43 protein-coding genes, 1 tRNA gene and 1 pseudogene (1 of these 45 running past the window's edge) are annotated in these 57,671 nt (G+C 32.4%); 34 read left to right on the top strand and 11 right to left on the bottom strand.

Annotated features, from left to right (window positions below; all coding sequences use genetic code 11):
• From DK442_RS15195 to DK442_RS15065, 27 genes are all read left to right on the top strand, one after another.
• Nucleotides 1-1,100 carry the 3' portion of a putative glycoside hydrolase gene (locus DK442_RS15195; RefSeq protein ID WP_109436747.1) on the top strand. 7 nt of this gene lie to the left of the window's left edge, so only the last 1,100 of its 1,107 coding nucleotides appear in the window; its start codon lies off the left edge, out of view; the stop codon is at nt 1,098-1,100.
• A gap of 38 nt (nt 1,101-1,138) precedes the next feature.
• Entirely contained in the window at nt 1,139-3,397 is a 2,259-nt protein-coding gene (locus DK442_RS15190) for a GH92 family glycosyl hydrolase (RefSeq protein WP_109436746.1), read from the top strand.
• A 2-nt stretch (nt 3,398-3,399) separates the two neighbouring features.
• Nucleotides 3,400-4,407 carry an isoaspartyl peptidase/L-asparaginase family protein gene (locus tag DK442_RS15185; RefSeq protein WP_370444663.1) on the top strand — a complete coding sequence of 336 codons (1,008 nt, stop codon included), beginning with the start codon at nt 3,400-3,402 and terminating at the stop codon, nt 4,405-4,407.
• 49 nt (nt 4,408-4,456) lie between these two features.
• Nucleotides 4,457-6,835, top strand: a complete 2,379-nt coding sequence (locus tag DK442_RS15180) for a PSD1 and planctomycete cytochrome C domain-containing protein (RefSeq protein ID WP_109436745.1) — start codon at nt 4,457-4,459, stop codon at nt 6,833-6,835.
• A gap of 5 nt (nt 6,836-6,840) precedes the next feature.
• Nucleotides 6,841-8,313: a DUF1501 domain-containing protein gene (locus DK442_RS15175; protein ID WP_109436744.1), complete on the top strand. Its 1,473-nt coding sequence runs from the start codon at nt 6,841-6,843 to the stop codon at nt 8,311-8,313.
• 15 nt (nt 8,314-8,328) lie between these two features.
• Nucleotides 8,329-9,372: a 6-bladed beta-propeller gene (locus DK442_RS15170; protein WP_109436743.1), complete on the top strand. Its 1,044-nt coding sequence runs from the start codon at nt 8,329-8,331 to the stop codon at nt 9,370-9,372.
• A complete protein-coding gene (locus DK442_RS15165; RefSeq protein WP_160114206.1) occupies nt 9,369-10,199 on the top strand; it encodes a chitobiase/beta-hexosaminidase C-terminal domain-containing protein in 831 nt (276 codons plus the stop codon). Before DK442_RS15170 ends, DK442_RS15165 begins: the two co-directional genes overlap by 4 nt.
• Nucleotides 10,199-12,307, top strand: coding sequence for an FN3 associated domain-containing protein (locus DK442_RS15160; protein WP_109436741.1), 2,109 nt, complete (start codon nt 10,199-10,201; stop codon nt 12,305-12,307). Before DK442_RS15165 ends, DK442_RS15160 begins: the two co-directional genes overlap by 1 nt.
• A gap of 10 nt (nt 12,308-12,317) precedes the next feature.
• Entirely contained in the window at nt 12,318-14,666 is a 2,349-nt protein-coding gene (locus tag DK442_RS15155) for a GH92 family glycosyl hydrolase (protein WP_109436740.1), read from the top strand.
• Between the two features lie 66 nt (nt 14,667-14,732).
• On the top strand, nt 14,733-17,039 hold the full coding sequence (locus DK442_RS15150; RefSeq protein WP_109436739.1) for a GH92 family glycosyl hydrolase: 2,307 nt from the start codon (nt 14,733-14,735) through the stop codon (nt 17,037-17,039).
• Between the two features lie 234 nt (nt 17,040-17,273).
• A complete protein-coding gene (locus DK442_RS15145) occupies nt 17,274-20,396 on the top strand; it encodes a SusC/RagA family TonB-linked outer membrane protein (RefSeq protein ID WP_109436738.1) in 3,123 nt (1,040 codons plus the stop codon).
• A gap of 24 nt (nt 20,397-20,420) precedes the next feature.
• A complete protein-coding gene (locus DK442_RS15140; RefSeq protein ID WP_109436737.1) occupies nt 20,421-21,944 on the top strand; it encodes a SusD/RagB family nutrient-binding outer membrane lipoprotein in 1,524 nt (507 codons plus the stop codon).
• Between the two features lie 169 nt (nt 21,945-22,113).
• Nucleotides 22,114-25,431, top strand: a complete 3,318-nt coding sequence (locus tag DK442_RS15135; RefSeq protein WP_109436736.1) for a VCBS repeat-containing protein — start codon at nt 22,114-22,116, stop codon at nt 25,429-25,431.
• Nucleotides 25,432-25,473: 42 nt separating this feature from the next.
• Nucleotides 25,474-26,880: a sugar MFS transporter gene (locus DK442_RS15130; RefSeq protein ID WP_109436735.1), complete on the top strand. Its 1,407-nt coding sequence runs from the start codon at nt 25,474-25,476 to the stop codon at nt 26,878-26,880.
• 23 nt (nt 26,881-26,903) lie between these two features.
• On the top strand, nt 26,904-27,803 hold the full coding sequence (locus DK442_RS15125) for an ROK family protein (RefSeq protein ID WP_109436734.1): 900 nt from the start codon (nt 26,904-26,906) through the stop codon (nt 27,801-27,803).
• Between the two features lie 233 nt (nt 27,804-28,036).
• Nucleotides 28,037-29,971 (top strand): glucosamine-6-phosphate deaminase, encoded by a 1,935-nt coding sequence (nagB, locus tag DK442_RS15120; RefSeq protein WP_109436733.1) that lies wholly within the window; start codon nt 28,037-28,039, stop codon nt 29,969-29,971.
• Nucleotides 29,972-30,016: 45 nt separating this feature from the next.
• Complete coding sequence (locus DK442_RS15115) at nt 30,017-30,655, top strand: copper homeostasis protein CutC (protein WP_109436732.1); 639 nt, start codon at nt 30,017-30,019, stop codon at nt 30,653-30,655.
• A gap of 158 nt (nt 30,656-30,813) precedes the next feature.
• The gene (locus tag DK442_RS15110; protein ID WP_235010969.1) at nt 30,814-31,908 is read left to right on the top strand and encodes a formylglycine-generating enzyme family protein; all 1,095 of its coding nucleotides are present in this window, start codon (nt 30,814-30,816) and stop codon (nt 31,906-31,908) included.
• A 338-nt stretch (nt 31,909-32,246) separates the two neighbouring features.
• A complete protein-coding gene (locus DK442_RS15105; RefSeq protein ID WP_109436731.1) occupies nt 32,247-32,639 on the top strand; it encodes a DUF983 domain-containing protein in 393 nt (130 codons plus the stop codon).
• A gap of 172 nt (nt 32,640-32,811) precedes the next feature.
• A complete protein-coding gene (locus DK442_RS15100) occupies nt 32,812-33,123 on the top strand; it encodes a DUF6660 family protein (RefSeq protein ID WP_143917174.1) in 312 nt (103 codons plus the stop codon).
• A gap of 75 nt (nt 33,124-33,198) precedes the next feature.
• Nucleotides 33,199-37,536 (top strand): CusA/CzcA family heavy metal efflux RND transporter, encoded by a 4,338-nt coding sequence (locus DK442_RS15095; protein WP_109436729.1) that lies wholly within the window; start codon nt 33,199-33,201, stop codon nt 37,534-37,536.
• 2 nt (nt 37,537-37,538) lie between these two features.
• Complete coding sequence (locus DK442_RS15090) at nt 37,539-38,759, top strand: efflux RND transporter periplasmic adaptor subunit (protein WP_109436728.1); 1,221 nt, start codon at nt 37,539-37,541, stop codon at nt 38,757-38,759.
• 181 nt (nt 38,760-38,940) lie between these two features.
• Nucleotides 38,941-39,795, top strand: coding sequence for an AraC family transcriptional regulator (locus tag DK442_RS15085; RefSeq protein ID WP_109436727.1), 855 nt, complete (start codon nt 38,941-38,943; stop codon nt 39,793-39,795).
• A gap of 92 nt (nt 39,796-39,887) precedes the next feature.
• Nucleotides 39,888-40,253 (top strand): hypothetical protein, encoded by a 366-nt coding sequence (locus DK442_RS15080; protein WP_160114205.1) that lies wholly within the window; start codon nt 39,888-39,890, stop codon nt 40,251-40,253.
• On the top strand, nt 40,243-40,737 hold the full coding sequence (locus tag DK442_RS15075; protein WP_109436725.1) for a DUF1772 domain-containing protein: 495 nt from the start codon (nt 40,243-40,245) through the stop codon (nt 40,735-40,737). The genes DK442_RS15080 and DK442_RS15075 overlap by 11 nt, the downstream gene beginning before the upstream one ends.
• Before the next feature lie 45 nt (nt 40,738-40,782).
• Nucleotides 40,783-41,175 (top strand): DUF5367 family protein, encoded by a 393-nt coding sequence (locus tag DK442_RS15070; RefSeq protein WP_109436724.1) that lies wholly within the window; start codon nt 40,783-40,785, stop codon nt 41,173-41,175.
• An 81-nt stretch (nt 41,176-41,256) separates the two neighbouring features.
• Nucleotides 41,257-42,102 (top strand): NAD(P)H-binding protein, encoded by an 846-nt coding sequence (locus tag DK442_RS15065; RefSeq protein ID WP_109436723.1) that lies wholly within the window; start codon nt 41,257-41,259, stop codon nt 42,100-42,102.
• Between the two features lie 235 nt (nt 42,103-42,337).
• Here DK442_RS15065 and DK442_RS15060 read toward each other — a convergent pair whose 3' ends face one another.
• Entirely contained in the window at nt 42,338-42,703 is a 366-nt protein-coding gene (locus DK442_RS15060; protein ID WP_109436722.1) for a hypothetical protein, read from the bottom strand.
• Between the two features lie 37 nt (nt 42,704-42,740).
• Nucleotides 42,741-44,498, bottom strand: coding sequence for a serine hydrolase (locus tag DK442_RS15055; protein WP_109436721.1), 1,758 nt, complete (start codon nt 44,496-44,498; stop codon nt 42,741-42,743).
• 679 nt (nt 44,499-45,177) lie between these two features.
• Between DK442_RS15055 and DK442_RS28635 the strand changes: the two genes are divergently transcribed.
• Nucleotides 45,178-45,363 (top strand): hypothetical protein, encoded by a 186-nt coding sequence (locus tag DK442_RS28635; RefSeq protein WP_235010968.1) that lies wholly within the window; start codon nt 45,178-45,180, stop codon nt 45,361-45,363.
• Nucleotides 45,364-45,445: 82 nt separating this feature from the next.
• Entirely contained in the window at nt 45,446-45,733 is a 288-nt protein-coding gene (locus DK442_RS28630) for a hypothetical protein (protein ID WP_235010967.1), read from the top strand.
• 169 nt (nt 45,734-45,902) lie between these two features.
• On the opposite strand, the gene DK442_RS15040 is transcribed toward DK442_RS28630, so the two are convergent.
• From DK442_RS15040 to DK442_RS14995, 8 genes are all read right to left on the bottom strand, one after another.
• Nucleotides 45,903-47,288, bottom strand: a complete 1,386-nt coding sequence (locus DK442_RS15040; protein WP_109436719.1) for a hypothetical protein — start codon at nt 47,286-47,288, stop codon at nt 45,903-45,905.
• Nucleotides 47,289-47,327: 39 nt separating this feature from the next.
• Nucleotides 47,328-48,410, bottom strand: coding sequence for an adenylate/guanylate cyclase domain-containing protein (locus DK442_RS15035; RefSeq protein WP_109436718.1), 1,083 nt, complete (start codon nt 48,408-48,410; stop codon nt 47,328-47,330).
• A 74-nt stretch (nt 48,411-48,484) separates the two neighbouring features.
• A complete protein-coding gene (locus DK442_RS15030; RefSeq protein WP_109436717.1) occupies nt 48,485-48,940 on the bottom strand; it encodes a DinB family protein in 456 nt (151 codons plus the stop codon).
• Nucleotides 48,941-49,695: 755 nt separating this feature from the next.
• Nucleotides 49,696-50,787, bottom strand: coding sequence for an alkene reductase (locus tag DK442_RS15015; RefSeq protein WP_109436714.1), 1,092 nt, complete (start codon nt 50,785-50,787; stop codon nt 49,696-49,698).
• Between the two features lie 16 nt (nt 50,788-50,803).
• Nucleotides 50,804-52,408 carry a DHA2 family efflux MFS transporter permease subunit gene (locus DK442_RS15010; RefSeq protein WP_109436713.1) on the bottom strand — a complete coding sequence of 535 codons (1,605 nt, stop codon included), beginning with the start codon at nt 52,406-52,408 and terminating at the stop codon, nt 50,804-50,806.
• A 4-nt stretch (nt 52,409-52,412) separates the two neighbouring features.
• Nucleotides 52,413-53,447 (bottom strand): HlyD family secretion protein, encoded by a 1,035-nt coding sequence (locus DK442_RS15005; RefSeq protein WP_109436712.1) that lies wholly within the window; start codon nt 53,445-53,447, stop codon nt 52,413-52,415.
• 8 nt (nt 53,448-53,455) lie between these two features.
• Nucleotides 53,456-54,805: a TolC family protein gene (locus DK442_RS15000; RefSeq protein WP_109436711.1), complete on the bottom strand. Its 1,350-nt coding sequence runs from the start codon at nt 54,803-54,805 to the stop codon at nt 53,456-53,458.
• Nucleotides 54,806-54,856: 51 nt separating this feature from the next.
• On the bottom strand, nt 54,857-55,288 hold the full coding sequence (locus DK442_RS14995) for a MarR family winged helix-turn-helix transcriptional regulator (protein WP_109436710.1): 432 nt from the start codon (nt 55,286-55,288) through the stop codon (nt 54,857-54,859).
• A 92-nt stretch (nt 55,289-55,380) separates the two neighbouring features.
• Here DK442_RS14995 and DK442_RS28865 point away from each other — a divergent pair, with 92 nt between their 5' ends.
• The 4 genes and pseudogenes from DK442_RS28865 to DK442_RS28855 all read left to right on the top strand — a co-directional run bounded on the left by DK442_RS28865 (nt 55,381) and on the right by DK442_RS28855 (nt 55,830).
• Nucleotides 55,381-55,518: an RteC domain-containing protein gene (locus tag DK442_RS28865; RefSeq protein ID WP_109436709.1), complete on the top strand. Its 138-nt coding sequence runs from the start codon at nt 55,381-55,383 to the stop codon at nt 55,516-55,518.
• The gene (locus DK442_RS28255; RefSeq protein WP_160114204.1) at nt 55,484-55,621 is read left to right on the top strand and encodes a hypothetical protein; all 138 of its coding nucleotides are present in this window, start codon (nt 55,484-55,486) and stop codon (nt 55,619-55,621) included. The genes DK442_RS28865 and DK442_RS28255 overlap by 35 nt, the downstream gene beginning before the upstream one ends.
• Before the next feature lie 9 nt (nt 55,622-55,630).
• A pseudogene (locus DK442_RS28860) lies at nt 55,631-55,708 on the top strand (RteC domain-containing protein); the annotation flags it as partial.
• Nucleotides 55,705-55,830, top strand: coding sequence for an RteC domain-containing protein (locus DK442_RS28855; protein ID WP_109436708.1), 126 nt, complete (start codon nt 55,705-55,707; stop codon nt 55,828-55,830). The pseudogene DK442_RS28860 and the gene DK442_RS28855, both read left to right, overlap by 4 nt.
• A 354-nt stretch (nt 55,831-56,184) precedes the next feature.
• Here the strand turns inward: DK442_RS28855 and DK442_RS14975 are convergent.
• Nucleotides 56,185-56,269 (bottom strand) — tRNA-Ser (locus DK442_RS14975).
• Nucleotides 56,270-56,440: 171 nt separating this feature from the next.
• On the opposite strand from DK442_RS14975, the gene DK442_RS14970 reads away from it, so the two are divergent.
• A complete protein-coding gene (locus DK442_RS14970) occupies nt 56,441-57,493 on the top strand; it encodes a M28 family metallopeptidase (protein ID WP_109436707.1) in 1,053 nt (350 codons plus the stop codon).
• Nucleotides 57,494-57,671: the final 178 nt, after the last annotated feature.

Genomic DNA, 57,671 nt, shown 5'->3' with positions numbered 1-57,671 from the left:
TGATCAAAAATATTTCAATGTGTATTGCACTTATTCTTTTAAGCTGTGTATCAGAAGAGAAAAAAGAAGAAACTGTTAATGAATTAGAAACTAAGGTTGATATAACACCTTTTAAATATTGGACTTGGATTACTGCTAATGTTGAAAAATCTGATGAAGAGTATAAGGCCGAATTTAAAAAGTATAAAGAAAATGGAATAGACGCAGTTCTGATTAATACCGAGACTGATGCAGAAGTGTTGAGAAAAATTACTCCATTGGCCACAAAAGAAGGATTAGAAGTTCATGCCTGGATGTTTACAATGAATAGACCTGGAGATAAAATAGCACTTCAACACCCCGAATGGTATGCAGTAAGTAGAGAAGGAAAATCGTGTTATGATACACGGCCTTATGTCGATTATTATCAGTGGTTATGTCCTACCAGAAAAGAATCCAGAGATCATGTTTTAAGTCTTGTAGAAGGTTTGGCTAAAGTAGAGGGAGTTACAAGTGTACATATAGATTATATTAGGTATCCAGATATATTTTTACCTATAGGATTACTGCCAAAATATGATTTAGTTCAAGATGAAGAATTACCAGAATTTGACTTTTGCTATTGTGATGTGTGTATTGATACATTCCAGAAAGAGCATCATAAAAACCCTAAAGATGCTAGTAATATAGCTATAGATATTGAATGGAAACAGTTTAGACTTAATCAAGTAAAAAGAGTAGTTGATGAGGCATATGAAATTGCTCATAAATACAATAAAAAATTAACCTCAGCCGTATTTCCATATCCCGAAATGGCAGATCATATGGTGAGACAACGTTGGGATAAATGGCATGTAGATGAAGTGTTACCCATGATATATCATAATTTTTATAATGAAGAAGTAGATTGGATTGGTTTTGCAACAAGACAAGGTGTTAAGGATCTTGAAGGAAAAGAAACTAAACTACATACTGGGATATATTTACCTCCGATGAGTACAGAAGATGTTGCCAAAGCAATTCAATTAGCTAAAGATAATGGAGCTTCAGGAATATCATTTTTTGATGGAAATGCAATTACCGAAGAACAATTCGAAGTGATAAAAGCTTCTAAGCAATAATTTTACATAGACTAAGTATGGTCTAATTCATTGTCAGAATGAGAAAAATGGATTTTACATATATCGTTTTAATACTGCTCCTTTGGTCCTGTAAAGAAGAGGCTAAAGAAAAGATTGATTTCCCTGAAGAATCATCAGTAGTCGATTATGTAAATCCATTTATCGGTACAGACGGACCAGGGAATACGTATCCTGGTGCAACACTTCCATTTGGGATGGTACAATTGAGTCCAGATATTGGAATCCCTGGCTGGGATAGAATAGCAGGATATTATTATAAAGATGCTATTATTAGTGGTTTTTCTCACACACATCTCACTGGTACAGGAGCAGGAGATTTATATGATATCCTGGTAATGCCTACGAATAGTAGATTTTCAGAACGAATAAAAGAGAATAACTACAAACCATTTTCCAAATACAATCATAATAAAGAAGATGCATCCCCAGGGTATTACACCGTAGATTTATTAGATTATGATATCAAAGCAGAATTGACTGCAACAAATAGGGTAGGGATACATCGATATACATTTCCAGAAGATGCAGCTACTGCAATACATGTAGATCTTGGGTATGCGATAAATTGGGACGATCCTACAGATACCTATATTGAAAAAGTAAATGATTCGACCTTACAAGGATATCGTATGTCGACAGGTTGGGCAAAAGATCAGAGAATATACTTTGTAATACAGTTTTCAAAACCATTTAGGAGATATTCTGTATTTAAGGATGATAATCCCACAACCCTTCCTGTACGAGGCAAAAAAACTAGAATAGTATTGCAATATACTACTACAGAAGGAGAGCAAATAGTTCTAAAAACAGGAATCTCCACGGCAAGTTTTGAAGGAGCACAACAATCAATATCAAAAGAGACCTCCAATTTTGATTTTGATACTTATAAGAAAAAAGCAAAAGCAATTTGGGAAAACGAGTTAAATAAAATAAAGATTACGACATCTGATAAAGACAAGAAAAGTATTTTTTATACGATGATGTATCAATCTATGCTGGCACCAACATTGTTGAGCGACCCTAATGGAGATTATAAAGGTGCAAACGATACCATTGTGAATGCAAAAGGGTTTGATCGTTATGACACCTTTTCTTTATGGGACACATTTAGAGCGGCACACCCATTATATACAATTATTCAGCCAAAACGTGTGCCAGATATGATACGATCTTTATTAGCACATTATAAAGAAACAGGAATCTTGCCTGTATGGTCTATGCAAGGTAATGAAACCAATATGATGATTGGATATCATGCAGTTCCTGTGATTGTAGATGCATATTTTAAAGGATTTACATTTGATATTGAACAAGCATATAATGCATGTAAAGAAAGTGCGATGGTCAATGATAGGCAAATTGATATATACAAGGATTTAGGATATATTCCGGTTGATGAACACCATGAAAACTGGTCAGTTTCAAAGACCATGGAATATGCTTATGATGATTGGTGTATCGCAATGTTTGCAAAAGATCTTGGAAAAGAAGAGGATTATAAATATTTCATGAATCGCTCAGAAAATTGGAAAAACCTATACAATGATAAAAGATCCTGGTTACAACCAAAAAATATTGAAGGAAATTTTATAGAACCTTTTGTCCCTAAAGAATATACACCTTATTTCTGCGAGAGTAATGCTTGGCAATATTATTGGTTTGTTCCTCAGGATATAGATGGATTAATTAAAAAAACAGGTGGTGCTGTAAGATTTACCCAAAAATTGGATTCTATGTTTTCTTATTATCCAGAATCAACCGATAAACTACCAATATTTAGTACAGGAATGATAGGTCAATATGCACATGGAAATGAACCAAGTCATCATGTAGCGTATTTATATAATTATGTGAATCGTCCTTCAAAAACACAAGAGCTTACTCGTAAAATTTTGGAAGAGCAATATAAGAATGAACCCAATGGACATTGTGGAAATGAAGATTGTGGACAAATGTCATCCTGGTATATTTTTAGCGCTCTGGGATTATATCCTGTAAATCCAGCTCAAGGAGTATATCTTTTTTCTTCACCACTTTTTGAAAGTACAGAAATACAATTACCAGAACAAAAAGTTTTTAAAATTAAGGCCAAAAATCTTTCAGATAAAAATAAATATATAAATAGAATTATACTTAATGGAAAACCCTATGAAAAACTATTCATTAGGCATAAGACTATTATGAATGGTGGACTTTTAGAATTTGAAATGAGTGATATCCCAAATGACTCAGTATTTATGAATTTTAAATTACCTGAATTAAATAAAATATATTAATTATGATGAGAACCTTCATATATCAATACTTGATTCTGTTTTTAGTAATAACCCTATGGAGTTGTAATACCAAAGACAATATTAAGGAACAGCAAAGCAATGAGAAAAGTGAGATTGTTATAGAGGTGATAAAACCTGTTGTAATTTCTACCTGGAATCATGGAGTTCCTGCTAATGAAGAAGCTTGGAAGATATTAAGTGTAGGTGGTAAAGCCCTTGATGCTGTGGAGCAAGGCGTACGCACAGCAGAAGCAAACCCAGAAATACAAACTGTAGGCTTAGGAGGTTTTCCTGATAGAGAAGGTAATGTTACTCTAGACGCTTGTATTATGGACTATAATAGTAATTGTGGTGCTGTTTCTTTCTTACAGCATATTAAACATCCAATTTCTGTAGCTCGTAAAGTAATGGAGGAAACTCCGCATATCATGTTAACAGGAGATGGGGCATTACAATTTGCCTTAGAACAAGGATTTGAAAAAGAAGAATTACTTACGCCAGAATCAAAAAAAGCATATGAAGAATGGTTACAAAAAACCAATTATAAACCAGTAATTAATATTGAGAATCACGATACAATTAGTATGCTGGCGTTGGATGAAGACGGTAATTTATCAGGAGCATGTACCACGAGCGGAGCGGCTTGGAAAATGCATGGTAGAGTGGGAGATTCTCCCATTATTGGTGCAGGGTTGTTTCTTGATAATGAAGTAGGAGCAGCTGCGGCAACGGGCTTAGGAGAAGCTGTAATAAGAACAGCCGGAAGTGCCATGGTGGTTGAGTTAATGCGTCAAGGAAAATCTCCTTATGACGCTTGTAAAGAAGTTGTAGAACGAATTTATAAAGTGCATAAAAACCATGCAGATCTAGAATATTTACAAGTAGGGTTTATAGCATTAAACAAAAATGGAGAATATGGCTCTTATTGCCTACGTCCAGGGTTTAATTTTGCAATTAAAAATGCTACAGTAAATAATGAATTAAGGGATGCTGAATTTAAAATGGAATAGAATTTAGTATCCATAATATGAGATAAGTCTTAATTTAAAAGTTGAACAGATGAAAAAGAAACATGTTGTATTATATTTTTTGATTTCTTTTATAATAGCGGTTTTTATAAAATGGATGATTTCAAGTCAAAAAGAAGAATACGTATTATTATCAGAGGATAAAAGTAATACTACTAATTCAAAGCAGAAAGATTCTGACAAGGAGACAAAACAAAAATTACCAGAGACAATTAGCTATAGTTTTCATGTAAAACCTATATTATCAGATAAGTGTTATGCTTGTCACGGTCCTGATGAAGGTTCTCGAGAAGCAGGACTTCGTTTTGATACAAAAGATGGTGCGTATGTACCACTTGGAGAAAACAAAGATAGATTTGCAGCTAAACCAGGAGATCTTGAGAATAGTGAAATGATTAAAAGAATATATGCTGAGGATACTCATAAATTAATGCCCCCAGCTGATTCTAATTTATTGTTAAGCGAATATGAAAAAGAAATTCTAAAAAAATGGATAGAGGATGGGGCACAATGGGATTCTCACTGGTCATTTAAAATTCCTCAAAAACCATCATTACCAAAAGTCGTTAATACAAAATGGGGCAATAATGAAATAGATAGATTTGTTCTTAAACGATTAGAGATAGAAGATCTTACACCTTCTAAGATAGCTACTAAAGAAAGATTAATAAGACGAGTCTCTTTTGACCTTACAGGTTTACCTCCTACCACGGCAGAAATTGATCATTTTATAAATGATACTTCTTCCAATGCATTCGAGAAAGTAATAGACAGATTACTAAATTCTAAAGCTTATGGAGAGCGCATGGCTTTAGATTGGATGGAAGTTTCTAGATATGCAGATACACATGGATATCAGGATGATTTAGAACGTGTAATGTGGCCCTGGAGAGATTGGGTAATCCATGCCTTTAATGAAAATTTACCTTATGATCAATTTGTAAAATGGCAATTAGCAGGAGATCAGATAGATAATGCAACCTTAGAACAAATTGTAGCATCAGGATTTAACAGAAATCATAAGATTACTCAAGAAGGAGGAGTGATTGATGAAGAATATCGTGTAGAGTATGTAATGGATAGGACCAATACTACCGCTAAAGCCTTTATGGGACTTACTATGGAATGTGCCCGTTGTCATGATCATAAATATGATCCTCTGTCTCAAAAAGAATTTTATGGAATGTATAGTTTTTTTAATCAGTTAAAGGAGAAGGGACAAATAGATTATGGAGAAATTCCGGAACCTTATGTTACTTTAGATCAAAAGACTATTAAAACAAAGTTACCTTTTGTTAATATTCCTGATTCTATAAGTGAAGTAAAATTAATGGTAATGAAAGATGAGAAAGGAATACGTAAAAATAGAGTACTAAATCGGGGCCTTTATGATGCACCTGGAGAAGAGGTGCCTTATACACTCCCAGAACAAGTACTGCCTTTCTCTGATCAATATTCTCAAGATAGACTTGGACTGGCAGAATGGTTTTTTGATGATGATAATCCATTAACTGCTAGAGTGATGGTTAATCGCTTATGGCAACAAATGTTTGGTACTGGTATTGTTGCGACTGCCGATGATTTTGGAAACCAGGGAGCCCTCCCAACACACCCTGAACTATTGGATTGGTTATCTGTCACTTTTAAAGAGGAAGGTTGGGATATAAAAAGTATGCTTAAAAAAATGGCATTATCAGCGACCTATCAGCAAAATTCTAAGATTACACCAGAGTTATTAGAAAAAGATCCTGAAAATAAACTATTAGCTAGAGGATCAAGGTATAAGTTGCCAGCAGAAGCAATTAGAGATAATGCTTTGGCAGTAAGTGGATTGTTGGTAAAAAAGATTGGCGGACCTAGTGTAAAACCATATCAGCCTCCAGGGTTATGGGCAGAAACTACATCTGGAGTTGGTCTTACAGAATATATTGCAGATAAAGGAGAAGGATTATACAGAAGAAGCTTGTATACGTTCTGGAAACGTACTGTTCCTCCTCCGTCTATGCTTACTTTTGATGCGGCTTCCAGAGACTTCTGCACCGTACAAAGGCAAAAAACAAGCACACCTCTCCAAGCATTAGTATTAATGAACGATCCTCAGTTTATCGAAGCAGCAACAGTTATGGCTATTGGGGTACTAGAGAATGATGCATCTGATGAAAAACAAAAAATTGGAGCTCTTTTCAAAAAAATTACATCTAGAAGCCCTGATGAGGTAGAACTAGATAAATTATCAGAATATCTTAATGAACAAAGACAAGGATATGTTAAACAGGAGACAGAAAATATTGATCCTACGGTAACAAGTACATTAGATGTTCCTGAAAATATTCAACCTAGAGAACTTAAAGCATATACTGCTTTGGCTAGTTTGTTATTCAATTTGGATGAAACTATCACTAAAAGTTAAAGATCATGAACGAGTTATTCAAACATTTTAATAATAATAACAGGAGACATTTTTTAAAGAAAGTAGGATTAGGAATTGGCGGAGTCGCTCTGGGTTCTCTAATTGATCCGATAGGTATGTTTAGTCAACCAAATACAGCAAAAGGGCTTAATTTGGGAACTAGTTCATTACAACTACCTCACTTTGCCCCTAAGGCTAAAAAGGTTATTTATCTTTTTCAAAGTGGAGGACCTTCACAATTAGATTTATTTGATTATAAGCCTAAATTAACAGATATGAGAGGGCAAGACTTGCCTGAATCGGTTAGAAAAGGACAACGATTAACAGGGATGACTTCTGGGCAATCTAATTTTCCATTAGCAGATAGTAATTTTACATTTAAGCAATATGGTGAATCCAGAGCTTGGGTAAGTAGTTTAATGCCTTATGTATCCAAAGTGGTGGATGAATTGTGTTTTGTAAAATCGATGCAGACAGATGCAATAAATCATGATCCTGCGATTACATTTTTTCAGACAGGATCTCAACAATCCGGAAGACCTAGTATTGGTTCCTGGATGAGTTATGGTTTAGGAAGCCTTAATAATAATTTACCAGCTTTCTCTGTCTTATTAAGTAGAGGAACTGGTAGACCTAATGCTCAACCATTATATTCAAAACTTTGGGGAAATGGATTTTTAAGTTCTTTACATCAAGGAGTACAATTTCGTTCGGGTAAAGATCCTGTTTTGTTTTTAAAGGATCCTGAAGGAATGTCAAGAGCAGATAGAAGAAAAATGTTGGATTATTTAAACGAATTAAATCATAAACAGGAAACAGAATTCGGAGATCCCGAAATAAATAGTAGAATTTCTCAGTATGAAATGGCATACAGAATGCAGACTTCAGTTCCCGAAACTATGAATATTGATGATGAACCAGAACATGTTTTTAGAATGTATGGTCCCGATTCTCAGGTCCCTGGGACATATGCAGCGAATTGTATTTTGGCGAGAAGGTTGATAGAAAAGGATGTTCGATTTGTACAATTGTATCATATGGGTTGGGATCAACATGACAACCTTCCTACTCAAATAGAGAAGCAAGCCAAAGATGTGGATCAAGCATCGGCAGCTCTTATTATGGATCTAAAACAAAGAGGTTTACTAGAGGATACATTAGTTATATGGGGAGGAGAGTTTGGTAGGACAAATTATAGTCAAGGTACACTAACCGATACAAATTATGGGCGGGACCATCACCCGAGAAGTTTTACAATTTTTATGGCTGGCGGAGGCGTAAAACCAGGGTTTACTTATGGAGAAACTGATGAGTTAGGATATAATGTAGTAAAAGACCCGGTACATATACACGATTTTCAGGCTACACTAATGCACTTGATGGGAATTGATCATACCAAATTTACTTTTAAACATCAGGGTAGAAGATTTCGATTAACTGATGTTCATGGTAATGTAGTAAAAGATCTTATTGCATGATAAAACCGAAAAGTAATGAATAGAAGAAAATTTCTACATAAATCAGTATGTGCTTCTGCTGGGATACTTACTTTACCAGTATATTCTGGAGCTTATACTTTTGATGATCATAAAGATTTGATCATTGGGCATAATTCTCATCGCTACAAGGTGGATTTGAACTGGGGAAATTTGAATGCAGAAAAAGTTCCGGTAAAGGACTGTCATGAAATTATTCAGGATTCTAAAGGAAGAATTGTTATGCTTACCAACCATATCAAAAATAACATTATTGTATATGATAAATCAGGAAAGTTATTAGAAACTTGGGGAACTACATATCCAGGAGGTCATGGTTTAACGCTTTCTGTTGAAAATGGAGAAGACTTTTTGTTCATTACTGACTATGAACGTCACCAGATTATTAAGACTACAATTGATGGTAAAGAGGTAATGACAATTGATTATCCGGCAGATACAGGAAAGTATAAAAGTAAAGAAGAATTTAAACCCACCGAGACTACAGTTTTAAAAAACGGAGAGTTTTATGTTGCTGATGGCTACGGAAATCAATTCATATTACATTATAATCACAAAGGAGAACTCCTAAATATATTTGGAGGAAAAGGAATAGAAAACGATCAGTTTTTAAATGCTCATGGTATTTGTCTTGATCAAAGAGATGAGGCAAATCCAATACTTTTAATTACAGCAAGAGAACAAAACAAATTAAAGAGGTTTAGTTTAGATGGTAATTACTTATCATCTATAGAAGTTCCCGGGGCTCTCATTTGCCGACCGGTAATTTATGGTAATGAAATCTATTTTGCTGTTTTAAAATCAAGAGGTGCATCACATAATGGTTCAGGATTTCTTTTGATTATGGATGATAAGAACGAAGTAATCTCTTGTCCAGGAGCAACACAACCGATATATCAAAATAATTCATTAAAAGAATTGTATCAAACCATAAAATTATTTCAACATCCTCATGATGTATGCATAGATGAAGAAGGTAATATGTATGTAGCACAATGGAATTCTGGACAAACATACCCTATAAAACTAACCAGAGTATGAAATATATAGTAGTCATAGTATTGGTTGTATGTGTTTATTCTTGTAAAAAGAATAATAAAGAAAATGAATTTACAAAAACCTATGTGCAAAAAGAAGAAATACAGTTAGTCAACCCTAAGATTATTGTAAATAATGTGATTATCGACACTTCTTCATCAATTATTGCTTCATTGCCATTAGATCAAACAGTAATTCGTTATACTACAGATGGTAATGAACCAACAGAAACATCAGAAAAGTATACAGATATAATTTCAATTTCAGAATCCGGGACCTATACATTTAAAGCATTTCATTCTGAATTTAAATCCAGTGGGTCAGAACAGGTATCCTTCTTTAAAAAAGGAATTGATGTTGACATTTTTTCCTTGATTACTCCTTTAAATAAACAATACCCAGGACAAGGAGAGAGTACATTAGTGAATCATAAAAAAGGAACCTTGAACTTTAGAGATGGAGAATGGATTGGAGTTACTGAACCATTTATAGCAATAATCGATTTTAAAACTAAGATATTTTTAGATTCTGTGGATATAGGATATTTGGTGAATACAGATGCATGGATTTTTCCTATTCAAAATGTGTCTATTGCTTTTTCAGAAAATGGGGCGGATTTTACAGATATTGAACCTCAGGAAACATTAGAAAAACTAAAGACTGGTAGTACCAAATTAGATAATGTTCATATTCCAGTTGCTAAGAAATTAAAAAAACTAAAGATTAAAATTTCCAATGTAACATCAATCCCCAAATGGCATCAAGGTAAAGGTAATCCTGCCTGGTTGTTTATGGATGAATGGATTTTTAACGCCAAAATCTCTAATTAATGAATCTTATAATATCTCATATATGTTGTATGTTTCTGAGTGTAATACCACTTGTTGAAACAACTGGTACATCAGAATTTGTGTTGTTTTTAGGTCGTTTTCATCCTCTGATATTACATTTACCTATTGGTGGGTTACTATTAGTGTTTTATTTTGATATCGTTGGGCGTATTCGCAAGAATTACCCCGAAACTCTTATTGAAAATGGATTAGGATTCAGTGCGTTTTTTGCAATTTTGGCTTGTGTATTGGGGTATTTTTTATCCTTAGAAGGTGGTTATGAAGAAAATACAACTAATATTCATATGTGGACAGGAATTGCTACTGCAATTTTGATTACTTTCTTATTCTTACTAAAGAGATCTACTCTTGAAAGCCTAAAAAAACTATTCTTCCCTTTATTCGTAAGTACTATAATTTTGATTAGTATAACTGGACATTATGGGAGTACGCTAACGCATGGAGATGATTTTATTACACAATATTCTCCTTTAAAAACAAAAAAAAACAAACCTCAGGTTATTGATAGTCTTCATTATTTTTCTGATGTGATATATCCTATTTTAGAAGCTAAATGTATACAATGTCATAATGCAACAAAGCAAAAAGGAGAATTATCCCTTATTTCTGAAGTCATGATTATCAAAGGAGGAAAAAATGGTAAGCTGATAGAGAAAGGAAATGCTTTGAATAGCCATATAATTAAACGAATTTTATTGCCTTTAGAAGACGAAAAACATATGCCTCCAACTGGAAAAAATCAAATATCTACAGATGAATTATGGCTGTTAGAACATTGGATAGATAACGGTGCCGATTTTAATGTGAAGGCGTTGGCATATCAAAAAAATGATACATTAATTAATCTTTTAGAAAATTATGTAGAAAAGGATGTTGAAATTATAGCAGAAGCTTCTATAGCGGCATTAAACGATGTGGTGAATTCAGGGTTTTTGGTTTATAGAATTGCGATAGATAAGCCACAATTGAGTGCTAAATTTGTTAGAGACTCTATAACAACAGATGCAATAAAATCATTAAAAGGTATAGCAGAACAATTAGTAGAATTAGAGTTAAATAATACTACTTTAACAGATGATATGACTAAAGGATTAAAGGAACTTAAACGATTGGAGAAATTACGTTTGGATAACACCAAAATTTCAAATACAACTCTTAATCATTTGGTTAACCTAAAAAAACTAAAAGTTTTAAATGTACACCATACAGAAATAGATAATGAGGGAATAACAACCATTGTAGAGGAAATTGCTCCAGATGATATTTATGTATGGAATACACAAGTAGACGAAAAATATGCTAAACAGTTAATGAAAAGTAGTCCGACCATCATTCATCATGGTGTTTTTGAGGGATTTGCAGAAATTAAAGCTTTAAAATCTCCTACCCTTATTACAGAGCAAACTATTTTTTCTGATAGTTTAATGATTACATTTAATAATCCATTGCGTAAAGCAAAATTATATTATACGATAGACGGTACAGATCCGGATAGTACTTCTATCAGGTATACTGTACCTATAAAAATTACTAATTCTATAAAGTTAAAGGCTTTGTTATATCAAGACGAATGGTTACCAAGCCCAATTATGGAAGAAGACTTTTTTAAAATAAAATATAAGATTAAAGATTTTAATATGGTACATCAACCATCTGCGAAATATCCGGGAGCTCAAAAAGTTTTTGATTTTATAAAAGGAAGTTCTGTTTTTTCTGATGGAAACTGGACAGGATATGAGGGTGATAATTTGATCACTACAATTAATTTTGATGAGCCTAAGGTGATTCAAAATGTATCGGTAAGTTGTTTAAGAGATGCTGGATCATGGATTTTATTTCCCAAAAAAATAGAAGTCTATGCTAAAAATGAAAATGCGACTTTTCAAAAAATCGGAGAAATGAATTATGACGCAACTAATGAGGAAGAAGCTAAAGAAATCAGTAAAAAGAATTTTAGTTTAAAAATACCACAAACTAATGCCAAATATATTAAGATAGTAGTACACAATGCAGGTAAACTTCCTGATTGGCACCAGGGAGCAGGTAAAGCCCCATGGCTTTTTGTCGATGAGATATTAATACAATAAACCAGAACTAATGAAAGTAAAAAGTACTATATATGCTATAGTTATAATGTTATTAGGATGTAATTCAGACCAGAAAAATGAAGAAGTTGTAAGCCAAAATAATATAGATAAAGAAAGTAAAACAAACTTGATTGATTATGTAAATCCTTTAATGGGAACAGATTCTGCGTTTGATTTATCAAATGGAAATACATACCCGGCAATTGCAACACCATGGGGAATGAATTTCTGGACACCTATGACTTCAAAAATGGGTGATGGTTGGACATATAAATATGATGAAAATACAATAAGAGGAATTAAACAAACACATCAGCCCAGTCCATGGATTAACGATTATGCAGCATTTTCATTTATGGCAATTACAGGAGATCTTAAATATAAAGAAGAAGAAAGAGCTTCTTGGTTTTCTCATAAAGCAGAAATAGTGAAACCAAATCATTATAAAGTATATTTAGCAGATTATGATATAGTAGCTGAGGTTTCTCCAACAGAACGAGCTGCACATTTTAGATTTACTTTTCCAGAAGCAAAGCAATCTTATATTATGTTGGATGCTTTTTTTAAAGGATCAATGGTGAAAATTATCCCCGAAGAACGAAAAATTATTGGGTATTGTAGAAATAATAGCGGTGGAGTTCCAGATAATTTTCATAACTATTTTGTAGCACAATTTGATAAAGATTTTGAAGTAAACCATACTTGGGGAGATGAATGGAAATTACTAGAGAATTCATTAGAAAATAAAGGAAAACACGTAGGGGCTATTATTGGGTTTAAAACCAAAAAAGGAGAAAAAGTACATATAAAAGTGGCATCTTCTTTTATTAGTCCAGAACAAGCACAATTAAATCTAAATAGAGAGATCGGCACTGATACATTTGAGGAAACTAAAATCAAGGCTAAACAAGCGTGGGAAAAGGAATTGAATAGAATTAAGATCGAGGATGATAATGTAGATAACATCAAAACTTTTTATTCCTGCTTATACAGGGTACTGCTTTTTCCGAGGAAGTTTTATGAGTTTAATGAAAAAAATGAAATACTACATTATAGTCCATACAATGGAAAAGTGTTACCGGGATATATGTTTACAGATAATGGTTTCTGGGACACGTTTAGGGCGGTTTTTCCTTTCTTTAATATGATGTACCCCGAATTAAACGGTAAAATCATGAAAGGCCTTGCAAACACATATAAAGAATCTGGCTGGCTTCCAGAATGGGCAAGTCCAGGGCATAGAGATTGTATGATAGGATCTAATTCGGCACCAATTATTGCCGATGCATTCCTAAAAGGAATACCAGATATAGATACAGAAACTTTATTCGAGGCCATACTCAAAAATGCAACAACTTCAGAAGGGAGGCCTTTGTCTAATGGAAACGAAATACGGTCTGTAGGGAGAGAAGGAATTGACTACTATAACAAATTAGGGTATGTGCCATACGATGTAAAAATCAATGAAAATGCTGCACGTACATTAGAATATGCTTATGCTGATTTTACAATTGCTAAGATGGCAGAAAAATTAGGAAAAAAGGAGGTTGCAAATACATTCTATAAACGATCTCAGAATTATAAGAATTTATTTGATCCATCTACCAAATTGATGCGCGGTAAAAATGTAGATGGTAGTTTTCAAACTCCCTTTAATCCTTTAAAATGGGGAGATGCTTTTACAGAGGGAAATAGCTTACATTATACATGGTCTGTTTTTCATGATATAGAAGGTCTGATTCAGTTAATGGGAGGAAAAACAGAATTCGAAAAGCAATTAGATAACGTATTTGAAATGCCCCCAGAGTTTGATGCATCATACTATGGATTTACAATTCATGAAATAAGAGAAATGCAAATTGTGAATATGGGGAATTATGCTCACGGTAATCAACCCATTCAGCATATGATTTATTTATACAATTATGCTAATGTTCCTTATAAAACACAGGAGAAAATTCGGGAAGTATTAACCAAATTATACTCTGCAACACCAGATGGATATTGTGGAGACGAAGATAATGGACAAACTTCTGCCTGGTATGTTTTTAGTGCATTAGGGTTTTATCCAGTTACTCCTGGTGTAGATCAATATGTAATAGGAAGCCCTTTGTTTAAAAAAGCGACAATTACCCTAGAAAATGGTAATGAATTTATAATTAGCGCCTCTAATAATTCTAAACAAAATGTATATGTTCAATCAGCTTCACTTAATAATGTAGTCTATAATAATAGTTATTTAAATTTTGATACAATTCAACAAGGAGGGGAATTAAATTTTATGATGGGGAAAGTTCCTAATAAAGATTGGGCAAATACAGATGAAGCTGTACCATATTCGTTAAGCAAAGTGAAGTAAATTTCCAAAATAATCCAAGGTCATGTAAGGTTAATGAATTCAAAAGTTTTTAATTTAATATAAAGAATGATTATTAATATTTTAAAAAAGAATTGTGCACTCAAATTATTAACAATAATTATAATTGTTTTTTCCTCTTGTCAAAAAGAAAATAAACCAAAAACTAAGATAGAACGAACTCAGGAATACTTAAAAAAAGATTTTACTCAATATGTCAATCCATTTATAGGAACATCCAATTTTGGTACCACCAATCCAGGGCCTATAGCCGTTCGAGGAATGGCCAGTGTTTCTCCTTTTAATGTTTCAGGAAATCAAAACTTACCATTAGAAAAAGATAATCGTTGGTTGTCAACACCATATATCCATGAGAACACATTTTTGACGGGGTTTAGTCATGTTAATTTAAGCGGTGTAGGATGCCCAGAGTTAGGAGTGATTACTGCCATGCCTACTACAGGAGATATACAGACTGATTATCTTACATATGGATCTACATATTCTAACGAAATTTCAGAAGTAGGATACTATTCAAATATATTAGATAAATATAATATTATCGTAGAAACTACTGCTACGACAAGAGTAGGAGTGAGTATGTATTCTTTCCCTAAAGGCACTGCGAATATTTTACTCAATTTAGGATTAGGACTAACAAATGAACAAGGTGGAAGAATAAAAGTAGTTTCTCCCACTGAAATAGAAGGAACACGCTCTGTAGGATCATTTTGTTACTATAAACCAGAAGAAGCATATCCTGTTTATTTTGTAGCAAAATTTTCTGTACCAGCTGATGAGTTTGGAGTATGGGAAAAGCCAAATACATATCAAGGAGTGGAAGCCGAATGGATGAAAGAGTATAATGGAAAAACAAGAATAAAAAAAGGATTCACAAAAGAAGTAACCGGTGATAGTATAGGTGGATATATGAGATATCATTTTGATACTCCTACAAAAGTAGAAATGAAAATAGGAATATCCTATGTAAGTATAAAAAATGCTCGTGAAAATTTAGAAAAAGAAACTTTAAAAAAAGGATTTAAACAAATTAGAAAAGAAACGAGAACAGAATGGAATCAATATTTATCAAAAATCGAAGTAGAAGGAGGTAAAAAAGAAGATAAAATAAAATTCTATACGGCATTATATCATACAGGAATTCATCCAAATACGCTTAATGATATAAATGGTGAATATCCTAAAATGAGAACCCGAGAGACTTTAAATACAGAGGGGACTCGATATACTGTTTTTTCCCTTTGGGATACGTATAGAAATCTACATCAATTGATGAGTTTGGTTTATCCAAAACAACAATCTGATATGGTAAAAAGTATGTTACAGATTTATGATGAAACAGGATGGCTCCCAAAATGGGAGTTAAATGCTACCGAGACAACAACTATGGTTGGTGATCCAGCAGGGATAATCATTGCTGATACATATCTTAAAGGAATCAAAGATTTTGATATAGAAAAAGCATATGAGGCAATGTTAAAAAGTGCAGATCAATTAATTGATAATCCATTACGCCCGGGAATTAAAGATTATATCGAAAAAGGATACTTAACAACAAAAACAATACATAGTGGATCTGTTTCAACCACACAAGAATATAACATTACAGATTTTGCAATATCAAAATTAGCACAAGAGCTTGGTAAAGAGAAAGATTATCAACGTTTTTTAGATCGCTCAGTATCCTATAGAAAACTTTTTGATGAAGAATTCAATCTATTGCGTCCAAAAAATAATGATGGAAGCTGGTTGTCTCCATATAACCCAGAAACAGGAGCTAATTTTGTGAAAAATCTTGGCTTTATAGAGGGAAATGCATGGCAATATACCTTTATGGTATCTCATGATGTGGAAGGGCTAAAAGACCTTATGGGAGGAGAAAAGTTATTCGAACAACAGTTACAAAAAGTTTTTGATAACAAGCAATATGATATGGCTAACGAACCTGATATTGCTTATCCTTTTTTGTTTAACTATGTAAAAGGAAAGGAATGGAAGACCCAAAAAACCGTAAATGATCTATTAGAAACATATTATAAAAATACTCCAGATGGATTACCAGGGAATGATGATACAGGAACTATGTCTGCTTGGGCAATATTTTCAATGATGGGTATATATCCTATAACACCAGCAAAACCAATATATACATTTTGCGCACCAAAATTTGAAAAAATAACTATTCATCTAAATAAAGAATATTATAAAAATGAAACCTTAGTGATTACTTCTAATACTACTAATAAAGAAAAATTTATAGAGTCTATTAAGATAAATAATGAGAATTTAGATAGTTTTTTTATTTCACATGAACAACTTATAAACTCAAAAAAGCTAAGTTTTTATCTAAAATAACGTTTGTTTCTTAATCTAGATTTAACATTAGTTATAATAAAATAGGGCTTTATCTGTTAAAAAAACAAAAAAAAACCAGTATCAAACGTTTTCGTAATAGTGTTCTTTAACTTTTCAGCATCGTCATTGGTCGAAAAACTTTCCAAAAAGTTAATGATATTATAACATTTATACTGGCTTTTATTAAAGTCTGGGAGAATGTAAATCAATTTAATGTAAACTAAAAAATCAAGTATGTATAATAAGTTACTAGTATTTCTAGTGTTTGTGTCCTTTGTTGGTTTTCAAACGATTCTAGCACAAGATTCGACGGTATCGGGTACTATTTCCGATGAAAAAGGAGGCACTCCTATACCCGGGGTGAATGTTATAGTTAAAGGCACGTCAGTAGGAGTTTTATCAGATTTTGATGGGAATTATTCTATTAAACTACCAAAATCAGATGCTATTTTGGTGTTTTCTTCTTTAGGGTTCGAAACAAAAGAAATTGCAGTGAATGGGCAAACTACAATTAATGTATCCCTATCTGTAGGAACAGAGCAGTTGGATGAGGTTGTTGTCACAGCATTAGGAATCGAACGGAATAGAAAAACACTTGGATATTCAGTCACTCAATTACAGGGAGAAGCAATTTCAGAAGTTAAAACTCCTAATGCTCTTAATGCATTACAAGGTAAAGTAGCGGGAGTTAATATAACACCTCCTTCTACAGGAGCAGCTGGATCTAGTAGAGTTGTTATTCGAGGAGCATCTAGTTTGTCCGGAGCAAATCAGCCCTTGTATGTAGTCGATGGTGTAACCATAGATAATACACAGTTAGGAGCAGCAAGTGAGTGGGGAGGAGCTGATTTTGGAGATGGTATTTCTAGTATTAATCCTGATGACATTGAATCGGTTAGTGTTTTAAAAGGAGGAGCAGCTGGAGCTCTTTATGGATCTAGAGCTTCTGGAGGAGTCATTATTATTACTACTAAGAATGGTCGAAAACAAAAAGGACTTGGTGTAGAATATAGCAGTCAAATAACATTCGAAAAGATTAATCCTAACATAAGAGATTTTCAGGAAACGTATGGTCAAGGTTCTCAAGGAGTAGCTCCTACTACAGCAGATGAAGCTTTAGCTGCAGCTTTTTCATCATGGGGTCCGAGATTAGGAAGTGTTCCAAATTCTGTTCAATTTGATGGTGTATCACGACCATATACGAATGCTGGAGATAACTTAAAAAAGTTTTATGATACAGGATCGACATTTATAAATACCATAGCGCTATCAAATAGTAATGATAAAATTAATTATCGATTTGCAGCTACTAATTTTGATAATAAAGATGTCTTACCAAATTCTGAATTAGATAGAAAGTCTTTTTCTCTTAATTTAGGATCTAATGCTTCAGAAAAACTATCAATTGATTTAAGCGCAAGATATATTGTAGAAAAGGTGACAAACAGACCAAGGGTGTCTGATGCACCAGGAAATTCAAATTTCTCTGTAGGCTTGTTACCAGCCAATGTAAATGTAGAAAGTTTGGCACCAGGTTTTAACGATGCTGGTGTAGAACAACGGATATCCTCAAATCCTTTTGTACAAAACCCATATTGGGCATCAGAACGATTTAGGACATTTGATCGTAGAAATAGAATATTAAGTTCAGCAACCGTAAAATACAAAATATTTGATTGGTTGGATATTACCGCGAGAGCTGGTATTGATCATGCAACAACTCGTACAACACAAATAGAAGGTTTTGGTACTGCATTTACTCCACTGGGGAGTATTGAGGAAAGAGAAAATAATATCACTCAGGTGGATGCAGATTTAATTCTTGGAATTAATAAAAATATAACAGAAGATATTTCAGTAAAAGCCTTTTTTGGAGCGAATAAAAATACACAGAGAAGTGATTTCCTTAGATTAAGAGGAGAACGTTTTGTAATTCCTTTTTTAGAAATTATCGGGAATGTTGAAAATTCTAGCCAGGAAAGAACATTAACAGAAACTGCTCTTTCGGGTGTTTATGGTTCAGTAGAAGTCGGGTATAAGGATTATGCATATCTTACAGTTACAGGACGTAACGATTGGTTTTCTACACTTTCTGCGGTAGGTAAAACGACACCAAATAACGATTTTTATCCATCATTAAGTGGTAGTTTTGTATTCTCTAACGCATTTGAATTGCCTGATTGGGTTACTCTTGGTAGAATTAGAGCTGGATATTCTGAAGTTGCAGGTGGTGCCGAAACACCATATTTATTAAGCCTGTATTATCGTATTTTTGGACAAGGTCATTTAGGACAACCATTGGGGGAAATAGCACCAGCATTGGCACCACTTCCTGGAGGAACAGTGCCTAATTCATTAGTAACTCCTTTTAGTAAAAAAGAAATAGAATTTGGTTTAGATCTTAGTTTTCTAAATAGTAGATTAGGTCTTGATTTTGCTTATTATAATAATAGAACTGAAAAAGATATTCTTCCCGTTGATATATCTAATACCTCTGGTTTTTCTAATGTGCTGTCAAATATTGGAGAGCTTGAAAATAAAGGAATAGAACTTTTACTTAGAGGTAGACCTATACAATCTACTAATTTTAGTTGGGATGTAAGCTATAACCTCGGGTTTAATGAAAGTGAAATAATAGCTACTGATGATCAGGAAAATATTCTAACGGTAGGTAATGTACGAACGTTTAGAGCAAATATTAGCCAGATTGTAGGAGAACCATTTGGAGTGATATATGGTACTGCATATCTTAGAAATGATGCAGGTCAAATTGTTTATGATGCAGATGGGTTACCTGCAGAGAATCCTGATCGCCAGATTTTGGGAGAAGGCGTACCTCCATGGACAATGGGACTCACAAATACCTTTAGTTATAAGAATATTAATTTAAGCTTTTTGATAGATGCTAAGTTTGGAGGACAAGTATATGCAGGAACAAATGCAATTGCACTTTCAAGTGGATTAGATAAACGTACTTTGGAAGGTAGAGAAGGAGGTCTTACTGTTACAGGTGTAGATGAGGCCGGTAATCCATTTACGTTTACTCATGATAATACCACCCTACAAGCGTATTATGGTAGAATTTCAGGAATAGCAGAGGAAGTTGTAGAGGATGCTGATTTTATTAAATTACGTCAGTTAAGTTTAGGATATACCTTTCCTTCAAAATTGTTAGATAAGACATTTCTTACAGGAGCAAACATCTCTTTAGTAGGAAGAAACTTGTTTTTTATCAAGAGAGATTCTGAGAACATAGACCCAGAGGCTGGATTTAATGGAGGTAACGCGCAAGGACTAGAATATTTTGGATTGCCTTCTATCGCTAGTTACGGACTAACCGTTAATTTAAAGTTTTAAAAAAATCTAAAAGATATTTCAATAATGAAAAAAGTTATCACAGTAATTTTAATAGTCTTTTTCGGAGTGAGTTCTTGTGACAGTGGTTTTGAAGAACTTAACGAAAATCCAAATGCAGCAACAGAACTCGAACCCGGACCAAAGTTTACGAATGCTATCTTAAGAACAGCAGGAGATCGCTTTGAGAACTGGAGGGGAAATCTAATTTATTCTTCTATGATGATTCAGCATATGGCTGCAACAGGAGGAGTTTGGGCAGGAGATAAATACTTTTATAATGCACAATGGTCTGGAGCTTGGTTCGAAAGAGGATATAATGATCAAGTAAAGATCATAGAAGATATTGTTTTTCAGTTAGAAACAGATCCAGAGAATGAGTATTCTGAAGAAATGCTTGCTATAGCTAGAATACAACGTGTATTTATTTATCATAAATTAACTGATTTATATGGAGATGTACCTTATAGTGAAGCCGGTAAAGGTTTTATAGATGGTAATTTTAGACCAGTATATGATCCGCAAAGTGAAATCTATGCTGATATGCTTAACGAATTGGCAGAAGCTACAGCCGTTTTGGGTACGGAAACATCTCAATTTGGAGCAGCAGATATATTATTTGGAGGTGATCAGGAAAAATGGAAGCGTTTTGGAAACTCCCTAATGCTACGTTTAGGATTAAGATTAATAAAGGTTGATCCTACAGCATCCCAACAATGGGTACAAAGAGCAATAGATGGCGGAGTCATGCAATCTAATGATGATATTGCTTTTGTCGAACATACAGATGGTCCAGAAGGAATAAATAGAAATGGAAACGGACAAGTTTTTAGCGCTGATGATGATATGAGATTAAGCGATACATTCATCAATGCATTAACAGGAGATCCAAGACTTCGTATTTATGCAGCATTACCTGATGGGGATGACGATAGAAATACTAGTGGGAGTAACGATCCAGCTATGCAAATGGGACTTCCGAATGGACTTGATGCTACCACTGTTTTAGGGATTCCTGGAGGAGATAATATTAATAATTTTTCAGAACCCAACAGAAACCTTATTACAAAAGAAGATGCGCCTTACTTTTTTCAAACCTATGCAGAAGTAGAGTTTATGCTAGCAGAAGCCGATATACGTTGGGGAATTGCTGGAGGTAATCCTGCAGCTCATTATGAAGCTGGAGTAAGAGCGGCCATGAGACAAATGGATATGTATGATATAGGAACAGAAAGTGTTACCGATATGGAGATTACAGATTTTCTAACAGCAAATCCTTTTGATGCTGCTAATGGCCTAGAACAAGTAAATACGCAATATTGGATTGTTACTTTTTTAAATGACATAGAATCTTTTGCAAATTGGAGAAGAACAGGGTTCCCGGTATTAACTCCGGTTAACTATCCTGGTAACGAAAGTAATGGTCAGATACCAAGAAGACTTCGTTATTTTGAAAGAGAACAAACAACAAATCCACAAAATTACCAAGCTGCAGTAGCAAGGCAAGGAGCCGACCAATTTACTACCAGAGTATGGTGGGATGTTGAGTGATTTCATATTAGCCAATAAATTTGACTTGATTTTATCAAAAAAAGGGAGGGAAATTAATCCCTTCTTTTTATCTTGAAAATCATGAAATGAACCCTTGAAGTAAAGTTGATATCAATTTTACTTCAAGGGTGAATTCCATCTGACAAATAGAAAACAATTAAAAGAGCAGATGAAAGTAATACATATATATTGGATTAGCTTTTTATTTTTTGTGAGTGTAAATGCTCAGGAGAATACACTTTTTACATTACTCCCTCCAAGTACGACTGGAGTATCTTTTTCTAACAATGTAACCGATCTTAAGGAAAAAAATATCCTATTATATTCTAATTATTATGGAGGAGGAGGAGTAGGTATAGGAGATTTTAATAATGATGGATTACAAGATCTTTTTTTTGGAGGCAACCTTGTGGGAGATCAATTGTACCTTAATAAAGGAAATTTAACCTTTGAAAATATAACGCAAAGTGCTGGGATTTTTGATAATGGAGGATGGTCTTCAGGAGTTGCATTGGCAGATGTAAATGGAGATGGTCATTTGGATATATATGTTTGTCGTGAGCTGTATGACGATGATGATGAATTAAGAAAAAATAAATTATATATCAATAATGGAGACCTTACTTTTTCTGAAGAATCGGCCAAATTTGGGGTTGATAATAGTGAACGAACCCGGCATGCTACTTTTTTTGATTATAACAATGACGGTTATGTAGACCTTTTTCTACTTAATCAACCTCCCAATCCGGGAAGCTACTCTAAGTTTTTTGGTATTGATCTTAAAAAAGATCTCAAATATGCTTCAAAACTCTATAAAAATGTAGGCAATACCCATTATGTAGATGTCAGTGAAGAAGCAGGTGTCTTAAGAACAAGTAATGCAAATAGTGTATCTACGGGAGATTTTAATAATGATGGGTATGTAGATTTGTATATAGCTAATGATTTTTACTTACCAGATTTCTTTTATATTAACAATCAAGATGGGACATTTACGAATGTAGCGAATAAGGCTCTAAACCATATGTCATATTTTAGTATGGGAGTAGACGCTGCTGATATTAATAACGATGGTCTTTTAGATATTATGGTGGCCGATATGGCCGCAGAAGATAACGTGAGATTAAAATCTAATATGAGTGGTATGAACCCAAAAGCATTTTGGAAGGTTGTTCATAATGGGGGACATTACCAATATATGTTTAATACACTTCAACTTAATAATGGCAATGGAACATATAGCGAAATTGCAGAACTGGCCAATATTTCTTCAACCGATTGGAGTTGGTCTAATTTAATTGCAGACTTTGATAATGATGGACTAAAAGATATTTATGTAACCAATGGATTGCTGAGAGATATACGTAATACTGATGCTAATGAAAAAATGGCCAATTATGTAATGAATGTTGCCAATACATTTGTAAAAGATAACCCCAATGCAGGAGATGTTAGTATTTGGGATATTCTTGATTTGAAGGAAACCGTTGAAATTTTACCTTCGGAAAAACTAAAAAATTATGCCTTTAAAAATAATGGGGATTATACCTTTTCTAAGGTTATGGATGATTGGGGGTTAGATCAAAAAACGTTTTCTAATGGATCTGCTTATGCTGATTTGGATAATGACGGAGATTTAGAAATTGTGGTAAATAACATCAATGAAAAAGCATTTATTTATAAGAATAATGCCCGAGAAAACTTTACCTGTAATTTTTTGAGATTCGAACTATTAGATAAAAAACATAGAAATACTCTAGGGGCCAAAGTTACTATCAATTATGGAAAAGAAAAACAATTTATTGAAACAACAGCGGTCAGAGGGATTTACTCTACTAGTGAACATATCGTACATTTTGGAGTAAATGATATTGAAAATATTGATGAGGTGATAATAGATTGGCCAAATCATCATCAAACCAGGATGACAGATATAAAAACCAATCAGACGATTACTCTTTTTATGGATGAGGCGATTTCAAAAAACACTAAAGAAAAAGAGCGTCAAACTTTTATTTTTGAAGATGTGACAAGGCTTCAGAAATTAAAGCATACGCATAAAGAAAATGCTTTTAATGACTATAAAGATCAGATTTTGTTACCCCATAAATTGTCTCAGTTCGGTCCGGCATTAGCAATAGCTGATGTTAATAATGATGGATTGTTAGATGTTTATATTGGGGCTGCAAAAGATCATATTGCTTCATTATATATTCAGAATACTCTAGGATCATTTACAGAAGCAGATCAGAAATCTTTTAAAGAAGATTATAAGTTTGAAGATGTGGATGCTATTTTTTTTGATGTAGATAATGATGGGGATAGTGATTTATACGTAGTGAGTGGAGGTAATGAGTACAAGTCATCATCAGAATATTATAAGGATCGATTATATATAAATAATGGAGAAGGAAATTTTGTAAAAAACATTAAAGTTAACTTGCCAGCAGTTAGTGGATCTTCCGTGGTTCCTTCTGATTTTGATAACGACGGGGATCTTGATGTATTTGTGGGAGGTAGATTAACTCCAAAATCATACCCAGAACCTACTTCAAGTTATATTTTAGAAAATAAGAAAGGAAAATTAGTGAATGTTACCCAACAAATAGCACCAGAATTGATAGAAATTGGAATGGTTACTGATGGTGTTTGGGATGACTTTGATACAGATGGAGATCTGGATTTGATTGTTGTGGGAGAATGGATGCCAATAACAATTTTTGAAAATGAAAAAGGCAAATTTAAAAAGTCAAATATTTCTGGGCTTGACCGTTCTTCTGGATGGTGGTTTAGTATAGGGAAAGGAGATTTTGACAATGATGGGGATACAGATTTTATAGCAGGTAATTTAGGACTAAATTATAAGTATAAAACAACCACAGATAAACCTTTTGATGTATACTATGAAGATTTTGATGATAATGGAAGTAAAGATATAGTTTTAGGGTATTATAATTATGGAAAACACTATCCATTAAGAGGTTTCTCATGTTCTGCGCAACAAGTTCCCGGTCTTAAGAAAAAAATAGAAAAATATGACCTTTTTGCTTCTTTAGAGATAAATGATGTCTATGGTAATGACCACCTACAGGAGGCTTTACATTATGAAGCGCATACTTTTGCTAGTTCTTATATAGAAAACCTCGGTGATGGTACTTTTAAAATATCGGTTTTACCAAATAGTACACAGTTTTCTAATATAAATGATATGATTATAAAAGATTTTAATACAGATGGAAATCTGGATGTTTTATTAGCTGGAAATCTATTTGTATCAGAAATAGAAACTATGCGTAATGATGCAGGTACTGGTGTATTGCTCTATGGGAATGGAAAAGGTAGCTTTACAACACAAACAATTTTAGAAAGTGGATTTTTTACCAATAAAGATGTTAGAAAAATGAAAATGCTAGAGGATAAAAAACAGAAACTAATTCTAGTGGCTAATAATAATGATAAGATACAGGTTTTTAAATACAATAATTAACATAATACATACTTAAAAGATTAAGATAAAAGTTTGAATACTATGGATAACCAAAAAATGAATTACAGAAAACCTTTTATTACCATTACCTTTTTATTTTTTATGTGGGGATTCATTACTGTAATGAATGATGTTTTAATTCCACATTTGAAGGCAGTATTTGAACTTTCTTATTTTCAGGCAGCATTAATTCAGTTTGCCTTTTTTGGAGCTTTTTTTGTGATTTCACTTATATATTTTATTATTTCTGTTAGTCATGGAGATCCTATTTCCAAAATAGGATATAAGAATGGAATTATAATTGGCCTTATTCTTTGTGGTATCGGATGTTGTCTTTTTTATCCCGCAGCTAATTATCAACGATATGGAATTTTTCTTGGGGCTTTATTTGTCTTGGCTTCAGGGGTGACTATTTTACAGATAACAGCTAATCCATATGCTGCAATACTAGGAAACCCTGATACGGCATCAAGTAGGCTTAATTTGGCTCAGGGATTTAACTCTTTTGGAACAACTTTAGCACCTATTATTGGGGCTATATTATTATATAAAGTGTTTTCTAATGGTGAAATTACAGTAGATTCCTTAAAAATGCCTTACCTTATATATGGAGGACTTTTTCTAATACTAGCTGTTATTATAAAATTCGTTAAACTACCTTCTTTTGTCAATAATGAGAAAATAGAGAAAGGATTAGGAGTATTAAAATTTAGACATGTCGTTTTAGGAATGTTTGCCATCTTTTTTTATGTAGGAGGTGAAGTGTCTGTTGGGAGTTTTTTAATAAACTTTTTTGGTCTCGAATCAATTATGGGGATGGAGGAAGCAGAAGCGGGAGTATTTTTATCATATTACTGGGGAGGTGCCATGATAGGCAGGTTTTTAGGATCTGTTTCTATGGGGAGCATTACCGATAAGACAAAAAAGTATCTGTTAATGGCTGGGTTATCAATACTTTTCTTTTTTGTCTTGTATTTTATTACTGGAATAAAGGTAGAAGCAGATGAGTTCTCACTACAATTATTACCGTTTTCTAAAATATGGCTATTTATTGTGTTTTTACTTATTAACTATTTGGCCTTCATGATAGGAGGGGTTAAACCTTCAAAGGTATTGACCTTATTTGCAGGAGTTATAATACTATTACTCTTAATCATGATACTTAGTAATGGAGAAATTGCCTTTTGGAGTGCTATAGCGATTGGAGCATTTAATTCAATCTTATGGTCAAATATATTTACATTGGCAATAAAAGATTTAGGAAAATATACTAGTCAGGCATCGTCATTATTAGTTATGATGATTGTTGGTGGAGCATTAATTCCTTTGTTGCAAGGAGCGGTTGCAGATATTATAGGAATTCAATTATCCTTTTTTATACCTCTGGTATGTTATATATACTTAGTGTTTTACGGAATAGTGGGATATAAAGTCAAGAATATAATATAAACATATAAAATTTTATTTTTTAAATGGTGTTAGGTGTTGATATTGGAGGTAGTCATATTTCTGTTGCAATTATAGATGAGAAAAAACCAAATCAAATACAGCAAATCTATACGATGAAAGTTGGACATAAGGACGACTTAAATCTTATATTAGAGAGTTGGATGTGTACTATAGATTTGGCAATTGATAATTTGGGAGAGGAAAAACTTAAAGGGATTGGTATAGCTATACCAGGTCCTTTTGATTATAAGAATGGTATTTTTCCCAAAAAAGGAGAAAGTAAATTTGATACCTTATGTAATGTAAATCTTAAAAGTTGTATCATAGAAAAATTGAATCTGGATCCTTCTGTTTTTGTTAGATTTTATAATGATGCAGCATGTTTTGGTATAGGAGAAGCTTGGGTAGGAGAATTAATTCCTTATCAAAAGAGTATTGCAATTACTTTGGGAACAGGTTTAGGAGCAACTTTTCTGAATAAAGGTGTTCCTTTAACTAAAGGTAAGGGGGTTCCTCTATATGGAGAGTTATATCATTTACCTTTTGGAGATGGTATTGCAGACACTCATTTTTCTACACAATGGTTTCAAAGGCGTTATAAAGAAATTACTGGTCAGGATATAGCAGGTGTAAAAGAATTGATAGCATGTAAAGAACATCTAAAAATAACAACGCAAATTTTTAAAGAATTTGCCCAGAATTTGGCGTTTTTTTTATCTTCCTGGATACAGGATTTTGATGCAGAAGGCATTGTCATAGGGGGTAACATTAGTAACGCATGGTCCTTTTTTGAAAAAGAATTGTACACTGCATTTAATGTATTGCGGATAGAGATACCAATTCATAAAAGTAAACTTCAAGAAAATGCGGCTTTAATGGGGGGCGCAAGACTAACAGATAATCATTTTTATAATATACTTTAAATCGCATATTAAGATCTAATCTTTAGTATTTTAAACTTAATTAAAATTTCTCAACCTTTAAAAATATCCAAATAAGAATCAATATCATTAAAGTTGTCTGCTCAAACATATTAATAAATATTGATTAAGTTTATTTTGATTGGTTATAATGAGTTATTCGTCGAATTTCTTTCAAAAGAAAAGCATAGTTCAATTATCTTTATCACTAGTTAAACAGCTAATAACAAAGAATTATGGTTGCAGAAGTTCGATATAGAAATTTAGAAGATATAAGTTATAAAGAGGCAGGGATTTATGAGAATACTAGATTCGAAAAAATTCATAATGTCGTTTATGACAATTCTAATAATGCTTCTTATAAAGTTGCACATGAGATCGCTGCTTTAATACGACAAAAGGAGAAAGACGAGATGTATTGTGTTTTGGGATTAGCTACAGGTTCTTCTCCGATAAAAGTATATGAAGAATTAATCAGACTTCATAAAGAAAAAGGCTTAAGTTTTAAAAACGTAGTTACTTTTAATTTAGATGAGTATTATCCTATGGAAAAGGATAATGTACAAAGTTATTATGATTTCATGCATGAGTATTTATTTAATCATATCGATATTCCTAAGGATCATATAAATATACCTAGTGGGGATACTCATCCTGATAAAATTCTAGAAACATGTATTGCTTATGAAAATAAAATAAAGAAGTATGGAGGTTTAGATTTTCAATTACTTGGTATAGGTAGGACTGGGCATATAGGTTTTAATGAACCTGGGTCGCACTATAATTCAAGAACAAGGCTTATCACTTTAGATCATCTTACAAGAACAGATGCTGCATCTTCATTTTTAGGACTTGAAAATGTCCCTAAAAGAGCGATTACGATGGGAATTGGTACTGTAAAAGAGGCAAAAAGAATTGTTTTATTAGCTTGGGGAGAGAATAAAGCAGAGATCATAAAAAAAACTATAGAAGGAGAAATTACTTCTCAAGTTCCTGCAACATACCTTCAATTACATAAGAATACAACTTTTGTTTTGGATGAAGGAGCAGCTTCTTTACTTACACAATACAAAACTCCATGGCTTGTTGGCCCATGCATGTGGACCGAGGAAACAATAAGTAATGCAATTATATGGTTATGTGAGTTAACTTCAAAATCAATTCTTAGACTCACTGATAAAGATTATAATGATAATGGTATGGAGAGTTTGTTGGCTAAAGAAGGAAATGCATATGATTTAAATATTAAGATGTTTAATAAACTTCAACATACGATTACGGGATGGCCTGGAGGAAAACCAAATGCAGATGATACTTCAAGACCAGAAAGAGCAATCCCCGAAAAGAAACGAGTACTTATATTTAGTCCTCATCCTGATGACGATGTGATTTCTATGGGAGGCACTCTGGATAGATTGGTAGAACAGGGTCATGATGTGCATGTAGCGTATCAAACTTCTGGAAATATTGCAGTTTCTAATCATGAAGCACTAAAATTTGTAGAAGTGGTAACCACAATGGATTGTAATAATAACGTCTTTAATACTATAGTAGAAGCCATTCAAACACAAGAAAATTTTGAATTTAATACGCCAGAATTATTATTCTTAAAAGGAGTTATTCGACAAAAAGAATCTCTGGGAGCTACTCGATATCTTAATATTTCTGATGAGAAAGTACATTTTCTAAATATGCCATTTTATGAAACGGGAGCTATAAAAAAGAAACCATTGGGAGAAGAAGATGTAGAAATTATATCAAATTTAATCAAAGAAATAAAGCCTCATCAAATATATGCAGCTGGTGATTTAGCTGATCCTCATGGAACACATAGGGTTTGTTTGGACGCACTATTTTCTGCAATAGAAAAAATAAAGTTAAATGATTTTATGAAAGAATGTTGGGTGTGGTTATATCGAGGTGCATGGCAGGAATGGGGATTACATGAAATTGATATGGCTGTACCCATGAGTCCAGATCAAGTAATTAAAAAAAGAAAAGCTATTTTTTTTCATCAATCTCAGAAGGATAGAGTAATGTTTCAGGGAGATGATTCAAGAGAGTTTTGGGTTAGAGCAGAAGAAAGAAATCAAGATACAGCAATGAAGTATCATCAATTAGGATTAGCAGATTATGCAGCAATGGAAGCCTTTAAAAGATATCATTTTTAATAACATAAATACAATAAAATATTGTACAAAAATGATAAGAAAAAAATGTTTATAAAAGAAGCTTGTGTAGAAAGAATTTCCCAGGCACAACTGGCAGAACAGAAAGGTGCAAATAGAATAGAGTTATGTGGAGACTTAAGTGTTGGTGGGATAACCCCTTCATTAGAGATCATAATAGAAGCAAAAGAAAAAATACATATTCCTATTCATGTAATGATAAGGCCCAGAGGAGGAGATTTTGTCTATTCTGACGATGAATTTGAAGAAATGAAAAACCAAATCCTGGATTGTCATAAGAGTAAAGTAGATGGCGTTGTATTCGGAATTTTAAAAAGAGACAATACTCTTGATATTGACAGAATTACTGTATTAGCTCAAATAGCTATGCCAATGGCAATAGTATTTCATAAAGCGATTGATGAAACACCAAATATCATCAAAGCATTGTATGACCTCATAAAAATAGAAGGTATTACTGGTATATTGACTTCAGGAGGTAAAACCACAGCAAAGGAGGGGAAAGTTATTTTAAAAAAGATAGTAGCATTAGCAAAAAACAAAGTAGAGATCATTTCTGCAGGATCCATTACAAATGACAATATTCAAAAACTACATCAATTTATTAAAGGGCCATCGTATCACGGAAAACGAATAGTTGGAAATTTAAATGAGGTTAATGATTAAAGAAAACCATAGCTGGAGAAGAAGATTGATATATAATGCCCGAAGAGCTTTTCAATAATAGTGTTTATTAAACTTCTATATATTTCTTTCTTTTTACTGATAAAGAGTGATTATATTTAACATTAAATATGAATTCTTTAAGATGTAAATTGAACTTTATGATGAGATTCACGCTTTTATTAAGCATTATTCTTTTACTATGTATTTCCTGTGATCAAAAAAGACAGACAGAAGAGTCAATCAAAACCAGGGAATCAAAAGAAATAAAGGTAGAAACACCTAAAGATGGCCCTCCTGGGATGGTTTGGATTACTGGTGATCAATTTACTATGGGGGCATTAGAAAATGATTCATATGCTCGTACAGATGAGAAACCTGCACATGAGGTAAAAGTTTCCGGTTTTTGGATAGATATTAATGAAGTAACGAATTCAGAATTCAGAAAATTTATTGAGGCTACAGGTTATGTTACTACTGCCGAAAAAAAACCAGATTGGGAAGAACTAAAAAAACAAGTTCCTCCGGGGACTCCTAAACCGCATGATTCTATGTTGGTCGCTGCATCTATGGTATTTACACCTGTAGATACAGATAATTTGTTTGATTGGTCACAATGGTGGTCTTGGGTAAAAGGAGCCAATTGGCAGCACCCTCAAGGACCAGAAAGTTCGATTGAAGGAAAAGAAGATCATCCTGTAGTTCAGGTTTCCTGGGATGATGCTCAGGCATATTTGAATTGGGTAGGAAAACGATTTCCTACAGATGCAGAATGGGAATTTGCCGCTAGAGGTGGATTACAAAATAAACTTTATCCATGGGGTAATGATACTAATATTAGTGCTTTCGGAAATACTTGGCAGGGAACATTCCCGCTATATAATAGTTTAAAAGATGGATACTTTACAACTGCTCCAGTGAGGACCTATCAACCCAATGGATATGGATTATATGATATGGCTGGTAATGTATGGGAGTGGACTTCAGACTGGTATAATGTAACCTATTATAAAGAGAGCGCTGATCAAGGTGTTATCGAAGATCCAAAAGGAGCAGATAAACCTTTTGACCCAAGACAACCTTATACACCCCAGAGAATACAAAGAGGAGGATCTTTTTTGTGTAATAATAGCTATTGTAGTAGTTACAGAGCGAGTGCCAGAATGCACTCTAGCCAGGATACAAGTCAAGACCATGTAGGTTTTAGAGGTGTAATGACTCAAGAACAATGGGAAGTCCTAAAAAATAAACAATAATCAGACAAGTAGTTTGAAATGTATACCATTCTACAAATAAAAAAAATGAATTATGTCCGAAAAATACAAGAAAAGGGGATAATTTTATGAATACATACTTATTATTACGTATTAACTTTGTAAATTAAAAATGACTAAATAATAAAGATTAAGCCCTATTTCAATAAAAAATAAGGTTGACCTTCATTATAAAAGTGTTTTAATTTTAATGATTTTATTATTTGTTTATTTAGTTTGAAATATATACTAAGGTGTAAAAAATACAATAATAACTAGTACAATATTCACCTTTATCAAATTTCAAATTAATCTAATCGTAACCTATTAAAAAAAAGATTATGAAATTTTTAAAAGGAACTAAGGTATATAGTATTTTAACAGGCAGCTGTCCCGTTTGTCAAAGCGAAAGTATGTATGTAGAACCAAATCCATATAAATTAACAAATGTATTAGCAATGAAAGAACGTTGTGGTCATTGTAGTACAAAATATAAAATAGAGCCCTCTTTCTTTTATGGGGCAATGTATGTAAGCTACCCGGTTGGGATAGCTTTTGCAGTCACTGCATTTGTGTTATCATATCTTGTTTTTAATTTGGATTTAATTATTACATATTGCGTAATCGTAGTGGTTATGGTAGTTTCATTACCCATAATATTAAGAACTTCAAGAAATATATGGATTAACTTTTTTATGAGTTATAAAAAATCTAAAGCAAATTTAAAATTATAGGATTAAATATTTGAACAATTTAAATATTTGAGAAAATAAGCTACGTCGTTATGTTTAAACAACTAATTTATAATTTGTTGACCCTAATGATATTATAGTTTATTTATACTATAAAATAACAAGTTATTTCCTTTACAATTCTATTGCACAAATAAATCTTTATCTTTGTTAGATGAAAATACTAACAATCATATTCTCGATGTATTTCTTGGGGATTACATTTGTTCCTTGTCAGGATGGTGTGATTGATAGTGATTCGGATACTACAGAGTTTATTTCAGATTCAAATCAGCATGATCATCATCAACATATGGAATTATGCTCTCCTTTTTGTTCCTGTCAGTGCTGTCATACCAAAATAGATACATATCATTTACATGATTATAGAATAACATCAATAATAATATCATCAGATATATTTACTTATCATAATGATGTGAAGCAAAATGTTGTAATCCCTTTATTGCACCCTCCCCAGGTTTAATTTAGTTTTTAATAGGATACATACGTCCTTTTTGGTCTTTAATCAAAGACATTTAACTAAATTAAATATACTTAAATGATTAATAAACTTATTGAGTTTTCAATCAATAACAAATTAGTTATTGCATTGTTTACCATTGCATTAATAGTTGCCGGAATCTATAGTATTAAAGAAGTACCTGTAGATGCTGTGCCTGATATTACCAATAATCAGGTACAGGTAATTACTCAAGCACCCAATTTGAGTACCGAAGACATTGAGCAATTTGTTACATACCCCGTAGAAATCGCTGTTGCTAATTTGCCTGGAGTAATAGAAATTCGCTCTATTTCTAGATTTGGACTTTCTGTAGTGACTATAGTTTTCAGTGATGATTTAGATACATATTTACCAAGGCAATTGGTATCAGAAAAATTAAATGAAATAAAAACTCATATTCCAGAGGGGTTTGGAGAACCATTTATAGGTCCTATATCAACAGGGTTAGGAGAAATTTATCAATATACATTAGAGGTTACACCAGAATACAAAGATAAATATGATACCATGGCATTGCGTACCATACAAGATTGGATTATTCGCAGACAAATGGCAATGGTTCCTGGTGTGATTGAAGTAAATGCCTTTGGAGGTATCATAAAACAATATGAAGTTGCAATAGACCCTAATGAACTTAATGCTATTGGGATTACAATTAACGATGTATATAAAGCATTAGAAAATAATAATCAAAATACAGGAGGAGCTTATATTGAGAAAAACCATCAAGCAAATTTTATTAGAGGAGAAGGGTTAGCACGAAGTTTAGAAGATATTGAAAATATTGTAGTAGTAAACAAAGTTGGTATTCCTATTACTATAAAAGATATTGGAGTAGTACAATTAGGAAGAGCAACACGTTATGGAGCATTGACCAAAAATGGAGAAGGAGAAGCTGTTGGTGGTATGATCTTAATGTTAAAAGGAGCTAGTAGTAATGATGTTATTAAAAATGTTACTGGTAGGATAGATAAAATTCAAAAATCATTACCCGAAGGAGTTACTATTAAGCCTTTTTTAGATAGAAGTAAATTAATTACAAATACTACTTCAACTGTAAGGAATAACTTGTTAGAAGGTGCACTTATTGTCATTTTTATTTTAGTATTCTTTTTAGGAAATTGGAGAGGGGGTTTGATTGTTGCTTCTACCATTCCTCTTTCTTTACTTTTTGCTTTTATATTAATGAATGTTTTTGATGTTTGGGCAAACCTTATGAGCCTTGGCGCAATTGATTTTGGTATTATCGTAGATGGAGCTGTAATCATAGTTGAAAGCACTATTTTTCTTATTTATCAAAGAATTAAGAAGAAAGGAACTATTTCATCTGAAGATCGGGATGATATAACCTATAAGGCTTCTTCTAAAATGATGAATACTGCTTTTTTTGGACAATTTATTATTTTAATTGTTTTCCTACCGATTTTGGCGTTAGAAGGAGTTGAAGGAAAAATGTTTATTCCAATGGCTTTAACTTTTGGTTTTGCTATGATTGGAGCCATGATACTTTGTTTAACGTATGTTCCCATGGTTACCTCATTATTTCTAAAAACTCCAGATGTTGAAAAGAAATACTGGGGAGACAAGATTGTTCTTTGGTTAGAGCGTAACTATGAAAAGGGATTGCTAAAAGCTTTAGAAAAGGGAAAAGTTATAGTTGTTTTATCAATTCTATTACTTGGTTTGGCAGTATTTACGTTTACCAAAATGGGAGGAGAATTTATTCCTCAATTAGATGAAGGAGATATAGCATTTCATGCGATCTTAAAGCCCGGGAGTTCGTTGTCAGAAACAATTTCTACCACTACAAAAATTGAAAAAATCGTGAAGGAGAATTTCTCTGAAGCGAAAGATATTATTAGTAGAATAGGAGTTGCCGATGTACCCACAGATCCTATGCCAATGGATATTGCAGATGTATTTGTTATTCTGAAGCCAATTTCAGAATGGACAAATGCTACCAGCAAAGAAGAACTCATAAATAAGATGAAGGCAAAAATCGAACAGGTTCCTGGAGTTAATTATGAATTCACTCAACCAATTGAAATGCGTTTTAATGAACTCATCACTGGTGTTCGTGAAGATATTGCTATAAAATTATATGGGGATGATCTTATTGTCCTAGCACAAAAGGCAGAAGAAATAGGAAAAATAGTAGCTTCTGTAGATGGTGTTGCAGATATGAAAGTAGAGGCGATATCGGGACAACCACAAATTACTATTCGGTATAACAGAAAGAAGATTGCTCAATACGGTTTGCAAATAAAAGAGCTCAATAAACTAATAGAAACTGCTTTTGCAGGAGGTGTAGCTGGAACTATTTTTGAGCAAGAAAAACGTTTTGACTTGGTGGTACGCCTTAAAGAAGAATTACGTCGAGACTTAAGTAATGTGAAAAATCTGTTTGTTCCCCTATCCAATGGGACACAGATTCCGTTAAAAGAAGTAGCCAGTATAAGTTACAAACCGGGGCCAATGCAAATAAGCCGAGATAATACGAATAGAAGGACTTATGTTGGTATTAATGTAAGGGGTCGTGACATTAAATCTCTAGTTGAAGAAATTCAACAAAAAATTGAAGCTCAGGTTAAATTTCCAGCGGGATATTATGTTCGTTATGGTGGAGCATTTGAAAACTTCGAACGAGCAACATCCAAACTTAAAACTGTAGTTCCAATAGCTTTAGGTTTGATTTTTCTTCTCATTTTTATGGCTTTAAAATCGTTTAAACAAACGATAATGATTTATGTAGCTATTCCGTTAGCGACTATAGGAGGAGTCTTTTCTTTAATGCTTCGTGATATGCCTTTTAGTATTTCTGCAGGAGTTGGGTTTATTGTGTTATTTGGAGTAGCAGTTCTTAATGGACTGGTACTTATAAGTGGATTTAATGAACTAAAGGATGAAGGCATCACCGATATTAATGAACGAATTAGAATAGGTGCAAAAAGACGTATCCGGCCTATATTATTAACAGCACTTACAGATATGTTAGGGTTTTTGCCAATGGCACTATCCACTTCCTCTGGGGCAGAGGTACAACAACCACTTGCTACAGTAGTAATAGGAGGTCTGCTAACCTCTACATTATTAACATTGTTTATTATCCCCATTTTGTATAAATGGATAGAAAATAGAGAAGAAGATAAAATGAAATCTATAAAACCAAATAGGATTATTGCAACGGTTGTGATACTATTCTTTTTTAGTACAATACATGCACAGCAGTCAAAAATTTCTATGGATGAAGCAATTACCATGGCAATAGAAAACTACCCTACATTAAAAGCTGCACAACTTTCTGTTGAAAAAGAAAAAGCTTTGAAAACTACCGCTTGGGACTTTGGAAATACACAAATTTTTACTTCGGGTGAAGAAATACGAAATAATAGTAATGATGGTGTATATACTACCTTTGGTATTGGACAAAATAATATTGATATTTTTGGAATTGTCTCAAAAACCAGATTAACAAAAGAGAATATCAAACTGGCAGAAGCTAATGTAGAATTAAGTATGCTAGACTTAAAACAAAAGGTTCAAATTGCTTGGGCAAAAAGTTATACAGCAAAACGTTTATATGAGTCCTATGCCAAAATAGATACCGTATTTTCTGGGTTAAATAAAGCAATTGACCTACGGTTTGAAACAGAGGCAATTTCTAAACTAGAATACAATGCTACTGTAAATCAAAGAAAGTTAATACAAATTCAAAAAGAGCAAGCTTATGCATCTTATCAAATGGCTTTGCATGAGCTCAATCAATGGGTTTTGGGCGATAAATTATTCGATGTCGCAGATATACCGTTGAGTACCTTTGATAATGATATTCTTATTGTAGAAGAGGATTTAGAAAACCACCCTCTTTTCAAATATTGGCAGACGCAGTCTAATATTGTAAAAGCGAGGCAAAAAGTAGCAGAGTCACAATTTTTACCAAAACTGTTTGCACGGTACGGATTTCAGAAAATAGATGAACAATCAGGTTTTAATAGCTATCAGTTAGGAGTACAATTTCCATTGATTTTTAATAAAATAAGAGGAAAGGCAAAGGCAGCCAAAATAAATACATCTATTATCGAAGAGCAAAAGAAAGCAAATGAAGAACAACTTAAAAGTAAATATTCGATACTACTAACAAACTTTGAACAATTGCAAAAACAATGGAACTATTATAAAAACAAAGCATTACCACTTGCAATAGAACAACGTAATGGAGCCATTTTATCCTATAAAGAAGGAGCAATGGATTATATCGCTTTCATTCAAAATATAAAAGATGCCGTTCAATTAGAAATAAATACCTGGCAAGTACTTCAATACTATTTAGAAAATAAAATACAATTAGAATATTTCTTAAACCTAAAGTCTTAAAAATGAAAAATAATAATAAATATGTTATACTAATCTTGAGTATTGTAATGTGCATGTCAGGTTGTAAGTATATATCCGAAAAAGACGAAGATCCTATTGTAAACAATACGGCAATAGAAAATTTAGAAAAAAATGAAAAACGTAGTCATAATGATAAACATGGAGGAGGAGTATTGTTAAACCAAGAACAGGTCGATATATTGGGGATAAAAATAGATACACTTATCAGGCGTAATATGAATGGTTATGTTCAGGTAAATGGAACACTAGGAGTCCCGCCTCAAAACGAAGCAATCGTAACCAGCGTTTTAGGAGCTAATATTAGTAATATTCAAGTGATAGAAGGGGATAAGGTAAGTAAAGGACAGGTTTTAACGTATATAAGCCATCCAGATATCATAGGAATGCAAACTGATTATTTACAAGCGTATAATAAACTTGTTTTTTTAGAACAAGATTATAATCGTCAAAAAAAGTTGTATGATGAACAAGTAGGTTCAGGACGTGATTATCAACAAGCAAAATCTATATTTTCAAGTACCAAGGGTTTGGTTAAAGGGTATGAAAGTCAATTAAGACTCTTAGGACTTTCTTCAAAAAATATTAGAGAAGGAAATATCTCACAAGTAGCCTTGATAAAAAGTCCAATAGATGGTTTTATTGAAAAAGTAAAGGTGAAATCTGGTCAATATGTAGAGCCACAAACACCTTTATTTGAAATTGTGAATACAGATCATATTCATGCAGATTTAATGGTGTTTGAAAAAGATATTAGCAAGGTAAAGAATGGACAATTAGTAAAGATTAATATTGAAGCACTGGGTAATACTGAGATGACTGCAAAAATTTATTCTGTAGGAAAATCTTTTGAAGAAGGACCGAAAGCTTTACATGTACATGCAGAGATAGAAAATAAGAACAAAAATTTAATACAAGGAATGTATGTTACTGCACGAATCATTACCGAGAATACTTTAGAGCAAGCTTTACCAGAAGGTGCTATTATTCAGGAAAATGAAACATTTTACGTGTTTGTGGCAGAAAAGAAGGATAACAATTCTTGGAATTTTGTTCCTAAAGAAGTCATTGTAAAATCGACAAGTAATGGATTTACAATTTTTGATTTTAAAGAAAAAACAAGCAAAGGAATACACTTAGCTCAAAGTGGATCATATTATTTAATGGCAGAGATGAAAAAAAGCGAAGCTGGACACTCACATTAAGCTAGTATAAAAAAGAAAAAGTGTTAGGCTAATATTTTATATGTAAAGATATTCATTTCTGAATTTTGCTTAATATGTTAAATTATATGATCGGTTTTTAACTGGTAGAAAAATGACAATTTCTTAAGAGGTAAAATCAAAAAACTTTAATATTTTCAAATTGTTAAATTTATAGAATATTATGACTCGAGATTTTATACATATTAATGACTTTGTTATTTTGCTTGAAGAAGGTAGTGCAACAAATATTGAAGTAGATGCATGTCGTTTTGAAGAACCACTTATTGCTGTTGCATTTTATGGCTCGGGTAATGTAGACTTAGCTGTAAACTATGGACAGGTAACTAAAAAATTCCAGCATACAAAGGGTCTGGCACTTTCTTTTTATGCTGATGAAAATGTAGCATTTGAACATACTATTTCCCCAGATAAAAACCTGGAGTGTATTGTGGTGGCTACTGCTTTAAAGAATCTCGATAAGTTACCAAATCAGGAAGGAGAGATTTTTAGAGATTTGCTTCAGGAATTGGTTCATCCAAAAGATCATTATGTCGAAGGTCCTAATTTTTTCATGACTCCTGAAATGGAACGTATAGTAGACGCAATTTTTGCTAACCAGTATTCTGGAAAGACAAAAATGATGTTTTTTCGAAGTCAGATAACGGTGTTACTTTCTCATTTTTTTGGACAATTGGCATTAATGCATAATTCGCGTTCAAAACTCCATTACAGAGATAAACTAAATGAAGTTAGAGAAGTTTTATTGAGGGATTTAGAAAACCCACCTTCTCTTAATGAACTTTCCCAACAAATAGGGTTAAATACTACAAAACTCAAAAAAGAATTTAAAGCTGTTTTTGGGGTGCCTGTATTCAAATACCTTCAAAATGAAAGGCTTTCTTCTGCTCACAAACTTATTAGTGAAAATAATGCTACTGTACAAGAAGCTGCCTGGCAGGTAGGTTATGATAGTCTTAGTTCTTTTTCCAATGCTTTCGCAAAAAAATTTGGCTATAGACCCAGTCAACTCAAGTAATGCACTTTTCGAACAAATCATATTTCCGCTCGAATAAATAAATCGAGCTGATAACATGCAATTTTGTGTCATCCTAATTAGTAAAACAAACAGTGATGACCACATTAGTAAAAATTATCCTCGGACTGACACTCTCTTTTCTGGTAGCACAGAGCTCAAAAAGAGAACAAAGACAAAACTTCGTTTACACCAAATCAACTTATAGCGCAGCAGGAGATTCTATTCAGTTAAGAGCGTACAAAATCCTTACGAACAAATGTAATGTCTGTCATGTTGAGCGTAATAGAAGGCGGGTGTTCACCAAAGAAAATATGAACCCTTGGGCAGCTGATGTATATAAGCAAACATTCATAAAAAAGCGAATGCCAAAGGGTAAGAAAATCAAACTCACAAACCAAGAGTACCAAGAATTATTAACCTGGATAACCTCCACAAAAAATCATAACAATGGAATATAAAATCAAACTCATTATATTACTACTTGGTATTTTATTTACAGGGCTTACAGCTGGATTGTGTTTTAACTGGTCAAACACTGTCACTTCTGGCATTGGAAGATTAGATGATCTTACGTTTCTACAATCCTTTCAGGCAATGAACCGTGCGATTATCAACCCGAGTTTCCTAATTGTGTTCTTTTCGCCTGTAATATTTCTTTCAGTAAATGCCTTTTTACATAAGAATGCAAATCCTACCACATTTTGGTCGTTTCTACTTGCAGCCATACTCTTTTTTGTGGGTGTAGGTCTTATTACAATATTTAAAAATGTACCACTCAATGAAATACTAGACAAGACCATACTAGAAAATCTCTCGGCTATAGAATTGGCAGAATTGAGAACCAAGTTTGAACAACCTTGGAACAGATGGCACATCCAACGAACTATCACTTCATTCATTTCATTTGCCTTACTGTTGATAGGAATCATTTTTACAAAATAAAATTAAATCACTCTGCGATTGGGCAGGATCAAAAAACGAACAATTATGAAGTTAGTTAGAGCAATCATCATTGGAATAATTATTTGGAGTATTGGAGTAAGCCTTTATACACTCTCCTTTTACATTTCTATTATAAAAGACACAGAACTACAAGCAAATATATTTCTTTCTTTAGGAGTAGTACCTGTGGTTTGGTTTGGAACAAAACTGTACTATAGAAAAGATAGTACTGTAAAAGGATATTGGATAGGGTTAGCATTCTTTTTAATTGCAACATTGTTAGATGTTATTATTACTGTACCCTTTTTAATACTACCCAACGGAGGAACGTATTATAATTTCTTCACTGCTGCGGGTTTTTGGCTCATAGGAATAGAATTTATCGCAACCTCAGTATTGTATTGGTATACCAAAGTTTTATCAAGAGAAATAAAGTAAATTTTTTATAAGAAGTAAAATCAAAAAGTTTCAAGACTTTAAAAGTATAATCTCAATTAATAATTATAAAAACAATTAAAGATGAAAACAGAAAACATTTTAGTAATCGGTGGAACAGGAAAAACAGGGAAACGTATCGTAAATCTGCTTCAAGAACAAGGACACCAAGTAAGGGTTGGGTCAAGAAATGCCTCACCATCTTTTGACTGGCATCAACCAGAAGAGTGGACAAAGGCTGTTGAAGGGATCGATAAGGTTTATATTACTTATCAACCTGACTTAGCTGTACCAGGTGCATTGCAAGCTATCGAAGAATTAGTTAAAGTATCAAAGAAAGCCCATGTCAAAAAGTTAGTGCTGCTTTCAGGAAAAGGAGAACGAGAAGCAGAACTGTGTGAACAAGTGGTTATTCATTCTGGTTTGGATTATACCATTGTACGTGCCAGTTGGTTTAATCAAAATTTTAGCGAAAACTTTTTGTTAGAACCTATTTTAGATGGTTTTGTGGCGCTTCCACAAGCAGATGTGCAAATTCCATTTGTGGATGCAGATGATATTGCGCAAGTTGCTGTAAAAGCTCTATTGGATGATGCTCATAATGGTCAGATTTATCAGCTTACAGGAGATAAGGCAATTACCTTTAAAGAGGCAATCAATGTCATTGCTCAGGTGAGTAATCGAATTATTACGTTTGTACCAATTTCGATATCAGAATACGGAGACGGAATGAGAAAAGCTAATTTATCTGAAGATTTCGTTTGGCTCATTGAATATTTGTTTACAGAAGTTCTTGGCAACCCTAATAACTCAGAAATTACTAATGATGTTGAAAAAGTGCTTAAGAGAAAACCAATTTCTTTTAGTGAATACGTAAATAAAACAGCAGCTACAGGTATATGGAATGTAGGAGTAAAGCAAACCATATAGATTATTTTGTTTTTGGATAAATATTCAAAATATCGATCGTTTTATTTTTTACTTTGAGAATGAATATTAATAAGAAACATTAAGTATTTTTCTTCATTAAAAAAGTGTTCTAATCTAATTAGAACACTTTTTTAAATGATATCAATATTAAGCATATAAAGCTTAAAAGAGTTCTTGAGAGCTTAGCGACATTAATTTAGAAAATCCAATAGTATTTTAAGGAAGTTTGTCAACTCTAATTAAAATCTTTTTTGTTTATAAAGTTTAAGTTCTGTCTCCAAAATCTGTTAAATAAAATTCCTAAAGTACCTCCTAGTAACGCAAGCCGGCTTTGTGAATATAATAATCCCTCTAAGTAATCACTCCTTTCTTTATAGCAAAAATTAGCGGTGTAACCGTAAAGTAAAATACTGTCTTTTCTTGCTTGAAAAGAATAACCGTTTCTGATAGATTTCCAAATACTTTCAATTATAGGATTAGCGGTATTTTTATCTTTTAAGAAAGTGTTTTGAAGACCATGATGTAAACAATCTGTATTCGATTTCTTTTCCGAACAACTTAAGAAGAAGTAAATTATCAAAATGTAAAAAATAATCTTCATTATGCCATGTTTTATACGCTTCTATTCAAATAAAATATTACTTATGGTTATATGGTATATAATTTGACCACTCCCAAGGTGTGTAGGTGTCAGCTAAAGCTATCTCTAATAATTCTTTATAAATGCTTTCTCCGTTATCACTATTGGTCATGATTAACATTCCTTTACCTGTCTCGGGAAATAAAATTGAATAATGTTGAAATCCATCTCCATGACCACTTTTTGTTACAGCTTTTCCGTAAGGCGTATCAAAATTTAACCAAGCTAAACCACAACTCAAGTTAATAGCGTCGTATTTATTAGTTGATGTTTTAGAATTAGGACCAAAATGTGCCAAGGTTTTTATTCTAATTTGAGGACTAAAAATTTCATTGTAAGAAGCTTTACTAAGAATTTGCTCGTTCAAGACAGCGGTTAAGAATTTTGTATAATCGTTTGCTGTTGTCTCTAAAGTACTAGCAGATCTAGGTTCGTTATCTATATCCTTATCATAGGTTTCACCTTTTATCGTATGCCCGTGAGCGAAATCTTTTTTAAATCTAGGTTGCCATTGATACGATGTGTTGTTCATTTCCAAAGGTTTAAAAATAAGTTCCTGAGCTAATTCTTCAAGAGGTTTTTTAGTGAGTTTTTCTATGACAACTTGTAGATATACTAGGCCTTCACCACTGTAGAAGTATTTCGAACCTGGTTCAAAATTTGCTCTTAATTTTCTATCGGCTTCAAAAAACCTCCAGTTATTAAAACCCGAAGTATGTGCTAAACACATCCTTGTTGTTATTTTATGATATAAACTATCAGATTTTAAATCAGAATAGTCATCATGCCAACGTGTTTGTGGTTCATATTCATAGATTTTCTTAGGTAAATAAGATTCAAGAGGTGTATCTAAATCAATAACCTTGTTTTCTGCCAATTTCATCACAAGGACACTGAAAACGGCTTTGCTTAGAGAGGCCCCATAGATGTTAGTGGTATCCGTAAGAACTAATTGTTTAGGGACATTTTTATACCCAAAAGTGTTTTGATAAACAGGTTTTTTTTCATTAAAAATAGTAATTGCCATCCCATGAACTTCAGCATTATTCATTAGCTGATTGATTGTATTGGTCAAAGAATCTTTTGAAATTTCAGTGCTATCTAGACGAGTTATTTTATTATTGTTTTTAGGAGCACAATTGATAAAAGCTAAAAGAGGAATTAAGAGTAAAGTTACTTTAGCTATTCCTCTTGTCCTACCTTTCAAAAAGGGAATAGAGAAAGGGTAATAACATTTGGACTCTTTTATTGCATATATAATGTTGATTATAACTATTAATACGCAAAGTGGAATGATTAAAATGAAGATTAAAAAACCCCATTTCTCTATGGTCAATAAAGCTACAAAAGATAATACGTATAGCAATAGTACTGTAATCTGAAAATTAACAATTTTAGCACCATGTCTATCATAAAGTGTATTGTCTTCCCTTTTGTGAATCCACAAAAATAATGGAAAAAGCACATTACAAAAAGGCAGTATAAAGCCTAACAAGGGGGTCCCGTGTAATAGTAATAACCATTTTTTTTGGATGGCTTCCTCTTTTGGATTTTCAAGTTGCAAAAGGTCATCGACCTCAATTTCAAGTGCAGTTGCTAATAAGTTTATAGTTTGTAGATGTGGATTGACATCTCCTTTCTCTATACGTTGAATAGTACGGACTGTCACTTCTGTTCTGGCTGATAATTCTTGTTGTGTAAAACCTTTCAATTTTCTTTGATAGATTAGGTTTTTAGCTATTGATTGATTGTTCATTGAAATATATTTTTGTTAGAACAAAACTATCATTATTGGTTTGTAATCAGAACGACATTTAAGTGTCATGTTTATGTCATTTACCTTTTTTTGAACTATATAGTATTAAAAATGAGCGTTAAAAGCTTTGTGAGATTATTATTTAGAAGAAAATCTTAAACTCTTTTTCAGTAACAGAATTATTCGAAAACCAATGTATTGTTATAATAAAATACATGTATTTGAATCTTAGTGAAAGGGAAGTATTTGGTGAAATAAATTTGGGAATTGGAGATTAATTTTGTTCTAACCTTTTCTTTAGAAATCGTTGAATTATTTCTATTATAAAATAAAGCATTCCAATTAGCTTAGAACGCTTTCTGAACATCTGAAGGATAGTATTATACTCCTGTTGATTTAGAAACACCCCAAAATACTGGCTATGAAATTTTATAAGATGATTTAGCGTTTAGTCAACAGTACGATGACTATATGAGATTAGATTTAAAATTAGGTTTTACATTAAATAGTAATAAGAAGAAAACATCTCACAAATTTTACATTGATCTACAGTACATTACCAATAGAGACAATATTTTTGTCAGAAAATGTAATAGAATAACCAATAATGTTGACCAAATAAATCAAGCTGGTTTTTTTCTTGATTTTGGTTACCGATTTCAATTTTAAAAACAAAATAATGATGCATGAACAGGTTATAGCATTTTTTAAAAACTTTATCAAGTTAGAAGAAAAAGATATTCTTCTTATTGAAGAATTAACGACGGTAAAAAAATCAAAGAATAAGTTCATTCTTACTCAAGGTAAAGTATGTTCCTTTGTCGCATTTATAAATAGTCGTGCTTTTAAGGGTGGTATTCTGTAGACGGTGAAGAGTATAATAAGCAATTTTTCTTTGAAGATGGATTTTGTACAGACTATTCAAGTTTTTAATAAGCAAAAAATCGTTGACTCATTTACAAGCCATTGAGGATAGTACGGTAAATGTACTTGAAAAAAAAGATGTAGATCATATGTATAAGACAATACCAAACTTTGTAGAGTTTGGTAAGTTATTGGCAAAAAGTTTATATATAAAGGTGTGTGATATAAAAGCTTCTTTTATTCTAAATACTTCAGAAGAACGATATTCAAACTTAGTAAAAGACTGGCCTCAAGTAATACAAAGAGTACCGCAATACATGTTAACATCATATCTTGGAGTTACCCCCGAGGCTTTAAGTATGATAGTATGAAATAGAATCAGATAGTTTAATTGCTCTTTTCAAACTAAGGCAAAGAAAATCTTCTAAAAATTAAAAAAATAATAATGATAAAAAAGTCAAATCTGATCACTCTAGTATACATAACTTTTGGTTGTTACTTAAGTTTTGCACATTACGTTAGTTCCACGATTTTGTCGATTTATTGAAAAGATAAACTCTCCATTAACATGGAAATGTCTTCTGAATGAGAATTGATGATAATCAAATATGTTTTATCCTTCAAGAATTTTATATAAGTAAATTCAAAACTTACGTCCGGTTTCCATTCTTTTAACTCTTCAAAACTTTCTTTTATCAAATCTAACTTATGTTGGTTTTTATCTGTAACAAGGATAATCTTGGTTATTGGATGAGTCTTCATTTTTTCAATGGTAAGGGCATCTAATTTGTATTCATATTCATTGATATTCGAGTATCGATGATTCTTTAATAATTTTTTGTAGGCTTCCTTATTTTCGGAAATCACGAATCGTTGCATTAATACAAAGTCAATGTCTTCCATCCAACTCGGAAATTCTTTGTCAAAAACAGCAATGTACTCGTTTATAAAATCCTGGTCAATCGTTCTATTCTTATCAAAATATTTTTCAACCAAAGGATATATTTTCTGTGCCATATTAGAAATGAATTTGTTTCTATACCAATTTCCTTCAGGGAGCTTTCCTGTTAATTCTCGATATAGATATCCATTGGCAATAGAAGTGGTGATAGCCTCATTAAACAGAAGTTGAGCGTAATTTGATGATTTTGAACTATTATTTTTGAACCAAGATTCAATATCCTTCTTTACACTAAGTGATTGCTCATCATATACAATATGTGAGGACTCATGAAATAGTACAGCTAAAAGTTCTTCAAAATCTTCAAATCCTTGAGGGATTCCCGCTATTGCTATATTGTAAAAAGCTGTAGCATTAAAACCTCTTTTCCGTGCATTAGGTATAGGGTACATAGAAAGTTTAAAAGGGATTGAGAAATCCCAATTGGATTCGTGAAATTTTATAGTTTGTTTAAATAGCTTGTCTATGTCTACTTTTGAAATTAACTCACGGGTTTTCTCTATCTGTTGATTGAACTTTAATCTACAAGGTTCAAAAACTAACTCGTCATAAATTGGTTGAAACTCCAGCAAAATCTCATATAGCTTGTTTAAATCATGATTCGGAATTATGCCAAATGACTTTCTTTTAAATTCATTAAGGTCTTTGCTTTCAATAAGGTTTCTTCCTAAAATAAAATAGGTATTACCCCCAATCTTATTTCCATAAGGATATTGAGGGTATTCATATTGATAAAAAATATTTATTTTCGCAAAATGATCTATAAGATCTCTATACTTTTTTGTGTCATATTTTGAGTTTTTAAAAACCTCTTTATATGGATTGGATGGATAATTTGGGGAAAGATTATTTAAAAAATCAAGTGTTGCATAATTTTTGGAAAAATCTACATTAAAGGTCATTTTTTGTGAAAAACAGCTAAAAGTAGATAAAGCAAAAAATAAGATGAGTAAATAAGTTTTCATATATTCTATTTTTAATTCCTTTATAAACAAAGGCAAATATTAAATAAATATTGGTTGATTATTTTGTTTAGTAACGTTATATATATCAATTCTTTTTGTTTTCCCTTTTAATACTCTAGTATCTATATATTCTATATCTATGTTGATTGGTGTAGAGAATTCACTCTCAAAAAAATGTTGAGATACTAGAAACTTTTTTTCAAGTGTTTTACATAAGCCTTCAATTCTTGCCGCAACATTTAAAACATCCCCATGGTAGGCTATCATTTTTTTTATTTCACCTACTTCACTTACCATAACAGGGCCAACATCTGCACCAGCTTTAAATGATGGAAGAACATCATATTTTTTTTGGTAATACTCCTTTCTTTTAAGAAGAACCGACTCATAATTAAAAAACAACTCCACTAGATATGATTTATTTCTAGGCGTGTTTTCCCAGTGTAAAACAACTTGATCTCCTACATATTGATATACTTCTGCGTCATATCTATAAATCACTTGTGTCAAATCTTTAAAGCAGTCTTGTACTAAAGAACTATAATTATAATGTCCCATTTGTTCTGCTAAAGTTGTTGAGTTGTCTAAATCTAAGAATAAAAAAATACGATTATCTTCTTTGGGTTTTCGGTATTTGCCAATTAAAAAATTTAATAATGTTTTATGCCCAAGATGTTGATTGATTTGGCGTAGAAAATTTACTAGAAAGCTAATTAAATAAGAATATAATAATAGTAATAAGAAACCGTTTTCAGTGGTTACAAATTTAAATGCATTTGTAGTCTTAATCCCAAGTTCTACGGCTTGATTGGAAAAGAAAAAAGCAACTTTATATATTACGATTAAAAATACAATGACATGTAAGACACTTTTTAAAAATATTTTTAAAAAGTAAGAATCACGTAATAAGTTATAATCAAACATCACATAATCCATAGTTTCAGTAACAATTCCAGAAATTAATGCTACAGGAAAGCTTACAATTATTAAAAACAAAAGGGAGTCTATTGGATTTTGAAAATCATTTAAAACATAGGAAAGAGAAATCTGGAAGGTAATAAAAAAGGATAGCCAAACCGTCACGGTTAAAAAAAGGTATCTCAAATATCTTGTACTAATCATTATTTATCGTAATAAGTTCTGTGGATAAATTTTCATTTTGAATCAGATAAAAACATAATCTATGACACATCTTTTTAAATAAACTTTCGAATATTCATCATACACCCCAAGTGTAACCCTTCATGGTAATTGTTAAACTCAAAAGCATCTTTTAACGAACTTAAATGAAACCCTGTTCCTGTCATTCTTTCATTGAAAGTAACAAACCTCTTATTATAAAAATCTATTTCTGTTTTTTCAATTAAGGATATTAAAAGTTCTTTTAGCTCCTTAATCTCATCTGCAGTAGTTTGTTCAGTTGGTTTTGTACCTGGCTTATAAAGTTCAAATAATTCTCCAGAGATATATTCTTGGATATTAGATGACTTATATATTAAGGCCTGTTGTGCAACTATTATATGTCCAATATTCCATATTAGATTATTACTAAATCCTTCAGGAATTTTATTCAGTTGTTCCAAAGAATACTTGTCAAAGTATTCTAAAAATAAATTTCTACTTGTTTTCCAAGTTTTAAATATTGATTCCATTTTTATAATTATCTATAATTATTAAGCTAACCTAACTGCTTTGCTTTGAATTTAGGGTCATATTTAATAAAAAATACAATCCAAATATTTCTTGATAGCCTACCGATAATTGGGGAACTAATCATCAGCAGGCATACAATTACTTTGAAGCAATTAATTAATATTAAGTCAAAAACTAAGAAACTTAATAAAAAGGTTATTACAGCCAATAAAACACTTAAACCATGACCTACATACCATGCTCCAAAGAAAAATGAAGTTTTTTTAATTTTGTAGAACATAGGAAACATATTTCATGCATTCTAAAAAGTTTAGACAAAACAAAAGGGTTTGAGTTTGTATACATTTTACCTTTATGACATCTCGAACATTCCCCTTTTAATATGGTATGCATTATATTTTCATTTTCAATAATTTTAACCCTATTTATTATTATTCAGATGTGCAAAGGAAAGTTTGTTTACCCTTTTATTCCCTTCTTTTTTTAGTCTAATGACTTTCATATGAGTTTCAAGTTCATCTAGATGTAGTATTTTTATTCCATCTTCTTTTTTCAATGTTTTATTAGTGTTGAAAACCTCATAGACTTTAAGGCATATATTGTATATATGCTTCAATTCACATTTATAGCAAAATATTTTATCATTTTGATATAATAACTTTCCAATGGATTGGTTAAAGATCCCCAGTAAAATTTCAGAATTCTTATTGTTTTCAAAATTATATATTACAATCATTATCATCTATTAAAAGTTCTATCCTTCTAATGTTTCATAGTCAATGTATCCTTCTTCACCTCCTACATAGTATGAACTTTCATCCGGTACATTAAAATCTGCTTCTAACATAAACCGTTTGGGCAAGTCTGGATTGGAAATAAATAATTTACCAAAAGCAACAACATCTACAATACTATTGAATATTTCAAAGTCTGCTTTTTCTAAAGTATACCCTCCATTTCCTACAATTTTTCCTTTATAATATTTACCCAAGGTTGCACTTACACCATTTAAAAAATCAGAATTTTTATACGCTGTAGCATCTTCAATAAGATGTACATAAGCCAAATTATAAACGTTGAGTTCTTGTAATAAATAAGAATATAAACCTAATGGATTACTATCACTTATATCATTAAAAGTACTTAGTGGAGATAATCGTACTCCCACTTTTTGTAGGCTGAAATTTTTACGGACTTCTTTAATTATTTCGATTAATAAACGTGTTCGGTTCTGGAATGAGTCACCATATTCATCCATCCGTTTATTGGTGCTATCTCTTAAAAATTGGTCAATCAAGTATCCATTTGCTGCATGAATTTCAATGCCATCAAAACCAGCATCAAGTGCATTTTTTGCAGCATAACCAAACTGTTTAATTATGTCCTCAATTTCAACAGTTTTTAATGTTTTTGGAGAAACAAAAGCCTTCATTTCATTTTGAGGAGAAGTATGTATTAATCCTTCTGCTTTTATAGATGAAGGGGCTACAGGTATTTCTCCTCGTTGGGTATTGGGGTGAGATATTCGTCCCCCATGAAACAACTGTATAAAAATTTTACTTCCAGCTTGGTGTACTGCGTCTGTTACTTTTTTCCAACCAATTACTTGCTCTTTGGTGTAAATGCCTGGTGTATTTGGGTAACTTGTTCCTTGCAATGATACCTGAGATGCTTCTGATATTATTAAACCTGCACTTGCACGCTGTGCATAGTACGTTGCCATTATAGGAGTTGCAATTCCATCTGCGGTAGCTCGACTTCTTGTCATGGGCGCCATCACTATGCGGTTTTTTAATTTTAATGCTCCTAAATCAGTGGATTCAAAAAGTATACTCTCTAATTTCATTTTAATTGTATTTGGTTTAATTTTTTTTGTTTAAATAAACTTTTGTTGCAATAATTACAGGTGCTGCACATAAAAACACCATAGAAATAGCAAAAAAGGTATTTTGAAAAGCTAAAACTGCAGATTGAACGTTCAATGCAATATCAACGGTTCCAAGCGCTGCGTTTTTTGCCTCTGTTGGATTATACCCCCTTGAAATAAGAGCCTGTGTAGCCCCTTGTACTCTTTCACTAAAAAGAGTGTTGTATGGGGTCGTGTGTTGTAATAGGTTTTTTCTATGAAATGCCATTTGATGTGCTAAATAAGTGGGCAGAAAAGCCATAGCAAATGAACCTCCACATTGTCTTCCAAAATTGAACAGTCCTGTTCCTGTTAATAACTCATTGCCCTTTAATTCATTAAAAGCAATAAAAATTATAGGTACAAACAAAAGCCCCAGTCCAAGTCCCCTAAGCATAATTGCCGGAATCATATCTGGGAAACCAGATATTACAGTAACATCTGATACTAAAATCATAGAAGTTATTACGCAAACCACACCTAAAGCAGCACTTGCAAAGGGAGGAATTTTTTTGGTGTCAACAATGATAGCACTAGTTATCAACCCCAAAAGAATGGAAATGCCACTTGGGAATAACGTAAATCCTACAGCAGCGCTCTGATACCGAAGTACATTCTGAACAAAGCCAGGAATAACTGCTCCACTTCCAAATAAGGCAAAACCAGAGACAAAACTTATTAAAAATGCTAATGAGAAAGACGAATTTCTAAATACAGAAAAGTCAATTAATTTATAGTTCTGATGATCTCTTTTATTTTGAATAAAAAATAAAACAAATCCGATTAGTGCTGTAATTGATAATATTGTTATTTTTTGTTCCTCAAACCAATCGTATCTGGACCCTTCCTCCATAACGAATTGAAATGCACCCAGTCCTATTGATAGCCAAATAGCATTCAGCCAATTGATTTTAGATTGATTTTCAGAACTTTTAGGTAAAACAAATTTTGGTATTTGATTAATTAATGGGATTGCACATATCCCTATGATTACCGTAAATAAAAATATTAGCTGCCATATATAGTGATAAGTAAGCCAACCACTAAAGGCAGGAATAACATTAGGTCCTAAAACAATAGCCAAGCTAAAAATAGCTTGCACGGTTCCTTGCTTTTTAATGGGAAATATGGTGAATAAAATTGCTTGAGCAACGGTATAAAAAGCAGCACTACCTGCACCTAAAAACACTCGACCAACCATAAAAACACCTAGGGATGTAGTAGTACCGGATAAAAGAGCCCCTGTAATAAAAATTGAAAGTGAGTATATAAATAATTTTTTCCCCCCTATGATTTTAGTAAATTGAACAGAGAGTATTAAGAAAATTAACTTGGATATAAAGTATCCAATATTCATCCAAACTATTTCGTCTGCCGTTGCACTTAAAAAACCGGCAATTTCATCAATAGCCACAGATGAAGAAGTGGCAACCAAAATATCTAATGCTGCACAAAGTGTGACTCCCAAAAGTATAAGCCACTTTTTTCTTGCAGCTAGAAATAGAGGGATCCCTAAGTTAATTGTAACACTTTTATTTTTTGTTGTAGTTGCTGTATTCATGTTACTATTTGTTAATTACTTTGATAACAGCACTCATTCCAGCTCGTAATTTTTCATCTTTTATTTCATTCTCATTAAATAGAATTTTTACAGGTATTCTTTGGGTAACTTTTGTAAAGTTCCCCGTTGCATTATCCGCAGGAAAAAGGGAGAATTTCGCTCCTGTTGCTGCCGCAATGGATTCTATTTTTCCATTAAAATGCTTGTTAGAAAATGCATCTATTTTAATTTCGACATCTTGACCTTCTACCATTTTAGCCACTTGTCCCTCTTTAAAATTTGCAACTATCCACAACTCTGAAAAATCTGTTATGGCCATAAGAGGCTGTCCAAGTCCTATTACTTGTCCCGCCTCTATCATTTTGCGGGATACTACGCCAGACGCAGGAGCTATAATTTCTGTGTAGGAGAGTTTTAGCTCTGCGTTTTGTACTTGAACCTTGGCAGCTTCAATAGCAGCATCTATACTACTTATCTTTTGCAAGGAAGCATTATACTGACCATTAGATGCATTATATTGTTGCTGCGCAGCCGTAACTTGTGAGGTAACTACATCAAAATTGGTGTTGATATCATCAATTTTAGATTGTGGTATAATGTCATCTTTACGAAGATTGGTAAAGCGAACTATATCTGTACTTAATCTTTTTTTCTTTGCTTTTGCTACAGATATACTGGTAAAAGCCGCTTGAGATGCTGATTTAGAAGCTTGAACTACTGCTAAGGCGGCAGCTTTCTCTGCTTTTATTTGTGCTAAACTTGCTTTGGCCTGCGCGTACATTAACTCTATGTCACTCTTATCTATACGTGCTAGGATCTGACCTTTTTCAACGTATTCGTTGTCATCTACTAAGACTTCTAGTACTTGTCCGCCTATTTTGGGATTCACTTGATAAATATGACTTTCTACTTGGGCATTATCAGTTTTCTCATATTTTAAATGCCCGACGAAAAGGTAACAGCAATATATTAACGTCATTAAAAAGATAGATATAATTGCTATTTTCTTAGTGTTTTTTGTATTTCTTGTATTTTCCATTTTTTTTATTACATAAAAGTTGATTGCCAAATTTTTATTCCTTTTGCTTGTTGTAGTTTATATTGTGCCATTATGCATTTGTATTCCGATTCTAATAAGGATAATTGTGCGCCGGATAATACTACTTCGGTATCTAATAAATCCAAATTCGTAATTAATTGATTTTCATATTTTTTACGAGCTTGCTGTACTGCTATTTTGGCTTGCTGAATTAATATTTTATTGTTCTCGTATTGTTTATAGGCATTCTCTAAAGTTCCTAATGCAGAAGTTATTTCCGTATTTATTTTTGTGTCAATTTCTTTGAGATGCCATTTGCTGTTTTCAATTTTTGTTTTCGAAATTTCCTTCTCGTGCTTTACTTTGGAACCCTGAAATATAGGAACCGTTACTTTAGCAAATGCAGCATAATTAAATCTGAATTCATTTAAATCAGGTAAATATCCATTGTGAAAACCGGTAGTTCCACCTATGGTTATAAAAGGTAGATTCCCCTTATTTGCTAATTTTTGACCACTTACTAATATGGAGTCTATATGTTTTGCAATTGCTAGTTCATTTCGAATTTCTTCTGTGATGACCGCTTTTTTATTGCGTTGTTTTTCAATGTTTAGAACTCCTTTTATAGATATTTCCTTAGCATTGGTAGACCAGCCCATTAGTTCCCCTAAATGAAGCTTTAGATTATTTAAAGAGTTTTGTAGACCAACTTTTTTATTTTGCGCACTTGTTATTCTTACATCTGTATTTACTTGGTCAAAACTTGTAGCTAACCCATTGTCAACAAAACCATTAATTCGTTTTAAATTTCGCTGTAAAGAAGTTATAAGCTCATCCTGAACATTAATGGCACTTTCGGTGAATAAAATTGTAGTAAAAAGCTCTGTTGCTGCATAAGTAAGCTGCTTTTGCGCAGCTTCTAAACCTTCCTCTGAAATCAACTTTTCAATTTTAGATATGTTGATAACCTCTTTTGTTCTCCCGAAATCGTAGAGTACATATTGTACTCCTGCATATACATTGTAGTTATCATTTGGGAACAAAGGAAGAACGATGGGATTATCTCCTATAGGTAGGGCTACCTCTGAAACTGGGTCTACATAAGTGAATGAACCCTCAAATATCATTTTAGGGTATTTATAGCTTTTAGCCACATCTATGTTTGATTGAGTTATTTTAATTTTACCTTCGGATTGTTTCAATAGTGGGTTATTCTCTAGAATAATCTCTAACACATTTTGTAATGACAGAGAATCAGTAGTGTTTTGTCCGTTCATTATGTGTATTCCAAAAAAGATTAGAACACCAAACAAAACTTTAGTTTTAGCAATTTTTACAGTGACTTTATTTTTTTTCATTATAGTTAAATAGTATTTAGTGGTATAGTGTACTATTAGTTCAAATTTTTTCTATTTGAGATTTTTTTCTATTTGATTTAAGACTTCATGAAAGACGATTAACTTCTCATTAGATATATTTTTGTGGGCTTCACTTAAAGTGTGTTCAATAATAGGCTCAAGTTGTTTTTTAATATTTTTACCAACTTCGGTTAAATATATGACATTAGCCCTCCTATCTGTTGGATGAGGGGCTCTTTGAATTAATTTTCGCTTTTCAAGACCATCTATAATTTTAGTTACGCTTGTTTTGAATTTACCAACACTTTCACCTAATTCATTTTGGGTCTTACCATCACTCTCCCATAATACAACCAACATCTTAAGTTGTTCTGCGGTAATATCAAACCCTTTTTTTATAAAATTCTGATTTATTTTATTAATTAAAAGCAAAGACACGTTACGTATTTTATAACCTGTTGTTTCGTTTAAATTTTTAATCATAATTATGTGGTGTCAAATATTTTCAACAAATATAATATAATTTAGTAGTATAGTGTACTATTTTTAATATTTTTAATTAAAATGTGTGCTTAATGCATGCTTTGGATGATTTACATTTTTTAAGAGACAAGGTATATATAAGGCTACATCCTGAAACGTTTCATTTTTTTACTGATAAAGAATTCTCAACCAGTCATGACAGCAGTTGTAGCAACAATTTTAGCTTATGATATGCTTTTAATTCATCTAGAAAAAGAAACGGATAAATTAGATAATAGTAATGGTATGGAAACAGAAAATGCCTCAATTCAAAAGCAATCAAGGCTCTTTTAGACCAGTAGTAAAACTAATTTGATTGAACTAATTTATGCCCTGTATAGCAGTGGAGCAGTTAATAATGGAAATGACGACAGCTTATGAAACAGCTATTTAATGTGGAATTAAGGAATTACTATCATACTTTTATAGAGTTTAGGTCTTCTAAATCAAACAATACAAAATTTTTGAATATATTCAGATACATGCTTTTAGCTGTTCTATAGCGTTCTGCTATTCCTGCAGCAAAGTCACTAACAATAAGTTTATTAACTTTCTTGTTATATTCTTCAAAAATTTCCAGTAACATTCGTTTATCGTAATCTTTACCTAAATAAGAATCCCTAAGTGTATCGGCTTTATATTTTTTAATATAAAAAAGTAATAAAAAATAATTATACTAAATCCTTTATTTATAAGGTTTTAAAGTTTATTAGGGGTTAGCTGAAGAGAGATGAAAGTGACCCTGAATTACCCCCTTTTTCTTTGGCGATTTTTGTTATTATTTGGCATTTAATAAAATTAAAAAACCCGTAAACATAGTGTTTACGGGTTTTTAGCGGAATTTGCTAATTCCTAAGCGGAGAATGAGGGATTCGAACCCCCGGAGGTGTGACCCTCAACAGTTTTCAAGACTGCCGCATTCGACCACTCTGCCAATTCTCCAGTGTTTAGTCTCATCAGGTATTCCCTGAATGCGGGTGCAAATATAATAACCTTTTTTAATTCTGTAAAGATTTTTTTCAAATAATTTAATGTAATTCGTTTTAAGAAAATATTCACTTATCTATATGGGTCTAAATGAGTATCTTGTACGATATTAAATTAAATGTTTGTATGAAAAACACATTATTATTAGTTGGCTCATTTATTATCTGTTGTTGTGGGAACTCTCAGAATTCTTCGATAGATTATCCAGAGGTGGATACAGATGCTATAAATATGGAGTTAGCCGCAGTTACTTATGCAGAAACTATTACTACTAATGAATTGAAAGAGTACTTGTATACTTTTGCAGGAGATGATTTTGAAGGTCGTGATACTGGTGAACCAGGTCAGAAAAAAGCAGCAGAATATTTAAAAAAGCAATATAAAAGAATGGGAATACTTTCTCCATTAGGAGGAGATGATTACTTTCAAGAAATACCAGCAAGCTTCTTTAGAGGAGGAATTAAATCATCAGAAAATGTTCTGGCATTTATAGAAGGAACTGAAAAACCAGATGAAATTGTCGTTATATCTGCACATTATGACCATGTAGGAGTTGATGGAAACGGTGGAGTATTTAATGGAGCTGATGATGATGGTTCTGGTACAGTAAGTATATTAGAAATAGCACAAGGGTTTATGAAAGCAAAAAAAGATGGGTTAGGACCAAAAAGATCCATTTTGTTTTTGCACGTTACAGGTGAGGAAAAAGGATTGTATGGATCAAAATATTATACAGAAAACCCAGTGTTTCCATTAGCAAATACGGTTACAGATCTTAATATTGATATGATAGGAAGGATCGATAAAAATCACGAAGAAAAAGATAAGAATAATTATGTGTATTTGATTGGTAGTGATAGATTAAGTACTGAATTGCATGATATCAGTGAAAAAATGAATTCAATTCATACAAAGTTGGATTTAGATTATACTTATAATGCAGAAAATGATCCTAATCGATTCTATTTTAGAAGTGATCATTATAATTTTGCTAAGCACAATATTCCTATTATTTTTTATTTTAATGGTGTTCATGAAGATTATCACAAACAAACTGATACAGCAGATAAGATTGAATATGATCTTATGGCTAAACGTGCAAAACTAGTTTTTTATACTGCTTGGGAAGTAGCAAATAGAAAAGATAGAATTGTGGTTGATGGAATAGGTAAAGAATAAGAGTAGTGTTTATATCATTGAGTCGTCCTAAAATAGGTTGACAATTTTACGATATTTAATTTAGTCCTGTGAAGCTAGCTTCACAGGATTTTTTGTTATGTATAAAATTAGGTGTTTTTAAATTAAGACTCCAATGTGGTCTTTTATTATTATAAGTTTCTATGGATTGTTCTATTAA

The sequence above is a fragment of the Aquimarina sp. AU119 genome (genome assembly GCF_900312735.1).
GTDB lineage: Bacteria > Bacteroidota > Bacteroidia > Flavobacteriales > Flavobacteriaceae > Aquimarina > Aquimarina algiphila.
The sequence above is the reverse complement of the archived record's forward strand: the minus strand, read 5'-3'. Positions and strand labels throughout refer to the sequence as shown.

What these genes read in the sequence shown, in the direction of transcription:
- DK442_RS15075 (WP_109436725.1), top strand. Translation starts at nt 40,243, where the DNA reads ATGGAATATAAAATCAAACTCATTATATTACTACTTGGTATTTTATTT.
- DK442_RS28865 (WP_109436709.1), top strand. Translation starts at nt 55,381, where the DNA reads ATGCATGCTTTGGATGATTTACATTTTTTAAGAGACAAGGTATATATA.
- DK442_RS14995 (WP_109436710.1), bottom strand. Translation starts at nt 55,288, where the DNA reads ATGATTAAAAATTTAAACGAAACAACAGGTTATAAAATACGTAACGTG.
- DK442_RS28635 (WP_235010968.1), top strand. Translation starts at nt 45,178, where the DNA reads ATGATGCATGAACAGGTTATAGCATTTTTTAAAAACTTTATCAAGTTA.
- DK442_RS15010 (WP_109436713.1), bottom strand. Translation starts at nt 52,408, where the DNA reads ATGAATACAGCAACTACAACAAAAAATAAAAGTGTTACAATTAACTTA.
- DK442_RS15135 (WP_109436736.1), top strand. Translation starts at nt 22,114, where the DNA reads ATGAAAGTAATACATATATATTGGATTAGCTTTTTATTTTTTGTGAGT.
- DK442_RS15130 (WP_109436735.1), top strand. Translation starts at nt 25,474, where the DNA reads ATGGATAACCAAAAAATGAATTACAGAAAACCTTTTATTACCATTACC.
- DK442_RS15170 (WP_109436743.1), top strand. Translation starts at nt 8,329, where the DNA reads ATGAATAGAAGAAAATTTCTACATAAATCAGTATGTGCTTCTGCTGGG.
- DK442_RS15055 (WP_109436721.1), bottom strand. Translation starts at nt 44,498, where the DNA reads ATGAACAATCAATCAATAGCTAAAAACCTAATCTATCAAAGAAAATTG.
- DK442_RS14970 (WP_109436707.1), top strand. Translation starts at nt 56,441, where the DNA reads ATGAAAAACACATTATTATTAGTTGGCTCATTTATTATCTGTTGTTGT.
- nagB (WP_109436733.1), top strand. Translation starts at nt 28,037, where the DNA reads ATGGTTGCAGAAGTTCGATATAGAAATTTAGAAGATATAAGTTATAAA.
- DK442_RS15145 (WP_109436738.1), top strand. Translation starts at nt 17,274, where the DNA reads ATGTATAATAAGTTACTAGTATTTCTAGTGTTTGTGTCCTTTGTTGGT.
- DK442_RS15070 (WP_109436724.1), top strand. Translation starts at nt 40,783, where the DNA reads ATGAAGTTAGTTAGAGCAATCATCATTGGAATAATTATTTGGAGTATT.
- DK442_RS15105 (WP_109436731.1), top strand. Translation starts at nt 32,247, where the DNA reads ATGAAATTTTTAAAAGGAACTAAGGTATATAGTATTTTAACAGGCAGC.
- DK442_RS15125 (WP_109436734.1), top strand. Translation starts at nt 26,904, where the DNA reads ATGGTGTTAGGTGTTGATATTGGAGGTAGTCATATTTCTGTTGCAATT.
- DK442_RS15160 (WP_109436741.1), top strand. Translation starts at nt 10,199, where the DNA reads ATGAATCTTATAATATCTCATATATGTTGTATGTTTCTGAGTGTAATA.
- DK442_RS15085 (WP_109436727.1), top strand. Translation starts at nt 38,941, where the DNA reads ATGACTCGAGATTTTATACATATTAATGACTTTGTTATTTTGCTTGAA.
- DK442_RS15110 (WP_235010969.1), top strand. Translation starts at nt 30,814, where the DNA reads ATGATGAGATTCACGCTTTTATTAAGCATTATTCTTTTACTATGTATT.
- DK442_RS15180 (WP_109436745.1), top strand. Translation starts at nt 4,457, where the DNA reads ATGAAAAAGAAACATGTTGTATTATATTTTTTGATTTCTTTTATAATA.
- DK442_RS15115 (WP_109436732.1), top strand. Translation starts at nt 30,017, where the DNA reads ATGTTTATAAAAGAAGCTTGTGTAGAAAGAATTTCCCAGGCACAACTG.
- DK442_RS15035 (WP_109436718.1), bottom strand. Translation starts at nt 48,410, where the DNA reads ATGATTAGTACAAGATATTTGAGATACCTTTTTTTAACCGTGACGGTT.
- DK442_RS15165 (WP_160114206.1), top strand. Translation starts at nt 9,369, where the DNA reads ATGAAATATATAGTAGTCATAGTATTGGTTGTATGTGTTTATTCTTGT.
- DK442_RS15100 (WP_143917174.1), top strand. Translation starts at nt 32,812, where the DNA reads ATGAAAATACTAACAATCATATTCTCGATGTATTTCTTGGGGATTACA.
- DK442_RS15065 (WP_109436723.1), top strand. Translation starts at nt 41,257, where the DNA reads ATGAAAACAGAAAACATTTTAGTAATCGGTGGAACAGGAAAAACAGGG.
- DK442_RS15185 (WP_370444663.1), top strand. Translation starts at nt 3,400, where the DNA reads ATGATGAGAACCTTCATATATCAATACTTGATTCTGTTTTTAGTAATA.
- DK442_RS15175 (WP_109436744.1), top strand. Translation starts at nt 6,841, where the DNA reads ATGAACGAGTTATTCAAACATTTTAATAATAATAACAGGAGACATTTT.
- DK442_RS15140 (WP_109436737.1), top strand. Translation starts at nt 20,421, where the DNA reads ATGAAAAAAGTTATCACAGTAATTTTAATAGTCTTTTTCGGAGTGAGT.
- DK442_RS15190 (WP_109436746.1), top strand. Translation starts at nt 1,139, where the DNA reads ATGAGAAAAATGGATTTTACATATATCGTTTTAATACTGCTCCTTTGG.
- DK442_RS15060 (WP_109436722.1), bottom strand. Translation starts at nt 42,703, where the DNA reads ATGAAGATTATTTTTTACATTTTGATAATTTACTTCTTCTTAAGTTGT.
- DK442_RS15090 (WP_109436728.1), top strand. Translation starts at nt 37,539, where the DNA reads ATGAAAAATAATAATAAATATGTTATACTAATCTTGAGTATTGTAATG.
- DK442_RS15015 (WP_109436714.1), bottom strand. Translation starts at nt 50,787, where the DNA reads ATGAAATTAGAGAGTATACTTTTTGAATCCACTGATTTAGGAGCATTA.
- DK442_RS15030 (WP_109436717.1), bottom strand. Translation starts at nt 48,940, where the DNA reads ATGGAATCAATATTTAAAACTTGGAAAACAAGTAGAAATTTATTTTTA.
- DK442_RS28255 (WP_160114204.1), top strand. Translation starts at nt 55,484, where the DNA reads ATGACAGCAGTTGTAGCAACAATTTTAGCTTATGATATGCTTTTAATT.
- DK442_RS15150 (WP_109436739.1), top strand. Translation starts at nt 14,733, where the DNA reads ATGATTATTAATATTTTAAAAAAGAATTGTGCACTCAAATTATTAACA.
- DK442_RS15040 (WP_109436719.1), bottom strand. Translation starts at nt 47,288, where the DNA reads ATGAAAACTTATTTACTCATCTTATTTTTTGCTTTATCTACTTTTAGC.
- DK442_RS15000 (WP_109436711.1), bottom strand. Translation starts at nt 54,805, where the DNA reads ATGAAAAAAAATAAAGTCACTGTAAAAATTGCTAAAACTAAAGTTTTG.
- DK442_RS28855 (WP_109436708.1), top strand. Translation starts at nt 55,705, where the DNA reads ATGAAACAGCTATTTAATGTGGAATTAAGGAATTACTATCATACTTTT.
- DK442_RS15155 (WP_109436740.1), top strand. Translation starts at nt 12,318, where the DNA reads ATGAAAGTAAAAAGTACTATATATGCTATAGTTATAATGTTATTAGGA.
- DK442_RS15095 (WP_109436729.1), top strand. Translation starts at nt 33,199, where the DNA reads ATGATTAATAAACTTATTGAGTTTTCAATCAATAACAAATTAGTTATT.
- DK442_RS15005 (WP_109436712.1), bottom strand. Translation starts at nt 53,447, where the DNA reads ATGGAAAATACAAGAAATACAAAAAACACTAAGAAAATAGCAATTATA.